A 53,967-nucleotide genomic window follows, 5' to 3' on the forward strand; every position below is an offset into this window, starting at 1 on the left:
GCTGGGCGACGGAGACCAGCAGGTCACGCACGGTCCGCTCGTCCCGTACCGACCCGACGAACTGCGACATCACCCCGAGCCCGCCGCTGACGCCCACCGTGCCGCCGTGCGGCCGCAGCTCCCCCGCGATCAGCCGCAGCAGTGTGGTCTTGCCCGCGCCGTTGGCCCCCACGAGCGCCACGACGGCGCCCTCCGCGACGCGGAACGACGCGTCGGCGAGCAGCACCCGCCCGTCGGGAAGGTAGTACTCCAGGTGCGCGGCCTCTAGATGTCCCATGTCCGGCATTGTCGGTGCAGACGGCCCGGGGACCCAATCGGTTTCCGGTCCGCGGCCCTGTTCCCGGGGCAGACCGCACGGATGCGCGGGCTTAAACTCCGGGCATGAGCTTTGGGCAAGGGGGGGCCTCCTGGGGTGACCCCGGTTCACCGGGACACGACCCGCACGGATCACAGGACCCGTACGCATCGCGGGACCCGTACGCGTCACAGGGCCCGTACGCAGCACAGCCACCGTACGGAACACCGCCGTCGCAGGGACCGTACGCACAAGAACCCGTCACGCAGGACTCGTTCACGCAGGACCCGTTCGCCCAGAACGCGTTCGGGCCCTCGAACCGGTTCGGTTCGGCGGAGCGCGACCCGGAGGACCCGTACGGGACACAGACCCCTGACTGGGGCGCGCTCGCCGACGCCTCCGCCGCCCGCGCCCGCCGCAAGCGCTGGCTGCTGATAGGCGGCGGCGTCCTCGCCACCGGCGCGATAGCCGCGATCGTGGCGACCACCGTGGTCAGCGCGAACAAGGGCGACGCCAGCGCCTCGGACCGCACATCGGGCCAGCTGCCCCCGGCCGCCGAGCTGCCGGCCGGCACCACCGAGCCGGAACCGGCCTTCTCCTCGGTCGCGCCGCCCCCGCCGCCCGACCCGAAGGACTACGTCTCCAGCGCGGAGAAGGACACCGCGCCGCTGACCGCCGAGACGCTCTTCCCCGACGACAAACTGACGGCCGCCGACCGCGTCTACCGCAAGGGCGCCACGACGACCACCACCAACTGCGCGGCCGCCGCGCAGGGCGCCCTCGGCTCGATCCTCGCCTCGAACAGCTGCGACCAGGTCATCCGCGCCACCTTCAGCAAGGACGGGGTCGCCGTGACCGTCGGCGTCGCGGTCTTCGGCCAGGAGGCGCAGGCGCTGAAGGCCAAGGAGCAGACGCAGGGCGGGATCGCCTCGCTCTCGGGGGCGGGCGTCCCGACCTTCTGCCGGGCCCCCTCGATCTGCCGCAAGACCGCCAACGCCTACGGTCGGTACGTGTACTTCACGGTCGGCGGCTTCACCAGCGGCCGGAACGTCACCAAGGCGGACCAGGACGTCTTCACCACCGGTGACGACGTGGCGGAGTTCACGTTCCAGCAGATCCTGGCCCGCGGCCGGACCCAGGCGTCGGCCGCCGCCACCCGCCCCGTCGACGACTGACAGCCGCGTACGGTCCGGGGCGGTCCGGGGCCGGTCCGCCGCCGGACCGCCCCGGACCGCCCGGAGCGGGGACGGCACTCAGCAGCAGCCGTCCGCCCCGCCCAGCGTCCGCTTGTTGCGCGCCTGCCGATTGCGCTCACCGAGCAACTCGTCGGCGGGATAACCGACTTCCTCCAGCGTCAACCCGTGCGGCCGTACGACATGGACCGCCGAGTCCCGTACCCCGGCCGCCAGCACCTTCGCCGGCCACTCCACGGGCCGGTGCCCGTCGCCCACGAACAGCAGCGCGCCGACCAGGGAGCGCACCATGTTGTGGCAGAAGGCATCGGCCCGCACGGTCGCCGTGACGATCCCGTCCGCGCCCCGCTCCCACTCCAGCCGCTGGAGGGTACGGATCGTCGTCGCGCCCTCGCGCCGCTTGCAGTACGCCGCGAAATCGTGCTCCCCGACCAGCCCGGCCGACGCCGCGTTCATCGCGTCGACGTCCAACTCCCAGTCGTGCCACAGCACATGGCCGCGCAGCAGCGGGTCCACACCGCCCGGATGGTCCGTCACCCGGTACGCGTAGCGCCGCCAGATCGCCGAGAAGCGCGCGTTGAACCCCGCCGGCGCCTCCGCGGCCCGCCACACCCGTACGTCGTGCGGCAGCCGCCCCGCGAGCCGCCGCAGCAGCCGCTCCGCGTGCTCGTCCCACACCTCCAGCGGCAGATCGACGTGCGCCACCTGGCCGCGCGCGTGCACCCCCGCGTCGGTGCGCCCGGCCACGGTCAGCTCGTACGTACGGGAGGACCGCGTCACCGTACGCAGCGCGTCCTCGATCTCCCCCTGCACGGTGCGCCGGGTGCGCTGCTTCGCCCAGCCGGAGAAGTCCTTGCCGTCGTAGCTGAGGTCCAGCCGTACCCGTACGTGTCCGGGCGCCGCGCCCTCGGTTTCCTCGTTCACCCGACGATCCTCTCAAAACAAAGCGGACGGGCCCGCCCCCGTGAGGGAGCGGGCCCGTCCGTGCGGGCAGCGGGACTCAGGCGTCCTTGGACTCCGCCTCGTCCTTGACCTCGGCGTCGGCCGGCTTGGCGTCCTCGACGGTCTCGGCCGGAGCCTCGTCCTTCTTGAGGGCGTCTTCCTTGACGGCGCGCTTGGTCGCGGCCTCGGCCTCACCGGTGGCCTCCTGCGCCACGGTCAGCGCCTCGACCAGCTCGATGACCGCCATCGGGGCGTTGTCGCCACGACGGTTGCCGATCTTGGTGATGCGGGTGTAGCCACCGGGGCGGTTCTCGTAGCGCGGGGCGATCTCGGTGAAGAGCGTGTGGACGACGCTCTTGTCCGTGATCGACTCCAGCACCAGGCGACGGTTGTGGATGTCGCCCTTCTTCGCCTTGGTGATGAAACGCTCGGCGATCGGACGCACCCGACGGGCCTTGGCCTCGGTCGTGGTGATCCGGCCGTGCTCGAAGAGCGACTTCGCGAGGTTCGCGAGAAGCAGCTTCTCGTGCGCGGCGCTGCCGCCCAGACGGGCACCCTTGGCGGGCTTCGGCATGGTGTTACTCCTTCATATCTGCACCGGCCGTGTCAGGTACCGGTGTCAGTTCCCGTGCGGGCGATTGCCCGCCGGAACCCGGAACTCTCGCTCCGGAAGCCTTCGGCCGGCGGACTCGAACCGGGCAGCAGCCCGTTTCACGCCCGTCCGGCGAGTGAGGACAGAGCCTCGGCCACGGCCCGGGGCACCCGGCGTTTCACCGGGCGCCCCGGTCAGAGGCGTTTCCCTACTGCTCGGGTCAGTACTGCTCGGTCTCCACGAAACCGGCGTCCGCGTCGTCGTCGGCGCCGAAGGCGTCGGCGGCGGCGGTCGGGTCGAATCCGGGCGGGCTGTCCTTGAGCGCCAGGCCCATGCCGGCCAGCTTCGCCTTGACCTCGTCGATCGACTTGGCACCGAAGTTGCGGATGTCGAGCAGGTCGGCCTCGGACCGCGCCACCAGCTCACCCACGGAGTGGATGCCCTCGCGCTTGAGGCAGTTGTACGACCGGACGGTGAGCTCCAGCTCCTCGATCGGCAGCGCGAGATCGGCGGCGAGCGCGGCGTCCGTCGGCGACGGGCCCATGTCGATGCCCTCGGCGTCGATGTTCAGCTCGCGGGCCAGACCGAACAGCTCGACCAGCGTCTTACCGGCGGACGCCATGGCGTCGCGCGGCCGCATGGCCTGCTTGGTCTCGACGTCGACGATCAGCTTGTCGAAGTCGGTGCGCTGCTCGACACGGGTCGCCTCGACCTTGTAGGTGACCTTGAGCACCGGCGAGTAGATGGAGTCGACCGGGATACGGCCGATCTCCTGGCCCACCTGCTTGTTCTGGACGGCGGAGACATAGCCGCGACCGCGCTCGACGGTCAGCTCCATCTCCAGCTTGCCCTTGCCGTTCAGCGTCGCCAGGACGAGGTCCGGGTTGTGGACCTCGACACCGGCCGGCGGGGCGATGTCGGCGGCGGTGACCAGGCCGGGGCCCTGCTTGCGCAGGTACATCACGACGGGCTCGTCGTGCTCCGAGGAGACGACCAGCTGCTTGATGTTGAGGATGAGGTCGGTGACGTCCTCCTTGACGCCCGGCACGGTGGTGAACTCGTGCAGGACTCCGTCGATCCGGATCGACGTGACCGCCGCGCCGGGGATCGAGGAGAGGAGGGTGCGGCGGAGGGAGTTGCCGAGCGTGTAGCCGAAGCCCGGCTCCAGCGGCTCGATGACGAACCGCGAGCGGTATTCGTCAACAACCTCTTCGGTCAGCGAAGGGCGCTGAGCGATAAGCATGGCGAGATCCTTCAGTCATGGGCACCCACTATTTGATGCCCTATGTGCAAGAGTACGGGCGGCACGGCCCGAATGAGCCGTACCGCCCGCACCCCGAAAACAACGCGTCAGACGCGACGGCGCTTGGGCGGCCGGCAGCCGTTGTGCGGGGTGGGGGTGACGTCCTGGATCGAGCCCACCTCCAGGCCGGTGGCCTGGAGCGAACGGATCGCGGTCTCACGGCCGGAGCCGGGACCCTTGACGAAGACGTCGACCTTGCGCATGCCGTGCTCCTGCGCGCGGCGGGCGGCCGACTCGGCGGCCATCTGCGCGGCGAAGGGGGTGGACTTGCGCGAGCCCTTGAAGCCGACGTGGCCGGCGGAGGCCCAGGAGATCACGTTGCCCGAGGGGTCCGTGATCGAGACGATCGTGTTGTTGAACGTGCTCTTGATGTGGGCGTGCCCATGAGCGACGTTCTTCTTTTCCTTGCGGCGCACCTTCTTGGCAGCGCCCTGACGACCCTTGGGGGGCATCTGTTTCTCCTACAGGGAGGTGGTCGGTCCTACAGCGAAGACCGCTGGTGAGCGTCCGGCTGAGGACTACTTCTTGCCCGGCTTCTTCTTGCCGGCGATGGCGCGACGCGGGCCCTTGCGGGTACGAGCGTTCGTGCTGGTGCGCTGACCGTGCACCGGCAGGCCGCGACGGTGACGCAGACCCTGGTAGCAGCCGATCTCGACCTTGCGGCGGATGTCGGCGGCGATCTCGCGACGGAGGTCACCCTCGGTCTTGAGGTTGGCGTCCACGTACTCGCGGATCTTGACGAGGTCTTCCTCGGCGAGGTCGCGGACGCGGATGTTCGGGTCGACGCCGACGGCGGCGAGCGTCTCCTTGGACCGGGTGCGCCCGATACCGAAGACGTAGGTGAGGGCGACCTCGACGCGCTTTTCGCGCGGGAGGTCAACGCCTGCGAGGCGTGCCATTCATGGCTCCTGTTGATTCGGAGGTCTTCCGCAGCGTCTGTCCCGGCCGCCGTACGGATACGGTCCGGGTCCCCGGCCTCCGCCGGAGGTGTCGGTCCCGTCGCCGGGAGCCGGACACTGCTTGATTACGAGTTGCTCGCGTCGCGCGAAGTACTGCGAGAGGCAGGCGGTCGTGCGTCAGCCCTGGCGCTGCTTGTGGCGCAGGTTGTCGCAGATGACCATGACCCGGCCGTGACGGCGGATCACCTTGCACTTGTCGCAGATCTTCTTGACGCTCGGCTTGACCTTCATGGGATTGAGGTTCTCCGGGTCAGTGCGGACACCCGTCTGAGGGGCGCCAGCAAGATCTACTTGTATCGGTAGACGATCCGGCCACGCGTCAGGTCGTACGGAGACAGCTCCACCACAACCCGGTCATCGGGGAGGATACGGATGTAGTGCATCCGCATCTTTCCGCTGATGTGCGCGAGGACCTTGTGACCGTTCTGCAGCTCCACCTTGAACATGGCGTTCGGGAGGGACTCGATCACGGTGCCCTCGATTTCGATGGCACCTTGCTTCTTGGCCACGCTTCGCCCTTCGAATCGGCTACCTTGATCGATTCTGGCGGTCGCATGAGGACACACGGATACACCAGAGCCGACGCGTTAGTCTACGGGAGCCCTCTCGAAAAGACGAATCCGTTCAGTTTGCCCACAGCCGGAGATTTTTAAGCAACGGGATCACTCCGGCCGCCCGGCCCCCGGCCGACACGCCGCCGCTCTACGCCAGCGGGTCCGGAGCCGCCACCACGCCCAGCTCCGCCAGCTTCGCCCGGCCGCCGTCCGGAGCGGTGAGGACCAGCGGACCTTCCTCCGTCAGAGCCACCGAGTGCTCCCAGTGCGAGGACCAGGTGCCGTCCGTCGTCACCACCGTCCACTCGTCCGCCAGCACCTCCGTGCGGGGGGTGCCGAGCGACACCATCGGCTCGATGGCCAGGCAGAGGCCCGGGATCAGCTTCGGGCCCTTGCCGCGCTTGCGGGCGACGTAGTTCAGCAGGTGCGGGTCCATGTGCATCTCCGAGCCGATGCCGTGGCCGCCGTACTCCTCGATGATCCCGTACTTCCCGCCGCCGGGACGCGGCTGGCGGCGGATGTACGTCTCGATGGCGCGGCTCACGTCCACCAGCCGGTTGCCGCCGCGCATGGCCGCGATACCGGCCCACATCGACTCCTCGGTCACCCGGGACAGCTCGACCAGCTCCGGGGCGTGACCGGTGCCGACGAAGACGGTGATGGCCGCGTCGCCGTGCCAGCCGTCGATGATCGCGCCGGCGTCGATGGAGATGATGTCGCCGTCCTTGAGGACGGTCTTCCCGTCGGGGATGCCATGGACCACGACCTCGTTGACCGAGGTGCAGATCGTCGCGGGGAACCCGCCGTACCCGAGGAAGTTCGGCTTGGCGCCGTGCTCGGACAGCACCTTGCGGGCGACCTGGTCGAGATCGTCCGTGGTGGCGCCGGGGACCGCCGCGGCGGCGGTCGCCGCGTGCACGGCGGCGACGACCAGTCCCGCCTCGCGCATCTTCGCGATCTGCTCGGGAGTCTTGATCTCCACCATGGCTATGCCTTCCAGCTGACTCGTGGCTCTGCGGAATTATCGATCAATACTGAACATCGTGTTCAACAGTAAGGCCGTGGCGCCCCGAGGGGCACCACGGCCTTACCAACGCTTCTACTGCTGTGCCACGGCCCCTACGCCCGGCCCAGCGCCTCCATCGCGCGCTCGGTCACCTCGGTGACCTTGCCGAGCGCGGAGATCGTCACCACGAGGCCCTGGGCCCGGTAGTGGTCGATGATCGGCTCGGTCTGGGTGTGGTAGACCTCCAGGCGCGTGCGCACCGTCTCCTCGGAGTCGTCGTCCCGCTGGTACAGCTCGCCGCCGCAGACGTCACAGACGCCTTCCTTCTTCGGCGGGCTGTACGTCACGTGGAAGACGTGCGAGCTGTCGTTGCGGCAGATCCGGCGCCCGGCGATCCGCTTCACGACCTCGTCCTCGGGGACCTCCAGGTCGAGCACGGCGTCCAGCTTCAGGCCGCTCGTCTTCAGCAGCTCGTCGAGCACGGCGGCCTGCGAGACATTGCGCGGGAAGCCGTCCAGCAGGAAGCCGTTCTCGGCGTCCGGCTGCTCCATGCGGTCCTGTGCCATCGCGTTGGTGACCTCGTCGGGCACCAGGTTCCCGGCGTCCATGTACGCCTTCGCCTGTTTGCCGAGATCCGTGCCGTTGCTGATGTTGGCGCGGAAGAGGTCGCCCGTCGAGATGTGCGGAATCGACAGGTTCTTGGCAAGGTACGCGGCCTGCGTTCCCTTGCCGGCACCGGGCGGTCCGACGAGGACGATTCGCATCAGCGGAGGAACCCTTCGTAATTGCGCTGCTGAAGCTGGCTCTCGATCTGCTTCACGGTCTCCAGACCCACACCCACGATGATCAGGATGCTTGTCCCGCCGAACGGGAAGTTCTGGTTAGCACCGCCGAAGCCCGCCAACGCCATCGTCGGAACAAGAGCAATCAGACCCAGGTACAGCGAGCCCGGCCAAGTGATCCTGTTGAGCACGTAGCTCAGGTACTCGGCCGTGGGGCGACCAGCCCGGATACCCGGGATGAAGCCACCATACTTCTTCATGTTGTCGGCGACTTCTTCGGGGTTGAAGGAAATGGCCACGTAGAAGAAGGCGAAGAAGACGATCAGCAGGAAGTACGTCGCGATGTAGTACGGGTGGTCACCCTTGACGAAGTGCGCCTCGATCCAGGTCTTCCAGGCGGAGTCACCACTGGAGAACTGCGCGACCAGCGCCGGGATGTAGAGCAGCGACGACGCGAAGATGACGGGGATCACACCCGCCTGGTTCACCTTGAGGGGGATGTACGTGGACGTACCCCCGTAGGACCTGCGGCCGATCATGCGCTTCGCGTACTGCACGGGAATCCTGCGCTGGGCCTGCTCGACGAAGACCACCAGGGCCACCATCACGAAGCCGATCAGGATGACGGTGCCGAACTCGATCCAGCCCTTGGCGAGCGTGCCGCTCTCCTTGATGGCCCACAGCGCGCCGGGGAAGCCGGCGGCGATCGAGATGAACATCAGGATCGACATGCCGTTGCCGATACCGCGGTCGGTGACGAGTTCACCGAGCCACATGACGGCCGCGGTGCCCGCGGTCATGGTGATCACCATGGTGGCGGTGACGAAGATCGACTTGTCGGGCACGATCTCCGAGGCGACCGGGCAGCCGCTGAAGAGCGCGCCGCTGCGGGCGGTGGCGACCAGACCGGTGCCCTGGAGCACGGCGAGGGCGACCGTCAGATAACGGGTGTACTGCGTGATCTTCGCCGTGCCGGACTGACCCTCCTTCTTGAGGGCCTCCAGCCGGGGGATGACCACGGTCAGCAGCTGCAGGATGATGCTCGCGGTGATGTACGGCATGATGCCGAGCGCGAAGATCGTGATCTGTAGCAGCGCCCCGCCGCTGAACATGTTCACCAAGCCGAACAGGCTGTTATTGCCCTTCTGGGCCGCGTCGACACACTCCTGGACATTCGCGTAGCTGACGCCGGGTACGGGGATGTGGGCCCCGAGCCGGTACAGCACGATGATGCCGAGCGTGAAGAGCAGCTTCTTGCGCAGGTCGGGCGTCTTGAACGCCCGGGCGAACGCGGTGAGCACGGTGCCTCCTGCGACCCCCGCGCTACTGCGTCAGAGGTGACGGTATTGAGGATCGACGGATAAGGAACGAGCGTTACCACGCGGCGGGTCCCTGCGGACACTCCGCGCGGCGGGGGTCCGGGGGCGGTCCCCCGGCTTCAATACAGCAACAACGCACGCCACCTTACCGGCGACAGTGCCCCCCTTGGAACGACCAACCGGGGATGCCCCTTTTGGGAGGCATCCCCGGTCGGATGTTCAGGCCATCGAGTTGTCTCAGACGAGCTCGGTGACGGTGCCGCCGGCGGCGGCAATCTTCTCCTTGGCGGACCCGGAGACGGCGTCAACCGAAACCTGGAGCGCTACGGAGATCTCGCCCTGGCCCAGGACCTTGACGAGGCTGTTCTTGCGTACCGCACCCTTGGTGACCAGGTCGGCCACCGTGACCTCGCCGCCCTCGGGGTAGAGAGCGGAGAGCTTGTCCAGGTTCACGACCTGGTACTCGGTGCGGAAGGGGTTCTTGAAGCCCTTCAGCTTCGGGAGGCGCATGTGGAGGGGCATCTGCCCACCCTCGAAGCGCTCCGGAACCTGGTAGCGGGCCTTCGTACCCTTGGTACCACGACCTGCGGTCTTACCCTTGGACGCCTCACCACGACCCACACGGGTCTTGGCGGTCTTGGCGCCGGGGGCAGGACGGAGGTCATGTGCCTTCAGCGGGCTGTTCTCCGCCATGTCAGTCAACCTCCTCGACCGTGACGAGGTGCCGCACGGTGTTGGCCATGCCGCGGAACTCGGGACGGTCCTCCTTGACAACCACGTCGTGCAGGCGCTTCAGCCCGAGCGAACGAAGGGTGTCGCGGTGGTTCTGCTTGCTGCCGATGTACGACTTCGTCTGCGTGATCTTGAGACGGGCCATTACGCACCCGCTCCCGCACGCGCACGGAGCAGGGCCGCGGGGGCCACGTCCTCGAGGGGCAGACCGCGGCGGGCCGCGATCTCCTCGGGACGCTGGAGGCCCTGGAGGGCCGCCACGGTCGCGTGGACGATGTTGATCGCGTTGTCGGAGCCGAGCGACTTCGACAGGATGTCGTGCACGCCCGCGCACTCGAGCACGGCGCGCACCGGGCCACCGGCGATCACACCGGTACCGGGGGAAGCAGGCTTGAGCAGGACGACGCCCGCGGCCTTCTCGCCCTGGATCGGGTGAGGAATGGTGCCCTGGATACGGGGGACCTTGAAGAAGTTCTTCTTGGCCTCCTCAACACCCTTGGCGATGGCGGCCGGAACCTCCTTCGCCTTCCCGTAACCGACGCCGACGGTGCCGTCACCATCGCCTACCACGACGAGCGCGGTGAAGCTGAAGCGACGACCACCCTTCACAACCTTGGCGACACGGTTGATCGCGACAACGCGCTCAACGTAAGCGGTCTTCTCGGCGGCAGCGCCACCGTCGCGACCCTTCCGGTCCCGCCGCTCGCCGCCACCGGCACCGCTTCCGCGGCGCTGGGGTCCAGCCATTGGATTTACCTCTCTCTGTTACGTCCGCTTTGCGTAGGAACCGGGGCTTAGAACTTCAGCCCGGCTTCGCGGGCGGCGTCAGCCAGAGCGGCAATGCGCCCTGCGTACTGGTTACCACCGCGGTCGAACACGACGGCCTCGACGCCGGCGGCCTTGGCGCGCTCGGCGACCAGGGCTCCGACCAGCTTCGCCTGGGCGCTCTTGTCGCCCTCGCCGCCGCGGATCGACGTGTCCAGGGTCGACGCCGACGCGAGCGTGTGGCCCGCGATGTCGTCGATGACCTGCGCGACGATGTTGCGGTTGGAGCGCGTCACGACCAGACGAGGACGCTCCGGCGTGCCGGAGACGTGCTTACGGACGCGGATGTGGCGACGCTTGATGGCGGCGCGCTTGTACGCGTCACCCTTGGCAATCTTTACACCGTATGCCATGGCTTACTTACCCGCCTTTCCGACCTTGCGGCGGATGACCTCGCCCGCGTACTTGACGCCCTTGGCCTTGTACGGGTCGGGCTTCCGCAGCTTGCGGATCTTAGCGGCGACCTCGCCGACCTTCTGCTTGTCGATGCCCTCGACGGTGAACTTCGTGGGCGTCTCGACCTTGAAGGTGATGCCTTCGGGGGCCTCGATAAGAATCGGGTGGCTGTAGCCCAGGGCGAACTCCAGGTTGGAGCCCTTCGCCTGGACGCGGTAGCCGACACCGCTGATTTCGAGCGCCTTGATGTATCCCGTGGTCACGCCGGTGATCATGTTCGCCACCAGCGTGCGGGACAGGCCGTGGAGGGCCTTGTTCTGACGCTCGTCGTTGGGGCGCAGCACCGAGAGGGTGCCGTCCTCGCCCTTGGTGACCTCGATCGGCGCGGCGACGGTGTGCGAGAGGGAACCCTTCGGGCCCTTCACCGCGACCGTGCGGCCATCGATGGTGACGTCCACACCGGCGGGAACCTGGATGGGGAGCTTGCCGATTCGCGACATGAGCTTTTCCTCCGTTCCCGACTACCAGACGTAGGCGAGGACTTCCCCACCTACGCCCTTCTTGCTGGCCTGCTGGCCGGTCAGGAGACCGTGGGACGTGGAGATGATCGCCACGCCCAGGCCGCCGAGGACCTTCGGCAGGTTGGTGGACTTCGCGTACACGCGCAGACCCGGCTTGGAGATGCGCTTGATGCCGGCGATCGAACGCTCGCGGTTCGGGCCGAACTTCAGCTCCAGGACGAGGTTCTTGCCGACCTCGGCGTCCTCGACCTTCCAGCCGGTGATGAAGCCCTCCTGCTGGAGGATCTCCGCGATGTGCGACTTGATCTTGCTGTGCGGCATCACGACGTCGTCGTGGTATGCCGAGTTCGCGTTGCGCAGACGCGTGAGCATGTCTGCGATGGGATCAGTCATGGTCATGAATTGGCCTTCGGCCTCTCTCGCCGGGGTTTCCTGTATGCGCCATCCCTCTCCCCGATCAGAGTCGGGACGGGTGCGGTGCGGGGACCTACGGCGTAGTAAGTCGTTATGGACGGCGGGCGCCCAACCCCACAAGCCTACGGCATGTGAAGGAGGGCTCCCGCCAACCAATTGCTTACCGAGAGTTCGAGCAGTCCGAGTGGAAAGGACTACCAGGAACTCTTGGTCACGCCCGGCAGCTCGCCGCGGTGGGCCATCTCACGAAGGCACACACGGCACAGGCCGAACTTGCGGTAGACGGAGTGGGGCCGGCCGCAGCGCTGGCAGCGGGTGTAACCGCGCACGCCGAACTTCGGCTTACGGGCGGCCTTAGCGATCAGAGCCTTCTTCGCCACGGTCAGTTCTCCTTGAACGGGAAGCCGAGGTGACGAAGGAGGGCACGACCCTCGTCGTCGTTGGTCGCCGTGGTGACCACGGTGATGTCCATGCCCCGGACCCGGTCGATCTTGTCCTGGTCGATCTCGTGGAACATGACCTGCTCCGTGAGACCGAAGGTGTAGTTGCCACGGCCGTCGAACTGCTTCGGCGACAGACCGCGGAAGTCACGGATACGCGGCAGCGCGAGCGACAGCGTACGGTCCAGGAACTCCCACATGCGGTCACCGCGGAGGGTGACGTGGCAGCCGATCGGCTGACCCTCGCGCAGCTTGAACTGCGCGATGGACTTCCGGGCCTTGGTGACGGACGGCTTCTGGCCGGTGATCGTGGTGAGGTCGCGGATGGCGCCCTCGATCAGCTTGGAGTCGCGGGCGGCGTCGCCCACACCCATGTTGACCACGATCTTGACGAGACCGGGGATCTGCATGACGTTCTCGTAGGAGAACTCCTCACGCAGCTTGCCCGCGATCTCCTCGCGGTAGCGCAGCTTCAGACGCGGCGCGGTAGTGGTCGCAGTCATCAGATGTCCTCACCGGTCCGCTTGGCAACGCGGATCTTGTTGCCCTCGTCGTCAAAGCGGTAGCCGACGCGAGTGACGACCTTCTTGCCGTCCTTCTCCACGACCAGCTGAACGTTGCTGACATGGACGGGGGCCTCGGTGGTCACAATGCCGCCGGTCTGCGAACCGCGAGCCGTCTGACCGGCCTTGGTGTGCTTCTTGACCCGGTTGACACCCTCGACGAGGACGCGGTCCTGAGCGGGGTAGGCCACGATGACCTTGCCCTGCTTGCCCTTGTCCTTACCGGTGATGACCTGGACCAGGTCGCCCTTCTTGATCTTCATGCTTACAGCACCTCCGGCGCGAGCGAGATGATCTTCATGAACTTCTTCTCGCGCAGCTCACGGCCGACCGGGCCGAAGATACGGGTGCCGCGAGGGTCGCCGTCGTTCTTCAGAATGACGGCGGCGTTCTCGTCGAAGCGGATGTACGAGCCGTCCGGACGGCGGCGCTCCTTGACGGTGCGAACGATGACGGCCTTGACGACGTCACCCTTCTTCACGTTGCCACCGGGGATCGCGTCCTTGACGGTGGCGACGATGACGTCGCCGATGCCCGCGTAGCGGCGACCCGAGCCACCGAGAACACGGATGGTGAGAATTTCCTTCGCACCCGTGTTGTCGGCGACGCGCAGTCGCGACTCCTGCTGGATCACGTCTATCTCCTGATCGTCTGCCGGTTCCCCGGGGGCCATTCGGTGAATGGCCCCCGGAGCCTGGCGGAACTGTTCCGAGAGGAAACCCCCTCGGAGGGTTCTACTTGGCCTTCTCGAGGATCTCGACGATGCGCCACCGCTTCGTGGCGGACAGCGGCCGGGTCTCCATCAGGAGGACGCGGTCGCCGATGCCGGCGGCGTTCTGCTCGTCGTGCGCCTTGAGCTTGTTCGTACGGCGGATCACCTTGCCGTACAGCGCGTGCTTGACGCGGTCCTCGACAGCGACGACGACGGTCTTGTCCATCTTGTCGCTGACGACCAGACCCTCACGGGTCTTGCGGTCTCCGCGGGAAGCCTTGGTCTCGGTCACGTTGTTCTCAGTCATCAGGCGCTCTCCACCGTCTCGATGCCCAGCTCGCGCTCACGCATCAGGGTGTAGATCCGCGCGATGTCCTTACGGACGAGCTTCAGCCGCCCGTGGTTTTCGAGCTGACCGGTCGCCGCCTGGAAGCGGAGGTTGAACAGCTCTTCCTTGGCCTCGCGGAGCTTGGCGACAAGCTCCTCGTTGCCCAGCTCGCGCAGTTCGGACGCCTTGGTCACGGCCGCCATCACGACTCACCTGCCTCGCGCCGAACGATCCGGCACTTCATCGGAAGCTTGTGAGCAGCGCGGGTAAGCGCCTCACGCGCAATCTTCTCGTTCGGGTAGGACAGCTCGAACATCACCCGACCGGGCTTGACGTTCGCGATCCACCACTCGGGGGAACCCTTACCGGAACCCATGCGGGTCTCGGCAGGCTTCTTGGTGAGCGGACGGTCCGGGTAGATGTTGATCCAGACCTTGCCGCCACGCTTGATGTGACGGGTCATCGCGATACGAGCGGCCTCGATCTGACGGTTCGTCACGTACGCCGGGCTGAGCGCCTGGATGCCGTACTCACCGAACGCAACCTGCGTGCCACCCTTGGACATTCCGCTGCGCTTCGGGTGGTGCTGCTTGCGGTGCTTGACCCTACGGGGGATCAGCATTTCGGTCAGACCTCCGTTCCGCCGGTAGAAGGCGCCGCCGCGTCAGCCGCGGGAGCGGCGGTGGCCTCGGCCTTGGGGGCCTCGGCTCCGGCGCTCTGCTGCGGCTTACGGCCACGGCCGCCACGCTCGCCACCACGGCCACCGCGGCCGGCGGGGCGGTCGTTGCCGCCACCACGGGCCGGGCGGTTGCCGGCGCGGGCCGCGGCGTTCTCGGCGCGCACCTCGGCGATGTTCTTGACGTCGCCCTTGTAGATCCAGACCTTCACACCGATACGGCCGAAGGTCGTCTTGGCCTCGAAGAAGCCGTAGTCCACGTTCGCGCGGAGCGTGTGCAGGGGCACGCGGCCCTCGCGGTAGAACTCCGAGCGGGACATCTCGGCGCCGCCGAGACGGCCACCGCACTGGATCTTGATGCCCTTGGCGCCGGCCTTCATCGTCGACTGCATGCTCTTGCGCATGGCGCGACGGAAGGAGACGCGCGAGGACAGCTGCTCGGCGACGGCCTGGGCCACCAGCTGAGCGTCGACCTCGGGGTTCTTGACCTCAAGGATGTTGAGCTGAACCTGCTTGCCGGTCAGCTTCTCCAGCTCGCCGCGGATACGGTCGGCCTCGGCGCCGCGGCGGCCGATGACGATGCCCGGACGCGCGGTGTGGATGTCCACGCGGACTCGGTCGCGGGTGCGCTCGATCTCGACCTTCGAGATGCCGGCCCGCTCCATGCCCTTCGTCATCATGCGACGAATGGCAACGTCTTCCTTGACGTAGTCCTTGTACAGCTTGTCGGCATACCAGCGGGACTTGAAGTCCGTGGTGATACCGAGCCGGAACCCATGCGGGTTAACCTTCTGGCCCATTACCGGGTTCCTTCCTTGCTGCTGACGACCACGGTGATGTGGCTGGTCCGCTTACGGATCCGGTAGGCCCGGCCCTGGGCGCGCGGCCGGAACCGCTTCAGGGTCGGACCCTCGTCCACGTACGCCTCGCTGATGACCAGCGAAGAGGCGTCGGTGTGGTCGTAGTTGTGAGCGGCGTTGGCGATGGCGCTGTCGAGCACCTTGCCTACCGTCACGCTCGCGGCCTGCGGGGCGAAGCGCAGGACCGCCTGAGCCTCCGTGGCATCCATGCCACGGATGAGGTCCACCACGCGGCGGGCCTTCATGGGCGTGACGCGGATGTACCGCGCCTGGGCCCTGGCTTCCATGGTTGTCCCTTCGGTGTAAGTCATAGTCAGTCACCCCGCGTTAGCGGCGCTTCGACTTCCGGTCGTCCTTGACGTGGCCGCGGAAGGTGCGAGTCGGCGAGAACTCGCCGAGCTTGTGGCCGACCATCGACTCGGTGACGAACACCGGGACGTGGATCTTGCCGTTGTGCACCGCGATCGTGTGGCCGAGCATGGCCGGGACGATCATCGAGCGACGGGACCAGGTCTTGATGACGTTCTTGGTGCCTGCTTCGTTCTGGACGTCCACCTTCTTGATGAGGTGTCCGTCGACGAAGGGCCCCTTCTTGAGACTGCGCGGCATCTAAACCCGCTCCTAGCGCTTCTTGTTCGTCTTGCGGCGGCGGACGATGTACTTGCTGCTTGCCTTCTTCGGCGAGCGAGTACGACCCTCCTTCTGACCCCACGGGCTGACCGGGTGGCGACCACCGGAGGTCTTGCCCTCACCACCACCGTGCGGGTGGTCGACCGGGTTCATCGCGACACCGCGGACGGTCGGGCGAACGCCCTTCCAGCGCATACGGCCGGCCTTGCCCCAGTTGATGTTCGACTGCTCGGCGTTGCCGACCTCGCCGATCGTGGCGCGGCAGCGGACGTCGACCATCCGGACCTCGCCGGACGGCATACGAAGGGTGGCCATGGAGCCTTCCTTCGCGAGCAGCTGGACCGAAGCACCCGCGGAGCGGGAGATCTTCGCTCCGCCACCGGGACGCATCTCGATGGCGTGGATCGTCGTACCCACCGGGATGTTGCGCAGCGGGAGGTTGTTGCCCGGCTTGATGTCGGCGCCGGGGCCGTTCTCAACCCGGTCGCCCTGGCTCAGCTTGGCCGGGGCGATGATGTAGCGCTTCTCGCCGTCTGCGTAGTGCAGCAGCGCGATGCGGGCGGTGCGGTTGGGGTCGTACTCGATGTGCGCGACCTTGGCCGGCACGCCGTCCTTGTCGTGACGACGGAAGTCGATCACGCGGTAGGCGCGCTTGTGTCCACCACCCTGGTGGCGAACGGTCACACGACCGGCGTTGTTACGGCCGCCCTTGCTGTGCAGCGGGCGGACCAGCGACTTCTCCGGCGTGGACCGCGTGATCTCGACAAAGTCGGCGACGCTGGAGCCACGACGGCCCGGGGTCGTCGGCTTGTACTTGCGGATACCCATTGTCTCTCAGTCCTCGGAAGAATTCCGGATCCTGGACGTCTCGACCTCCGTCAGGAGGTCGGGCCGCCGAAGATGTCGATACGGTCGCCCTCGGCAAGGGTCACGATGGCGCGCTTGGTGTTGGCGCGCTTGCCGAAACCGGTGCGGGTGCGCTTGCGCTTGCCCTGGCGGTTGATCGTGTTGACCCCGGAGACCTTGACCGAGAAGACCGCTTCCACGGCCTGCTTGATCTGGGTCTTGTTGGCGTGGGGCGCCACGATGAACGTGTACTTGTTCTCGTCGAGCAGCGCGTAGCTCTTCTCGGAGACCACGGGCTTGACAAGAATGTCGCGCGGGTCCGTGAAGGTCTTGCTGGTGATCTCGGCGGCCATCAGGCTTCGCTCCCCTCGTTGTCATCGGCCTTGGAAGGGCCAGACACGAAGGACTCGAAAGCGGCCTTGGTGAAGACCACGTCGTCGGAGACGATCACGTCGTACGTGTTCAGCTGGCCCGGCGCCAGGATGTGCACCTGGGGCAGGTTGCGGGCGGACAGCCACGCGGCCTCGTCGGCCCGCTCGACGACCAGGAGCACGTTCTTGCGCTCGCTGATCTTGCCCAGCAGGGTCTTGGCGGCCTTCGTGGACACCGCGTCCTCGACCAGGCCGGAGACGACGTGGATACGAGAGTGACGGGCCCGGTCGGTGAGGGCTCCGCGCAGGGCGGCGGCCTTCATCTTCTTGGGGGTCCGCTGCGAGTAGTCACGCGGCACGGGGCCGTGGACGACGCCACCGCCGGCGAACTGCGGGGCGCGGGTCGAGCCCTGACGGGCGCGGCCGGTGCCCTTCTGGCGGTACGGCTTCTTGCCACCGCCACGGACTTCGCCGCGGGTCTTGGTCTTGTGCGTGCCCTGTCGGGCAGCGGCCAGCTGGGCGACTACGACCTGGTGGATCAGCGGAATGCTGACCTTGGCGTCGAAGATCTCCGAGGGGAGTTCGACGGTCCCGGCCTTGTCGCCTGCCGGCGAAAGGATGTCAACGGTGCTCATCAGTTACCTCAGGCCCCCTTGGCCGCGGTACGGACCAGGACGAGGCCGCCGTTCGGACCAGGAACCGCACCCTTGATCAGGAGCAGGCCCTTCTCCGCGTCAACGGCGTGAACGGTCAGGTTCTGGGTGGTGACCCGCTCGTTGCCCATACGGCCCGCCATGCGGAGGCCCTTGAACACACGGCCCGGGGTGGCGCAGCCACCGATGGAACCGGGAGAGCGGTGCTTGCGCTGGGTGCCGTGACCGGCGCCGAGGCCCTTGAAGTTGTGACGCTTCATGACACCGGCGAAGCCCTTGCCCTTGCTCTTGCCCGTGACGTCTACCTTGACGCCGGACTCGAACGCGGCAGCGGTGATCTCCTGGCCGAGCGTGTACTCGCTCGCGTCGGAGGTACGCAGCTCCACCAGGTGACGGCGGGGGGTCACGTCGGCCTTGGCGAAGTGGCCCTTGAGGGGCTTGTTCACCTTGCGAGGGTCGATCTCGCCGAAGGCGATCTGGACCGACTCGTAGCCATCGCTGTCATTCGTACGGACCTGGGTAACGACACAGGGCCCGGCCTTCACCACGGTCACCGGGACGACACGGTTGTTCTCGTCCCAGACCTGGGTCATGCCGAGCTTCTCGCCCAGGACACCCTTGATCGGCTTAGTCATCTCTTCCGCGCCTCTCAGAGCTTGATCTCGATGTCAACGCCGGCCGGAAGGTCCAGGCGCATCAGCGAGTCAACGGTCTTGGGCGTCGGGTCGAGGATGTCGATCAGGCGCTTGTGCGTGCGCATCTCGAAGTGCTCGCGCGAGTCCTTGTACTTGTGCGGCGACTTGATGACGCAGTACACGTTCTTCTCAGTGGGCAGCGGCACCGGGCCCGCGACCGACGCACCAGTACGCGTCACCGTCTCGACGATCTTCTTCGCCGAGGAGTCGATGACCTCGTGGTCGTAGGCCTTGAGCCGGATGCGGATCTTCTGTCCCGCCATGGCTGCTTCGTAGTCCTGTCTCTCGTAACGCTCTGGGACCCGGTAGTTCCGGGCTCTTCTCCGACCCACGCGGTCGGGCGTGTCGCATCCCTGCCGCGAAAATTTCCCAAAGGATTTTCCCTGCGAGGGGTGCGGCCCAAGTCCGCGAGCCGGGGTCGAGCCACGTCAGTAACGAACGCGTTCAGCCACCGGGAGCCTGGTCGGTACCCCGCTGACACTTCCCGGAAGATTCCCGTACGTCCGCCTCAGCGCTGCCCGTAAGGCAGTTGGGGCGACGAGTACTGTGGGACTCGCTTCCGGTCCTCCCGGCGGGAGGCGCGCAGCATTGGCACTCAACCGAGCAACCTGAACAGTGTGCCACAGGCGCCTCGGCCCTGGCCAATCAGGGTCCAGAAGCGTACCCCACCTCCGGATCGGCCAATCCACGCCCACCCGTGCCTGCCCACGGACACCCGTCCGGGAGTGGCGGAAAAGGCCCTCTGGGAAAGCGGCGGCCTCCTGCCCATCATGATTCCGGACCGGCACCGGCCGAGCCCCCCACCGTTCTCGCCGTTGCCGCCGCTCCGCCGTTTCCGTCGAACGACTGGCGCCACTCCCGAACACATCCACCTGTTCGAAGGGGTCGATCACATGTCCCGCACGCCGCGCGCTTCCGCCGCTTCCCGCATCCCCACGGCCCTGATCGCCGGAGCCTCGGCCGCCCTCGCCCTGGGCACCCTCGGCGCCACCGCGACCTCCGCCACCGCCACGCCGGACACGGCGCAGCTCGCGGGGCAGGCGACCTGGTACAACACCGGCCTCGGCGCCTGTGGCCGGTACAACAACGACAGCGAGCTGGTCGTGGCGGTCTCGGCCACCGTGTACGGCACCTACCCCAACCCCAACAACTCCCCTGTCTGCGGGCGGCAGTTGAACGTCACCGGCCCGCTCGGCGCGGTGACGGTGACGGTCGTGGACCGCTGCGGCGCCTGCGGCACGAACGACGTGGACCTCAGCCCCGCCGCGTTCTCCCGCATCGGCGATCTCAACGTGGGACGGATCGACGTGAGCTGGGACTGGGTCTGACCCCGGGCCTCTGTCCCGGGCGCCGACAGCTACGACATCTACGACATCTACGTAGACGGCGGTGAGAACCGGCTCTGAACCGCCGGCACGTCCGCAGACATCAGGACCGACCGGCCAGGTCAGCCCAGGCCAGGCCAGCTCAGCTCAGCTGATCGTCGGGGTGACTCCGGCCGCGTGCAGCGCCTTGAGGTTCTCCTGGAAAAGCGCGTCGAACGCCTCGATCTCGGACACGCAGGTCTCACCGGTGATCGTGAGCGGGCCACCGTTCAGGACCTCGGCGGGGTCGATCTCGGTGCGGTGCACCACGGTGGCGTTGCCTTCGAGGACCGGCTGCCACTGGCCGTCGTGCTCCTGGAGCCAGGACCGGGCCGGTCCGCCGGGGTTCCGGACCAGCAGCGCCACATCGGGAGCGACCAGGCCGAGCCGGGAGACCACAGCGCGGGAGGCCGACACCCCGGAGCCGCAGGAGGGCGTCAGACCCGCGCCGCGCTCGAAGGTGTGCACAAAGACCTCGTCGTCGGCGAGGGGCAGCACGTAGGAGACATTGGCCCCGATCGGGAACGCCTCCGGGGAGTCGGCGACCCTGGTGCCGGTCTCGATCAGCTCCGCCTCGCGGTACTCGTCGACGACCGTGATCAAGTGCGAATTCGGCACGGCGACCGCCGTCACCGTCCGCTCGGGGTGGAAGGGCGGGAAGGTCTGGCCGACGAAAGGCCACTGCACGCCGGAGACCAGCGGTTCGGCCGGGGAGAACTCGACGGACGGCAGCTCCACCGCGACCTGCCGCACCCCGTGCGCGGTGGAGGGGACACTACGGACAGTGAAGCTGTACGGCCCGGTGTGTACGACGGCGCTCTCGGCGCCGTACTTGTCCAGAAGCAGCCTGCCGACGCAGCGCATGCCGTTGCCGCAGAGGAGCGCGGGCGACCCGTCCGGGTTGAAGAACCACGCCTTGGCCGACCCGTCCCCGTTGTCGGAGACGAAGTACACCCCGTCGCTCCCGAGGCCCAGCCGCCTGTCGCACAGCCGCTCCACCGCACGGGTCAGGTCACCGGAGGCGAAGTGATCGTCCGGGGCTCCCTCAACGACGAGGATGTCATTGCGCGACCCGTGGGTCTTGGCGATCGAAAGACGTGACATGGCAGACGAGAACCGCTTTCCGACTCACACCGGCCCCGCACGACCGGCTGGTGGCTCCCAGTCTACTGAGCCGAGCACGAAAGGGGCGCCGGCGTCCACGCCCGCTCAGCGCTCGGACGCGTACGGGAGGAAGTCGGCCCAGACACCGGCGGCGAAGCCCAGGTGCGGGCGGCGGGTGTCCTTGGAGTCACGGACATGGACCGTGGCCTGCGTGGCGGCGACCTCGACGCAGTCGTTGTCGCTGCTTCCGCTGTAGCTGCTCTTGAACCAGTTCAGCCGGGACTCCAAGGACATGCCACTCACCTCTCCGACGCGTACGAGACGAAATCGACCCAGGCACTCGGGCCAAAGCCGAGGTGCGAGAGCTGAACGTCCTTGGAATCGCGGACGTGGACCGTGGCCTGCGCGGCGGCGACCTCGACACAGTCGTTGTCGTTACTGCCGCTGTAGCTGCTCTTGAACCAGTTCAGCCGGGACTCCGAGGACATACCGTTCACCCCTCCGACGCGTACGAGACGAAATCGGCCCAGGCACCGGCGGCGAAGCCCAGGTGCGGGCCGTGGGTGCCCTTGGAGTCACGGACATGGACCGCGCCCAGCGCGGCAGCGACCTCGACACAGTCATTGTCACTAGGGCCGCTGTAGCTGCTCTTGAACCACATCAGCTCGGACTCCAAGGACATGCCACTCACCTCTCCGACGCGTACGAGACGAAATCGCCCCAGGCACTCGGGCCAAAGCCGAGGTGCGAGAGCTGGACGTCCTTGGAATCGCGGACGTGGACCGTGACCTGCGTGGCGGCGACCTCGACACAGTCATTGTCACTGAGGCCGCTGTAGCTGCTCTTGAACCACATCAGCTCGGACTGCAAGGACATACTGTTCACCTCTCCGACGCGTACGAGACGAAATCGGCCCAGGCACTCGGGCCAAAGCCGAGGTGCGAGAGCTGGACGTCCTTGGAATCGCGGACGTGGACCGTGGCCTGCGTGGCGGCGACCTCGACACAGTCGTTGTCGCTGCTACCGCTGTAGCTGCTCTTGAACCAGTTCAGCTCGGACTCGCGGTTCATGTCTCTCCCAGCACTTTTTCGATGAAGGCCAGCGACTCTCGTGGACTGAGAGCCTGCGATCGGATGATCCCATACCGCATTTCCAGGACCTGAACGTCTTTCGGCTCGGAGAGCACTCGGCTGGTGAGCTGCCCCCACGCGAACCCCGCCGCCGAGCCGTCCTTCAGCTTCAGCACTTGGAGTTCGCCCCCCATTCCGGCGTGGTCCTCACGGTCCGTCGGCATCACTTGGATCTCGACGTGCCGCAACTGCCCTCGTTCCAGCAGATGTTCGAGTTGCCGTCGCAACACCATTCTGCCTCCGATCGGCCGCCGCAGGGTGACCTCTTCTTGGACAAAAGTGAGCGTGGGCGGCGGCATACGGTCGAAGATCGCCTGTCGGGCCATCCTGGCGGCGACATACCGTTCACGGTCGTTGGGAGTGAAGGCAGGACGCCGGACATCGAACAGCGCCCGCGCGTACTCCTCCGTCTGCAACAGACCAGGCACGTTGTGGTTTCCGTAGGCGCCCAACTCGATGGCTTCCGCTTCCAGCTTCGCCAGATCCCGGACCTTCTTGGGGTAGCGCGCCTCCTGGATGTCCTGTTTCATCTCGGCGATCTTGCCGCCAGCCCCCACCACCTCGTCCGCCTTGTCCAGGAACTCCGGCCGGGGGATGCGCTTGCCCGATTCCAGCTTGTAGACCTGGTTCTCGCCGTACCCGACCAGGACGCCGAACTCCGCCCGGCTCAGCCCCGCCGACATGCGCCAGAGCTTCAGCTGACGGCCCACCGCCACGAGGACCGGGCCCGTCTCGTCGTCCGGGTCGGCCTCCCAGTCCGGCTCGTCCGCGCCGTCCGTCGTGAAGTCCCCGCTCTTGCCGTCTGCACCCAACTTCGTACACCTCCGAAATCGTGCCGTCATGGCTCAATCCCCTTGCCCCCACGAAAGGTCACGGCCTGCGACTCGGACAGACCCTGGACAGATACGCAAGAGAGCTGGACACATCACCGTCCGTAAGGGGTATGTGACTGTTCAGGCTATGCAAATCCGGCCACGCTATGTGATGTGAACCACGAACCCACCGACGACGTCGGCCCATCCTTCGACGCCGGCCATGTGCCGCTGACTCAATCCGCGCTGTTCTCCGAGGAGTTCCGCGTGCAGTTGTCCTCAACCCGTAGAGGCGCGCGGCTGGCCAGGTTGCTCGCCGTGGAGCAGCTGCGCGCCTGGGAGCTGCCCTTCGAAACGGCGGCGCAGGTCATCTCCGAGCTGGCGTCGAACGCGGCGCTGCACGGCCGTACACCCGGCCGGGACTTCCGGCTCGTGCTGCGCCGGCCGATGCCGGAAACGCTCCGTATCGAGGTGATCGACACCCAGGGCTCGCGGATGCCTCCCGTCGAACGAGCCGCGCACGCGTACGACGAGTCGGGACGCGGGCTGTTCCTGGTGAACGCGCTCGCCGACCGGTGGGGCGTCGCACCGGGTCCGCCGCCCTGCAAGACGGTCTGGGCCGAGTTGACCCTCCCCTTCGGCCCCGCCGACCCCGCCGAGAAGGAGGCCGACGCGTGGACCCGATAACCGCTCGTGCTCTCTGGGGAGTCACGTCGATCTCCCTCAGCCTCGTCGTCCTGGCCATGGGGGTGGTGTACGCGCGAACGGGGAGCCCGCAGCGCGCTCTGCCGCCGACGCCGCTGGAGGTCGAGGAGGTCTACTCGTACACCTGTTACTGCTATCGAGATCCAGTGCAGGTGACCGTGCCGACGAAACAGATCCGCCGTATGCACGGACGGGGTGTCCGGAGCCCGGCAACGCGGGCTCCGGCGGGCCGGGACCTGGGGCTGCGGGACGTAAAAGATCAAAGAACCAGGTAAACAACCAACCGACCCCAACCCACCCCCCACCCTCCCGGCCCGGTCACCCACACGGGTGATCTCGCCCTGGATGGCTGGCTTTTGGCAAGTTTGGGAAGGCAGGCTCTGCCCCAACACAACACCAGACAATGAGACGGCCCCCGGCCGGGACTGGCATCCCGATCGAGGGCCTGACCGTCAAGGAAGAAAACAGCTTCCCGATGGATAAGCAGCAGTTTAGTGCGCCGCCGCGCGCCCTTCAGGTAGTTCGCGTATCCGGCTCGGGCGTGGCGAGAGTCCACGAGTTCCAGGATCCCGGCTACACGATCGTCGGCAACCACCTTGCCCAGCATGGCGAGTTGTCGTTCACCGCGATCGGCCTGGGGACTCATATCCAGTCGCTGCCGGTGGGTTCGCCGGTGGACATCCGGACGCTGGCGGCGCGGTTCCCGGAGGGACGGGAGCGGATCGCCTCCGCGTTAAGGGAGTTGGAGGCACACGGGTACATCGAGCGACGCCGGGAGCGGACCGCCGGGGGCCGGATCGTCAGCCTGACGATCTCCTACAACAACCCCGAGGCCACCCGAGCCCGGCTGGCGCGGCTCGCCCGCGAGGAGCCGGACGCCGAGGCGGAGTCGGGGGTCCGGGCGCTCCGATTCGTACCCGTTCCGCGGGTACCCGCAGCTCCGGCCGCACCGCCCGCTGCCGTACCACCGGCTCTCGTACCTCTGTCTCCCGTCACCCCGGCTCCCGCACCCCCGACACCCGTCACCCCGGCTCCCGTACGGGACGCCCCTCCCCCGCTCCCCCGGCCGCAGGCTCCCGCGCCCGGTTCCGAGCGCACGCGCGCCGCCGCCGATCTCCTCGCCGGGCTGCGCCGCGACGACCCGCGCCTTCTGCTCTCGGAGCGGGACGTACGGAGGCTGGCGCCGGGGGTCGAAGCCTGGCTGGAGCGCGGTGCCGCGCCCGACGCCGTACGCCGTACCCTGACCGCCGACCTGCCGCCCGACCTCCGGCATCCGGCCGCCCTGCTGGCCCACCGCCTCACCGCGCTCCTGCCACCCCCGCTCCCGGTCACGCCCGTCGCCGCGACCACGCCCCGCCCGGTCCCGCTCCAGAACTGCGACCGGTGCGACCGCGCCTACCGAGCGCCGGAACCGGGCACCTGCCGAGGCTGTACGCCAGCGACAACGGCAATGGCAACGGCAACGGCAGCCGCCCCGGACCGGCGCGCAGCCGCCTGATCGTGCTGTGCTCCGCGCGGCGGCGGAGCCCCCCGCCCCCCCCTGGAGGACCGGGGAGCGACCGGCGCCGAAAGCACTAGGGCTGCGCGTCGGAGCCGGCCCGCTCGCCCGGCTGCGGAGGCTGGACGGCCCCCGCCAGGGCGCCCGCGTTCCGGGCCGTGGCGGCGATGTCCTGGAGCGCCGCGATGTGGCGGGCCAGAGCGTCCTGCCCGGCGGGGGTGAGCGACAGCCAGGTGCGGGGGCGCTTGCCGACGTATCCCTTGCGGATGCTGAGGTATCCGATCGCCTCCAGGGCCGAGGCGATCTTGCTGAGCATCGAGTCGGACACCTGGCAGTTGCTGCGCACGGCGGCGAACTCCGCCTCGTCGCACGCGGAAAGAAAAGCGACGACCGTCAGCCGGGTGGGATGGTTGATCGCCGGGTCGATCGAGGCCGGTCCCGGCGCGGGGGCGGTCATCCCACTTTCCGGAGCTGCTGCTCGATCGCCCTGTTCCGGATCACGAACAGCGCCCAGCCGCCGAGCCCCAGGACGGCGAGCGGGGCCACCTTGGTGACCTCGCGCCCGGCGTCGAACAGCTGGCACAGCCCGTACGTCCCGCCCCACGCGGCGAGAAGCGCCAGGAACGGAACCGCCGCCCGGCGCAGCCGCGCGGACCACGGCTGCGCCGTCATCACTCCCGCGCTCCGGCGGGCGGCGCTGACGAGCACGAGCACCAGGGCCAGGCCCGCGAGCGAGATCCACAGCGAGAGGAGCACCCCCCAGCCGCCCCGGCCCTCGGCCCAGGCTTCCCCGACGGCCGGAACGATCAGAGCCGCCGCTGTCGCGGGCCCGTACCACGCGGGCGTCCGCCGCGCCCCGAGCCGGGCCCTCTCCCTGGCCGCGTCGATGCCCCGCAGTGCCTCGATCGCGGAATCGGCGGACACATCTGTTCCCCCCGGAAGGCCGTGGGCCGTCTCCTGCGATGACATCGTGATCCCGGCCCTCTCGTCACTGTTCGACACCCACGCCGCCGCGAACACGCGCCGCCGCGCAAGCGACCTGCTCCCTCCATGGTGCCATGCACTTTCCACAAAGGAAAGTACTTTCCGTTCGGCCGAAGCAGAGTGGTGTCCGTCAGGCGGCGGTGAAGGTACGGCGACGGCGTACGGCCACGGCCACGGCCGCGACACCCGCCACGACCAGCAGAGCCGCCGTGCCGGCCAGCGGAAGGACCGGGCTCCCGGTGGAGGCGAGGCCGCCCCCGGTGGCGCCCCCGGTGCCGCCGGTGGTGTCCGTACCGCCGATGCCGCCGGTGGTGTCGGCGCCTCCCGTGGTGGAGCCGCCGGCGGTCGAGCCGCCGGACCCCGAACCGCCGGACGTGGTGGCCGCGCCTCCGGACGTACCGGCGGCCGTGCCGCCACTGACCGTGCTGCCGCCGTCCGTACCCCCGCCGCTGTCCGTGCTCCCGCCGCTGTCCGTGCCGCCGCTGGAGCCGCCACCCTCGGAGCCACCAGCATCGGAGCCGCCGTCCGTCGCGCCCCCGTCCGACACGCCTCCGTCCGTCGCGCCCCCGTCCGTGCCCCCGTCGTCAGCGGGCTTCACGGTCAGCCGCGCCGCAGCCGTACGCGCGCTGCCCACCGTGTTGCTGAAGACGGCGCGATAGCGGTAACCGTCCTGCGCGGCAAGGGACTTGAAGGAGAGCGTGGCGTCGGCGGAGTCCGCCACCGTGTTCCACGACTCCCCGTCGTCCGGGCTGACCTCCCACAGGGCGGCCGGGGCCGGAGCGCCCTCCGCCTCCGCCGTGAACGTGACCTCGTCGCCGACCGTCACCGTGGTGTCCTCGGGCGACATGACGACCGTCGGGGAGACCTGGCGCCCGATCTCGTGCACCTCGCCGCCCGCGACCGCGTAGACGCTGTGCCGCGCGGGGTCCAGCGCCAGGGCGGTCGGGCTGCCGCCGATCTCCACGGTGTCGACGACGGGGGACTCGGCGGCCGGGGACTCGGCGGCCGGGTCCACCACGGCGACCGTGGTGCCGTTGAGGCGGGCGACGTACAGCAGCCCGGTGGCGTCGTCGTACACCATGGCCTTCGGGTTGCCGCCGACCGCGAGGGTGCCGGTCACCTCGTTCGCCGCCAGGTCGACGACCGAGACCGTACCGGCCGAGAGGTTGGCGACGTACCCGGTGCGGGACTTCCCGTCGACGGCCACACCCTGACTGCCCAGGGCCGTGCTGCCCAGGCTGAGCGTCGAGGCCAGTGCGCCGGTGGCGCCGTCGATCGCGTTGAGGACGTTGCGGTAGACGACGCCGCCGTTCTCCACCACGCCGCCCACATAGGTGGCGTAGCCGACGTGGTTCTCGGTGTCGACCGCGAGGCCGAAGGCCGCGAACGGCAGCACGACCGGGGCGCCGACGAGCCGGCCGGTCCCGGTGTCGTACACGTTGACCGACTTGGTGGTCTGGTTGGCGACGTAGAGCCGCCCGGCCGCCGGGTCGACCGCGAGGTGGCCGACGCTGCCGGTGAACGTGATCGGCTCGCCGGCCTCCGCTCCCGTACGGGAGTCGTGCACCGTCACCGAGCCCGAGTGACCGACGTAGAGGCGCTTCCCCGCGGAGTCCAGCGCCATGGTGCCGGTCGTCGGGGTGATGGCGACGGCCTCCCCGACCCGCTCGCCCGAGGCGCCCTCGTAGGTGTTGAGGAAGTGTTCGCTCCCCGGGGTGGTAATGGTGTGCACGCGGCTGTCGGCCGGATCGGCCACCACCGCGCGGGCCGCGATGTCGAACGTACGGACCACGGTGTGCCGGACGGTGCCCTCGGGGATTTCGGGGACCTCGGGCGCCGTGGGCGCGGCGGGTCCGGTGGCCGGGCCGGGAACGGCCGCCGCCGCGACGGGCGCCGCACCGGTGAGACCGGTGATCAGCAGGCCCGCCGCGGCGGCGGCCGCGAGGAGGCGGCCTCTTTTCGGGAGGTGTCCCGGGTGGAGTGGTCTCACTGGAAGGTCACCGGCACGTAGGTGTCGTAGTTGCGGTTGCCGGTGTTGTAGTGGTCGGCGCGGGTGACGATCGCGCACTTCACACCGTTCTGGTCACAGGTCACACCGCCGGCGACGGTGGGCTTGACGTGGATCGGCACGGAGAAGCTGCCGCCGTCGTCGTACGGCGAGGAGTTGCTCGGCGACAGCCAGTACCAGTCGCTGTTGATCCAGTGCGAGGCGCCCGTGGTGCCCGCCTCGTCCTGGCCGCCCAGGCAGGGGGTCGGCTTGTCGGTGAAGGTGGCCGGGTCGGCCGGGTCGACCCCGGCGGGTATGACGCAGAGTCCGACGTAGATGCCCTGGCCGTCGTTGAAGCCGCTGCCGGTGACCGTGACGTTCTCACCGGCGACCGCGACGGTGGAAGGCGCCGTGACCGAGAGCTGGTACGTCACACCGCTCTCGGTGACGGTGCGTCCGACGGTCGCGGCGGAGGCGGAGGCCGCCAGCCCGACGGTGAGGGCGGCGGTGCTGAGACCGACGAGGGCGGTGCGGGCGAGCAGAGCGGTTGGGCGCATGGAGACAGACACCTTTCAACGCACAGCGCGGAGTCCACCGGTCGGACGACCAAGCGAACTTAGGTAAGGCAAACCTAAGTACATGGCTGGCGAAGCGTCAACACCCCGACCCCGGTCGGCTCTTGCGCACACGGGTCCGCCCCTCAGCGGCCGACGATGAAGGTCGCGTCGGCCGGCTCCGTCGCGGTGAGGACCGGGTCGATCCGCAAGCAGGTTGCCGACGTGCCGGATGTATCGCGTCGGGACGTTGTACGAGCGGAAGGACGACCAGGAGGGGCCGGCCAGCCCGGCGGTCCGGTGGAATGTGGCGTCGGCGGCGAACGCCGAGGCGCCGTCACTCTCGTCCAGCCGCAGGCTGTGGCTGTAGTGCCGCAGGGCGAGGACATCACGATCGGTGAGTGGACGATCTCCACGGAGCACCTGCCGCGCTACGCCTAGCCGGCCCTCCCCCGGGCCGCGACGGCAACTCCCCGGACAACAACGACAGGGGCCCCGCCCACCGTCCGTGAGGACGGCGAGCGGGGCCCCTGCCGAGTGCTCCGGGGAGCTGCCGGGTCGGATCAGACAGACCCGATCATCCGAGGATGATCAGACGTTGATCTTGGTGACCTGGCCGGCGCCGACGGTCCGGCCACCCTCACGGATGGCGAACTTGAGGCCCTCCTCCATGGCGACCGGCTGAATCAGGTTGACCGTCATGACGGTGTTGTCGCCCGGCATGACCATCTCGGTGCCCTCGGGAAGGGTCACCACGCCCGTTACGTCCGTGGTACGGAAGTAGAACTGCGGGCGGTAGTTGTTGAAGAACGGGGTGTGACGGCCACCCTCGTCCTTCGACAGGATGTAGGCCTGGGCCTCGAACTCGGTGTGCGGCGTGACCGAACCGGGCTTGATGATGACCTGGCCGCGCTCGACGTCCTCGCGCTTGATGCCACGGAGGAGCAGACCGACGTTCTCACCGGCCTGGCCCTCGTCGAGCAGCTTGCGGAACATCTCGATGCCGGTGACCGTGGTGGTGGTCTTCTCCTGCTTGATGCCCACGATGTCAACGGTCTCGTTGACCTTGAGGACACCACGCTCGATACGACCGGTGACGACGGTTCCACGACCGGTGATCGTGAAGACGTCCTCGATCGGCATCAGGAACGGCTTGTCGACGTCGCGCTCGGGCTGCGGGATGGACTCGTCGACGGCCTTCATCAGGTCGAGGACGGTCTGGCCCCACTCCTTGTCACCCTCAAGAGCCTTGAGCGCCGAGACCTTGACGACCGGAAGGTCGTCGCCCGGGAACTCGTACTCGGAGAGCAGCTCGCGCACCTCGAGCTCGACGAGCTCAAGGATCTCCTCGTCGTCCACCATGTCGGCCTTGTTCAGGGCGACAACGATGTACGGGACGCCGACCTGGCGGGCCAGGAGCACGTGCTCCTTGGTCTGCGGCATCGGGCCGTCGGTGGCCGCGACCACGAGGATGGCGCCGTCCATCTGCGCCGCACCCGTGATCATGTTCTTGATGTAGTCGGCGTGACCCGGGCAGTCGACGTGCGCGTAGTGACGCGACTCCGTCTGGTACTCGACGTGCGCGATCGAGATCGTGATACCGCGCTGGCGCTCCTCGGGAGCCTTGTCGATCTGGTCGAAGGCCGAGGCCTCGTTCAGGTCCGGGTACGCGTCGTGCAGCACCTTGGTAATGGCGGCCGTGAGGGTCGTCTTACCGTGGTCGATGTGACCGATGGTGCCGATGTTGACGTGCGGCTTAGTCCGCTCGAACTTCGCCTTCGCCACTGGTTCCTCCTGGAGTGGTTCTGTACGCCTTACTCATCGGCGCCAGGTGATCTTTGCTGGGATGCCGGCGCCCGAGGCGTCCCCGCCGTGTGGCGGCGGGGACGCACCAGGGCTTACCGGTGACAAGCCTAAAGCGTGGACTCGGAAGAGTTACTCGCCCTTGGCCTTCGCGATGATCTCCTCGGCGACGTTCCGGGGAACCTCGGCGTAGGAGTCGAACTGCATCGAGTAGCTTGCGCGACCCGAGGTCTTGCTGCGGAGGTCTCCGACGTAGCCGAACATCTCCGACAGCGGCACCAGGCCCTTGACGACCTTGGCGTTGGACCGGTCCTCCATGGCCTGGATCTGGCCACGACGGGAGTTGATGTCACCGATGACATCGCCCATGTAGTCCTCGGGCGTCGTCACCTCGACGGACATCATCGGCTCGAGGAGCACGGGAGACGCCCTGCGGGCACCTTCCTTGAACGCCTGCGAACCGGCGATCTTGAAGGCCAGCTCCGAGGAGTCGACCTCGTGGTAGCCACCGTCGAGCAGCGTGATGCGCACGCCGGTCATCTCGTAGCCCGCGAGGATGCCGAACTGCATGGCCTCCTGCGCACCGGCGTCCACCGAAGGGATGTACTCCTTCGGGATACGGCCACCGGTGACCTTGTTCACGAACTCGTACGAGGTGTCGCCACCCTCGATGGGCTCGATCATGATCTGCACCTTGGCGAACTGCCCGGTGCCACCGGTCTGCTTCTTGTGCGTGAAGTCCACACGCTCGACGGTCTTGCGGATCGTCTCACGGTAGGCGACCTGCGGCTTACCGACGTTGGCCTCGACCTTGAACTCGCGGCGCATCCGGTCGACCAGCACCTCAAGGTGGAGCTCGCCCATACCGCCGATGACGGTCTGGCCGGTCTCCTCGTTGCTGTGCACCTGGAAGGAGGGGTCCTCCTCCGCGAGAGACTGGATGGCTACACCCAGCTTCTCCTGGTCACCCTTGGACTTGGGCTCGATCGCGACCTCGATGACCGGCGCCGGGAAGTCCATGGACTCCAGGATCACCGGGTTCTTGTCGTCGCACAGCGTCTCACCGGTGGTGGTCTGCTTCAGGCCCATGACGGCGACGATGTCGCCGGCGCCCACCGACTCGATCTCCTCACGCTTGTTCGCGTGCATACGGTAGATCTTGCCGATGCGCTCCTTGCGGCCCTTCACCGAGTTCAGCACCGCGGTGCCGGACTCCAGCTTGCCGGAGTACACGCGGACGAAGGTCAGCTTGCCCAGGTGCGGGTCACGCATGATCTTGAACGCCAGCGCGGACAGCGGCTCGTCCTCGGAGGGCTTGCGCTTGACGACCAGCTCGGGGTCCTTCACGTCGTGGCCCTCGATGGCCTCGACGTCGAGCGGGGTCGGCAGGTAGCGCACGACCGCGTCGAGCAGGGGCTGAACGCCCTTGTTCTTGAACGCGGTACCGCAGAACACCGGGGTGACCGTGGTGCCCGAGGACTTGCCGGAGGCGATGGTGATACGGCGGATCGCCGCGTACAGCTGCTCCACGGTGGGCTCGGTGCCCTCCAGGTACAGCTCCATCAGCTCGTCGTCGTTCTCGGAGACGGTCTCCAGCAGCGTGCCGCGCCACTCCTCGGCCGCCTCGATGTGGGTGTCCGGGATGTCGACGACGTCGTACATCTCGCCCTTGGCGGCCTCGGCGGACCAGACAAAGGCCTTCATCGTCACGAGGTCGACGACGCCCTTGAAGTCGGCCTCGGCACCGATCGGAAGCTGCATGACGATCGGAACCGCGCCGAGGCGGTCCTTGATCATGTCGACGCAGCGGTGGAACTCCGCGCCGGTCCGGTCGAGCTTGTTGACGAAGCAGATACGGGGCACGCCGTAACGGTCGGCCTGGCGCCAGACCGTCTCGGACTGCGGCTCCACACCGGCGACACCGTCGAACACGGTGACAGCGCCGTCGAGGACGCGGAGCGAACGCTCCACCTCGACCGTGAAGTCCACGTGACCCGGGGTGTCGATGATGTTGATGGTGTGGTCGACGTCGTCGAGCGGCCAGTGACAGGTCGTCGCGGCAGACGTGATCGTGATGCCGCGCTCCTGCTCCTGCTCCATCCAGTCCATCGTGGCAGCGCCGTCGTGGACCTCACCGATCTTGTAGCTCACACCGGTGTAAAAGAGGATGCGCTCGGTGGTCGTCGTCTTGCCCGCGTCGATGTGGGCCATGATCCCGATGTTGCGGACCTTGGCCAGGTCAAGCGAAGTGGTGGCCATAAGGCTCAATCTTCTCTCGGTCTCGATGTGGGTAGCGACTACCAGCGGTAGTGCGCGAAGGCCTTGTTGGACTCGGCCATCTTGTGCGTGTCCTCACGCTTCTTGACCGAGGCGCCGAGACCGTTGGAGGCGTCGAGCAGCTCGTTCATGAGGCGTTCGGTCATGGTCTTCTCACGACGGGCGCGGGAGTAACCCACGACCCAGCGCAGAGCCAGGGTGGCGGCGCGACCGGGCTTGACCTCGATCGGCACCTGGTAGGTGGCGCCACCGACACGGCGGGACTTGACCTCAAGGGTCGGCTTCACGTTCTCAAGCGCGCGCTTGAGGGTGATGACCGGGTCGTTACCGGTCTTCTCGCGCAGGCCCTCCATGGCGCCGTACACGATCCGCTCGGCGGTGGAACGCTTGCCGTTGAGCAGAAGCTTGTTGATGAGCGACGTGACAAGAGGAGAACCGTAGACCGGGTCGATGATGACCGGGCGCTTCGGGGCGGGGCCCTTACGAGGCATTCTTACTTCTCCTTCTTGGCGCCGTAGCGGCTGCGGGCCTGCTTGCGGTTCTTGACACCCTGGGTGTCGAGGGAACCGCGGATGATCTTGTAGCGAACACCCGGCAGGTCCTTCACACGGCCACCGCGCACGAGCACGATCGAGTGCTCCTGCAGGTTGTGTCCCTCACCCGGAATGTAGGCCGTGACCTCGATGCCGGAGGTCAGACGCACACGCGCGACCTTACGGAGGGCCGAGTTCGGCTTCTTCGGGGTGGTCGTGAAGACACGCGTGCAGACGCCGCGACGCTGGGGCGAGCCCTCAAGTGCGGGCGTCTTGTTCTTCTCGACCTTGTCCTGCCGGCCCTTCCGGACCAGCTGCTGGATCGTAGGCACTACTTCTCCGGTTTCTGTGTGCCGTCAGTGAAACTAACCTGGAACACCACCGACCCACGCGGTCGGGTGTGTCGAATACTGCAAAGCCCTCGCCGAAAGCGAGGAAGGCGCAGATTGCGGTGGCCGGTACTCGGACCCCTGATGCGGCTGAAGACACGCACAGGAGCCCAGGCACACCCCAGGCACAAGGTCTGAGCGTACCTACCTCATCCACTCCGGTCAAAACAAATGCCGCTCGCCTCGGCCGGCCGACGCCCGGCGGAGGCGCTCCGCGCCCGTACCGGCCCGCTGACCACCGGGAACGCCGAGAACGCCGGAGACCGCCCGGGAACGCCGAAGGGCGGCCCTCCCCCGGCAGGGGACGGCCGCCCTTCGTGTCACCGCTTACTGGTTGTACGGACCGTAGTCGTAGTCCTCCAGCGGAACGGCCTGGCCGGAGCCCGTGCCGAACGGCGAGTAATCGATGTCGTCGTAGCCGACGGCCGAGTACATCGCGGCCTTGGCCTCCTCGGTCGGCTCGACCCGGATGTTGCGGTAGCGGGACAGGCCCGTACCGGCCGGGATGAGCTTACCGATGATGACGTTCTCCTTGAGGCCGATCAGGGAGTCCGACTTGGCGTTGATCGCCGCGTCGGTGAGGACCCTGGTCGTCTCCTGGAAGGACGCCGCCGACAGCCACGACTCGGTGGCCAGCGACGCCTTGGTGATACCCATCAGCTGCGGACGGCCGGAGGCCGGGTGGCCGCCTTCCGTGACCACACGACGGTTCTCGGTCTCGAACTTCGAGCGCTCCACCAGCTCGCCCGGCAGCAGCTCGGCGTCGCCGGACTCGATGATCGTCACACGGCGCAGCATCTGCCGGATGATGATCTCGATGTGCTTGTCGTGGATCGACACACCCTGCGAGTTGTAGACCTTCTGGACCTCGCCGACCAGGTGGACCTGGACCGCGCGCTGACCGAGGATCCGCAGCACGTCGTGCGGGTTGGTGGCACCGACGGTGAGCTTCTGGCCCACCTGGACCGGGTCGCCCTCGCCCACCAGCAGACGGGCGCGCTTGGAGATCGGGAACGCCGTCTCCTCGCTGCCGTCGTCCGGGGTGACGACGAGCTTCTTGGTCTTCTCGGTCTCCTCGATACGGACGCGGCCGGCCGCCTCCGAGATCGGGGCGACACCCTTGGGCGTACGGGCCTCGAACAGCTCGACGACTCGGGGCAGACCCTGGGTGATGTCGTCACCGGCCACACCACCGGTGTGGAAGGTACGCATCGTCAGCTGGGTACCAGGCTCACCGATGGACTGGGCGGCGATGATGCCGACCGCCTCACCGATGTCGACCAGCTTGCCGGTGGCCAGCGAGCGGCCGTAGCAGAAGGCACAGGTGCCGACCGCGGACTCACAGGTCAGGACCGAGCGGGTCTTGACCTCCTCGACCCCGGCGGCCACGACGGCGTCGATCAGGACATCGCCCAGGTCGACGTTTGCCGGCGCGATGACCTTGCCGTCGACGACGACGTCCTCGGCGAGCATCCGCGCGTACACGGACGTCTCGACGTCCTCCGCCTTGCGGAGCACCCCGTCGGCGCCGCGCTCGGCGATCCGCAGCTTCAGACCGCGGTCGGTGCCGCAGTCCTCCTCGCGGATGATGACGTCCTGCGAGACGTCCACCAGACGACGGGTCAGGTAACCCGAGTCGGCGGTACGCAGGGCGGTGTCGGCCAGACCCTTACGGGCACCGTGCGTGGAGATGAAGTACTCCAGTACGGACAGACCCTCACGGAAGGACGCCTTGATGGGACGAGGAATCGTCTCGTTCTTGGCGTTGGACACCAGACCACGCATACCGGCGATCTGACGCATCTGCATCATGTTTCCACGAGCACCCGAGTTGACCATCATGAAGATGGGGTTGGTCTTCGGGAAGTTCGCGTTCATCGCCTCGGCGACCTCGTTGGTCGCCTTGGTCCAGATCGCGATGAGCTCCTGGGTGCGCTCGTCCTTGGTGATCAGACCGCGCTCGTACTGCTTCTGGACCTTCTCGTCCTGCGCCTCGTAACCCTGGACGATCGCCTTCTTCGCCTCGGGCACGACGACGTCGGAGATGGCGACGGTGACACCGGAACGGGTCGCCCAGAAGAAGCCGGCCGCCTTCAGGTTGTCGAGCGTCGCCGCCACGATGACCTTGGGGTAGCGCTCGGCGAGGTCGTTGACGATCTCGGAGAGCTGCTTCTTGCCGACCGAGTCGTCGACGAACGGGTAGTCCTCGGGCAGCAGCTCGTTGAAGAGCGCGCGGCCCAGGGTGGTACGGAACCGGAACGGGTCGCCCGGCTGCCACGCGACGGCGGTGCCGTCGGTGTCGGCCTCGGCGTCGGCCGGCGGGGTCCAGCCGCGCGGCGGGATGGTGCCCACCGGGAAGCGGATGTCGACCTTCGCCTGGAGCGACAGCTCCCGGTTGTCGAAGGCCATGGTGGCCTCGGCGGTGGAGCCGAAGGACCGGCCCTCGCCCTTGACGACGCGCTCTTCCTCGTCCGTGGTGAGGAAGAAGAGGCCGAGCACCATGTCCTGGGTGGGCATGGTGACCGGACGGCCGTCGGCCGGCTTGAGGATGTTGTTCGAGGAGAGCATCAGGATGCGCGCCTCGGCCTGCGCCTCCGCGGAGAGCGGCAGGTGCACGGCCATCTGGTCACCGTCGAAGTCCGCGTTGAACGCGGTGCAGACGAGCGGGTGGATCTGGATGGCCTTGCCCTCGACCAGCTGCGGCTCGAACGCCTGGATACCCAGACGGTGCAGGGTGGGCGCACGGTTCAGCAGCACCGGGTGCTCGGCGATGACCTCTTCGAGCACGTCGTACACGACGGTACGGCCGCGCTCGACCATGCGCTTCGCCGACTTGATGTTCTGCGCGTGGTTCAGGTCCACCAGGCGCTTCATCACGAACGGCTTGAACAGCTCCAGCGCCATCGCCTTCGGCAGACCGCACTGGTGCAGCTTGAGCTGCGGACCGACGACGATCACGGAACGGGCCGAGTAGTCGACTCGCTTGCCGAGGAGGTTCTGACGGAACCGGCCCTGCTTGCCCTTGAGCATGTCGCTCAGGGACTTCAGCGGGCGGTTGCCGGGGCCGGTCACCGGGCGACCGCGGCGGCCGTTGTCGAACAGCGCGTCGACGGCCTCCTGGAGCATCCGCTTCTCGTTGTTCACGATGATCTCGGGGGCACCGAGGTCGAGGAGACGCTTGAGGCGGTTGTTCCGGTTGATCACACGGCGGTACAGGTCGTTCAGGTCGGAGGTCGCGAAGCGGCCACCGTCCAGCTGCACCATCGGACGCAGGTCCGGCGGGATGACCGGCACGCAGTCCAGCACCATGCCCTTGGGGCTGTTGCTGGTCTGGAGGAACGCGGAGACGACCTTGAGGCGCTTGAGCGCACGGGTCTTCTTCTGGCCCTTGCCGGTACGGATGATCTCGCGGAGGCGCTCGGCCTCCTCGTCGAGGTCGAAGGACTCCAGGCGCTTCTGGAGCGCCGCGGCGCCCATCGAGCCGTCGAAGTACGTGCCGAAGCGGTCGCGCAGCTCGCGGTAGAGCAGCTCGTCGCCCTCCAGGTCCTGGACCTTGAGGTTCTTGAAGCGGCTCCACACCTCGTCGAGGCGGTCGATCTCGCGCTGCGCGCGGTCGCGCAGCTGCTTCATCTCACGCTCGGCGCCTTCGCGCACCTTGCGGCGCACATCGGCCTTGGCGCCCTCGGCCTCCAGCTCGGCCAGGTCGGTCTCGAGCTTCTTGGCGCGGGCTTCGAGGTCGGAGTCGCGACGGTTCTCGACCTGCTGACGCTCGACGGAGACGTGCGCCTCCAGCGAGGGCAGGTCGCGGGTGCGGCGCTCCTCGTCCACGAACGTGATCATGTACGCGGCGAAGTAGATGACCTTCTCAAGGTCCTTCGGCGCGAGGTCGAGCAGGTACCCGAGACGCGAGGGCACGCCCTTGAAGTACCAGATGTGGGTGACGGGAGCGGCCAGCTCAATGTGGCCCATCCGCTCACGGCGCACCTTGGCGCGGGTGACTTCGACGCCACAGCGCTCACAGATGATGCCCTTGAAGCGGACACGCTTGTACTTGCCGCAGTAGCACTCCCAGTCCCGGGTCGGACCGAAGATCTTCTCGCAGAAGAGTCCGTCCTTTTCGGGCTTGAGCGTGCGGTAGTTGATGGTCTCCGGCTTCTTCACTTCGCCGTGCGACCAGGTCCGGATGTCGTCCGCGGTGGCAAGGCCGATCCGCAGCTCGTCGAAGAAGTTGACGTCGAGCACTTGTCGTCAATCCCTCTTTCGGGGGTTCGAGCCCCTCGCGTCAGCGAGTAGATGGGGCACTTCAGCAATGGTCTGAACGGGTCCGGGGAGAGCCGGCCGGATACGCGATCCGGCCGGCGAACCCGTCAGACCTCTTCGACGCTGCTCGGCTCGCGCCGGGACAGGTCGATACCGAGCTCCTCCGCCGCGCGGAAGACGTCCTCGTCCGTGTCACGCATCTCGATGGACATGCCGTCCGAGGACAGCACCTCCACGTTGAGGCAGAGCGACTGCATTTCCTTGATGAGCACCTTGAAGGACTCGGGAATGCCGGGCTCGGGGATGTTCTCGCCCTTGACGATGGCCTCGTAGACCTTCACGCGGCCGGTCACGTCGTCGGACTTGATCGTCAGCAGCTCCTGGAGGGCGTAAGCGGCGCCATATGCCTCCAGCGCCCACACCTCCATCTCACCGAAGCGCTGGCCACCGAACTGGGCCTTACCACCCAGCGGCTGCTGGGTGATCATCGAGTACGGGCCGGTCGAGCGCGCGTGCAGCTTGTCGTCGACCAGGTGGTGGAGCTTGAGGATGTACATGTACCCGATCGAGATCGGGTCCGGGAACGGCTCACCGGAGCGGCCGTCGAACATCCGGGCCTTACCGGAGCCCTTGACCATCCGCTCGCCGTCGCGGTTCGGGATCGTGGACTCGAAGAGTCCGGAGATCTCGTCCTCGCGGGCGCCGTCGAAGACCGGTGTGGCGACGTTCGTGCCGGGCGCGACCTCGTCGGCGCCGATGGCCTTCAGCCGCTCCATCCACTCCTCGTTGCCCTCGACCTTCCAGCCCTGGCTGGCGAGCCAGCCGAGGTGGATTTCGAGGACCTGTCCCGGGTTCATTCGGGACGGCACGCCGAGCGGGTTGAGGATGATGTCGACCGGGGTGCCGTCCTCCAGGAACGGCATGTCCTCGATCGGCAGGATCTTCGAGATGACGCCCTTGTTGCCGTGCCGGCCGGCGAGCTTGTCACCGTCGGTGATCTTGCGCTTCTGCGCGACGTACACGCGGACCAGCTGGTTGACGCCGGGCGGCAGCTCGTCGCCCTCCTCGCGGTCGAAGACGCGGACGCCGATGACCTTGCCGATCTCGCCGTGCGGCACCTTCAGCGAGGTGTCACGGACCTCGCGCGCCTTCTCACCGAAGATCGCGCGGAGCAGCCGCTCCTCCGGGGTCAGCTCGGTCTCGCCCTTGGGCGTGACCTTGCCGACCAGGATGTCCCCGGCGACGACCTCGGCACCGATGCGGATGATGCCGCGCTCGTCGAGGTCCGCGAGGACCTCCTCGGAGACGTTCGGGATGTCGCGGGTGATCTCCTCGGGGCCGAGCTTGGTGTCCCGGGCGTCGACCTCGTGCTCCTCGATGTGGATCGAGGAGAGGACGTCGTCCTGGACCAGCCGCTGGCTGAGGATGATCGCGTCTTCGTAGTTGTGGCCCTCCCACGGCATGAACGCCACGAGCAGGTTCTTGCCGAGCGCCATCTCACCCTGCTGGGTGGCCGGCCCGTCGGCGAGGACCTGGGACTCCACGACCCGGTCGCCCTCGTTGACGACAACCTTCTGGTTGACCGAGGTGCCCTGGTTGGAGCGGGAGAACTTGGCGATGCGGTACGTGTTGTACGTGCCGTCGTCGTTGGCGACGGTGATGTAGTCCGCGGATACCTCCTGGACCACACCTGCCTTCTCCGCCTTGATGACGTCACCGGCGTCGACCGCGCAGCGGTACTCCATGCCGGTGCCGACGAGCGGCGCCTCGGACGTGATCAGCGGCACGGCCTGACGCATCATGTTCGCGCCCATGAGGGCACGGTTGGCGTCGTCGTGCTCCAGGAAGGGGATCATCGCGGTCGCGACCGACACCATCTGGCGCGGCGAGACGTCCATGTAGTCGACGTCGTCACCGGGGATGTAGTCGACCTCGCCGCCACGGCGGCGGACCAGCACGCGGGGCTCCGTGAAGCGCATGTCCTCGGAGAGCGTCGCGTTGGCCTGGGCGATGACGAAGCGGTCTTCCTCGTCGGCCGTCAGATAGTCGACATCGTCGGTGACGACACCGTCGACGACCTTGCGGTACGGCGTCTCCACGAAGCCGAACGCGTTGACCCGGCCGTAGGAGGCGAGCGAGCCGATCAGGCCGATGTTCGGGCCTTCGGGGGTCTCGATCGGGCACATGCGGCCGTAGTGCGAGGGGTGCACGTCGCGGACCTCGAAGCCGGCCCGCTCACGGGACAGACCACCCGGGCCGAGCGCCGAGAGACGGCGCTTGTGGGTGAGACCCGACAGCGGGTTGTTCTGGTCCATGAACTGCGACAGCTGGCTGGTGCCGAAGAACTCCTTGATGGAGGCGACGACCGGCCGGATGTTGATCAGGGTCTGCGGCGTGATCGCCTCGACGTCCTGGGTCGTCATGCGCTCGCGCACGACGCGCTCCATCCTCGCCAGACCCGTACGGACCTGGTTCTGGATGAGTTCGCCGACGTTGCGCAGACGGCGGTTGCCGAAGTGGTCGATGTCGTCGGTCTCGACGACGATCTGGGTGCCGCTCTCGCCGACCGTCTCGGTCTCACCGGCGTGCAGCTTGACCAGGTACTTGATGGTCGCGATGACATCGTCGGTGGTGAGCACGCCGGCGTCCAGCGGCTCGTCCGCGCCGAGCTTCTTGTTCACCTTGTAGCGGCCGACCTTCGCGAGGTCGTAGCGCTTCGGGTTGAAGTAGAGGTTCTCCAGCAGCGTCTGAGCGGCCTCGCGCGTCGGCGGCTCGCCCGGGCGCAGCTTGCGGTAGATGTCGAGGAGCGCGTCGTCCTGGCCCTGGGTGTGGTCCTTCTCCAGGGTGGCGCGCATGGACTCGTACTCGCCGAACTCTTCGAGGATCTGCTCGGTCGTCCAACCGAGAGCCTTGAGGAGGACGGTGACGGACTGCTTGCGCTTGCGGTCGATGCGGACACCGACCATGTCGCGCTTGTCGATCTCCATCTCCAGCCAGGCACCCCGGGACGGGATGATCTTGGCGGAGAAGATGTCCTTGTCGGACGTCTTGTCGATGGAGGAGTCGAAGTAGACACCCGGCGAGCGCACCAGCTGGGACACCACGACACGCTCGGTGCCGTTGATGACGAAGGTGCCCTTGTTGGTCATGAGCGGGAAGTCGCCCATGAAGACCGTCTGGGACTTGATCTCGCCGGTCTCGTTGTTGGTGAACTCGGCGGTGACGAAGAGGGGCGCCGCGAACGTGAAGTCGCGGTCCTTGCACTCGTCGATGGAGTTCTTGGAGGGCTCGAAGCGGTGGTCGCGGAAGGTCAGCGACATCGACCCGGAGAAGTCCTCGATCGGGGAGATCTCCTCGAAGATCTCCTCCAGACCCGACTTCCTGGGGACGTCCTGTCCACTCTCGACAGCCGCCTCGACACGAGCCTTCCAGGCGGGGTTGCCGAGCAGCCAGTCGAAGCTCTCGGTCTGGAGCGCCAGAAGGTTCGGAACCTCAAGCGGCTCCTTGATCTTTGCAAAGGAGATGCGCAGCGGGGCAGTGCTTGCGCCGTTGTTCGTATTCGTGGTCGAGGCGTTGCGCGAGGCGGCCAAGAGGGGGTCCTTCCGAGGGCTCGGACTCACTACGCGCGTACCGGTCCCAAGCGGGGCACGGAGAGGGAAAGCCCAGTTCAGGGCCGTTCACTCAACGATGCTCTTGCGAGGGGGTGCCCCTGGTGACGGGCAGGGAGCAGCTAACAGGCAGCGCAAAGGGTCAGTGTAGCCACTTGGCACACTGATGTCCAGAGCGGGTTTTCCGACACCCTCGTTTTTCTCAACACCCTTGTCTCAACTGCATGTCTCCACTACGGCCGACATCGCGCTGTAGGCACGCACATCGTTACTGCCCTCTCCGCCATCGATCCATGCCTCGGATCCGGATCGATTGTGACGACGCGTCCTGAGAATTGCGCGCTGCGTGCGGTTCGTCAAGGCCCCCCGCCCCACCTGTGAGGTCGCTGGGCGTACGGAAGCACGGCGATGATCACGATACTCGCCGCGAGCGGAAGAGCAAGGCACCCCCTGCCGGAACGACGAAGGGCGATCACCCGACTGGGTGATCGCCCTACACGTCAACGCTGCGCCTCGCGGCGCCGGGACCGCCACCGCGGACGCCGGAGAGCCCTCAGAGGACTCTCAGCGGCCGGTGGCGGGCCCGCGTGAGGTTACTTGACCTCGACGGAGGCGCCGGCGCCCTTGAGGGCCTCGGCGGCCTTGTCGGCGGCAGCCTTGTCGACCTTCTCGACGACGGGCTTCGGGGCGCCGTCCACGAGGTCCTTGGCCTCCTTGAGGCCCAGGGAGGTGAGCTCGCGCACGACCTTGATGACCTGGATCTTCTTCTCGCCGGCACCCGTGAGGATGACGTCGAACTCGTCCTGGACCTCTTCGGCCTCGACGGCGGCGGCAGCGCCACCGACGGCGGCAGCGGCGACCGGGGCGGCGGCCGTGACGTCGAACTTCTCCTCGAAGGCCTTCACGAAGCCGGAGAGCTCGATGAGGGTCATGTCCTCGAACTGCGCGAGCAGCTCGTCCTGGGTGAGCTTCGCCATGATGGCGGTCCTTCCACTAATTCGGCTGGTGCCGTATGTACAGTTCCGCGGGCGTACCGGCCCGCTGTGACCGACCGGGTGGGATCACCCGGGACCGAGCGTGATTACTCGGAGTCGGCCTCGACGGGGGCCGGCGTACCGGCACCGTCCTGCTCTTCCTTCTGGGCACGAAGAGCTTCCGCGGTGCGGACGAACTTCGACGGAAGCGCCTGGAAGAGAGCGGCAGCCTGCGACTGCTTCCCCTTCATGGCACCGGCCAGCTTGGAAAGCAGAACCTCACGGGACTCGAGGTCCGCGAGCTTCTTGATCTCATCGGCGGTCAGCGCCTTACCGTCAAGGACACCGCCCTTGATGATGAGATTCGGGTTCTCCTTGGCGAAGTCACGAAGACCCTTCGCCGACTCCACCGGGTCACCGGTGACGAAGGCAACCGCCGTCGGACCCACGAACAGGTCGTCCAGCGTGTTGATCCCGGCCTCGTTGGCCGCGATCTTGGTCAGCGTGTTCTTCACCACGGCGTACTGGGCGTTCTCACCGAGAGAACGGCGCAGCTCCTTGAGCTGCGCCACGGTGAGACCCCGGTACTCGGTCAGCACAGCGGCATTCGAGCTGCGGAACTGGTCCGTCAGCTCGGCTACCGCGGCAGCCTTGTCGGGCCTTGCCATGAGCGTCGGCCTCCTTCCGGGTGATGAGGACCGCTCAGAAGGGGCTGGGCAAAACGAAACGCCCCGGCGCAGGCGCACGGGGCGTAGCTCAACCGAATGGAATCCGGGAGCTTTCCACAGTCACCTGCGCAGGTCGTCCGCAGCTAGCGGATCCTTCGGCCACCGCACCCTCTTGCGAGCACACGGCAACGACCAGCGGTCTTTGGCTTCTGGGGAAGAGTACGTGAGGTCCCGCTCGCAGAGCAAATCCCGCGGTCAGCTCGCTTCGGCGCCGCTCATCATCTCGGCGAGGTCGGCCACCTCGGAGGCCGGCGGGGCCTTGATCTCGACCGGCTTGTTGTAGTCCTTGAACGTGATCTTCATGTCGAGCGGGCCGCTCTCCGTGGTCGCCCGGGTGCGGAACTGCTTGGTGAGGTCGTCCCCGTCGATCCACATGTCCATCGTGAGCTTGTCGATGCCCATGTCCTCGTACGCCTTGAGGCTCTTCTCGCGCTGCTTCTTCGTCTCCGCGTCGAGGCCCTTCAGCTCCGCCTTCATGGCGCTCAGCGGCAGCGAGCCCGTGTAGTGCGTGGTCTTCACGCCGTCGACGGTCTCCTCGCCGACCTCCTTCAGGTCATCGGCGAGAGCGAGCGACCCGGACTCGGCCGCCGGGTTGCGGTCCACCTGGCCGGACAGCCCGCCGAGCGGGTTCTCGCCACCCGAGGCGGCCATCTCGTCGAGCGAGCCCATGGGGAACTTGAGCCAGCGCTTGCCGTCCATCTCCGGCTCGGCCTCGGCGGCGGCGCCCCCGATGTACATGCCGTCGGAGCTGAGCAGGATCTCGATCTCCTGCTCCTCGCCCTCCAGCATGCCCGTCATCTTCATCCGCATGGCCAGGGGCTTCATGCTCATCGCCGCGTCGCCCTTGACGGTCCCCTCCCCGGGGACCTTGCCGTCCATCGTGTACGAGAGCGAGGTGATCTTCTCGTTCTTGCCGGCGGCCCGCTTGATGGCGGCCACCGGGCTCATCTCGACCGAGGACGAGGAGGCGGACGGCGACGAGGAAGCCGCGGCGGAGTCGGCGGAGTCCGAGGACGAACAGGCCACGGTGGAGCAGAGCAGCACACCGCCGAGCGCGGTCACCGCGACGGTCCGGTACATCGAGTTCATGATTCCCCCCACAGGAATGACACAGGTGTTTCAGATGTCCCGTGACTGTACCCCGTGCCTCGGACACCGCTCGCGCGGAGAGAAACCCCGCGCGAGCGGGAAAAGCCGGTCCCCGCACCTCCGGAGAGATACGGGGACCGGCCGTGTGCCTGCGGTGCGACCCGCGACTGCCGTCAGTGTCAGACGGCGGCCGGGTCCTCCTCGACGAGGAGGTTACGGGTGCGGTTGGCGTCCAGCGGGATGCCGGGGCCCATCGTGGTGGCCAGCGTGGCCTTCTTGATGTAGCGGCCCTTGGCGGCGGACGGCTTCAGACGGAGGATCTCCTCCAGCGCCGCGGCGTAGTTCTCGACCAGCTTCGTCTCGTCGAAGGAAACCTTGCCGATGATGAAGTGCAGGTTCGAGTGCTTGTCGACGCGGAACTCGATCTTGCCGCCCTTGATGTCGTTGACAGCCTTGGTGACATCGGGGGTGACGGTGCCGGTCTTCGGGTTCGGCATCAGACCACGCGGGCCGAGGACGCGGCCGAGACGGCCGACCTTGCCCATGAGGTCCGGGGTGGCGACGACGGCGTCGAAGTCCAGACGGCCCTTCGAAACCTCGTCGATCAGTTCGTCGGCGCCGACGATGTCGGCGCCCGCGGCACGCGCGGCCTCGGCGCGGTCACCCGTCGCGAAGACCAGGACCCGGGCGGTCTTGCCGGTGCCGTGCGGGAGGTTCACGGTGCCACGGACCATCTGGTCGGCCTTGCGCGGGTCGACGCCCAGACGCATGGCGACCTCGACGGTGCCGTCGAACTTGGTGGTGGTGGTGTCCTTGGCGATACGGACGGCCTCGAGCGGGGCGTAGTTGCGCTCCCGGTCGATCTTGGCCTCCGCGCCACGGAGTGCCTTGCTGCGCTTCACTTCGTCTCCTGGTGGTTCATCGAATGTGGAGTTCGTGGTCCGGACCGCGCATGGTCCTGCCACTGGGTGGTGCTGCCCGGCTGGGTCAGCCCTCGACCGTGACGCCCATGGAACGGGCGGTGCCGGCGATGATCTTCTCGGCGGCGTCCAGGTCGTTGGCGTTCAGGTCGGGCATCTTCGTCGTGGCGATCTCGCGCACCTGGTCGCGGGTGAGCTTCGCGACCTTCTTGACGTGCGGCTCGCCGGAGCCCTTGTCCACACCCGCGGCCTTGAGGATCAGCTTCGCGGCCGGCGGCGTCTTGGTGATGAAGGTGAAGGAACGGTCCTCGTAGACCGTGATCTCCACCGGCACGACCATGCCACGCTGCGACTCGGTCGCGGCGTTGTAGGCCTTGCAGAACTCCATGATGTTGACGCCGTGCTGGCCCAGCGCGGGGCCGACCGGCGGAGCCGGGTTGGCCGCGCCGGCACTGATCTGGAGCTTGATGAGCCCCGTGATCTTCTTCTTCTTGGGAGGCATTGCTCTCTCCGGGTCCAGTTGAGAGTTTTCGGCCGACCGCCCGGTCATCCGGACGGAGGCATACCGCACAACGATAACGGGTATAGCTGCACGGCTAAAAACCGACAGGTCAGACAGCTGTCGGAGCCTGTCTGACCTGTCGGAAGCTGCGGGGTGGGACTCAGTTCTTCTGGATCTGGTCGAAGCTCAGCTCGACCGGGGTCTCGCGACCGAAGATCTCCACCAGACCCTTGACCTTCTTCGAGTCCGCGTTGATCTCGTTGATGGTCGCCTGGAGGGTGGCGAACGGACCGTCGGTGACGGTGACCGAGTCGCCGACCTCGAAGTCCAGCACCTGGACCTCGACCTTGCGGGACGGAGCCGGCTTGCCCTCGGCCTCGGCGGCCTCGCGCGCGGCCTTCTCCTCGGCCTCGGGGGCGAGCATCTTGACGATCTCGTCCAGGGTCAGCGGGTACGGGTCGTAGGCGTTGCCCACGAAGCCGGTGACACCGGGGGTGTTGCGGACGACGCCCCAGGACTCGTTCGTCAGATCCATGCGCACCAGGACATAGCCCGGGAGCTTGTTCTGGCGGACGTTCTTGCGCTCGCCGTTCTTGATCTGGACGATCTCTTCCTCGGGGACCTCGGCCTGGTAGACGAACTCCTCGACGTTCAGCGAGACGGCGCGCTGCTCCAGGTTGGCCTTCACGCGCTTCTCGTAGCCCGCGTAGGTGTGGATCACGTACCACTCGCCGGGCAGACCGCGCAGCTCCTCGCGGAGAGCGGCCACCGGGTCGACAGCGGGGGCCGCTGTCTCGTCCTCGGTGGACTCGTCCGTGTCGTCGGCGGCGGACTCGGCGGCGGCGTCGGTCTCCGCTTCCTCGGCGTCCTCGGTGTCCCGCTCATCGGCCTCGGCGGCCTCATCGGCCTCGGCGTGGACGGCGGCCTCCTCGGCCGGCTCGCCCGCGGCGATGTCAGCGGCTTCGGCCTGGTCTGGCTCGACAGCGTCCGCCGCCTCGACGATGCCGGTTTCGTCCTCTCGGGACTCCACCGACTCGCTGGCGTCGTTCAGTTTCGGGTCAGACACGGTGGCTGCTTCTTCCTGGCTCAATGGGTGGAACACGCGAAAGGGGCGCCGCACCGGGCGCCCTTCGCGGGATCAGCCGAAGACGTACTTGATTGCTTGCTGGAAGCCATAGTCAATCACGGTCACCAGACCGATCATGACGACCACGAAGACAATCACGACTGTCGTGTACGTCGACAGCTGACTACGAGTCGGCCAGACGACCTTGCGCAGCTCTGCGACGATCTGGCGGTAGAAGAGTGCGAGGCGGCCCAGAGGGCCCTTCTTGCCTCGCTTGCCACCCTTACGGGGCTTCTTCGACTCGGCGGACTCATCGTCGGCATCAGGCTTGTCGATGGAGCCCACGGCGTCCGTCACGCTCTCTCACCTGATTCCGGGTCGTGACCGTGCCGCGCCCGGGGGAGCCGCACGGCGATGCATTGAATGTACGTACATGCGCACACACCCTGGCGAAGGTGTGTGTAGCAGGGCCGGAGGGACTTGAACCCCCAACCGCTGGTTTTGGAGACCAGTGCTCTACCAATTGAGCTACGACCCTTTGTGTTTTCCCCAACCTACCGCATCCAACCGGGTGCACGGAGTGCCCGGTTCGGACCTGGCTGCTGAAGGCCAACGACGAGTGAGTGTACGTGGTCATGGGCCGCGCGTCGAACAGCTTCCGCGGGACGTGCCCAGCAAGGCTTCCCGGTGGCGCCCCCTTCCGCCCGGGCGGAGGGCCCGCGTGAGCCGCTCCCGTACGCCTTCCTTCTGTGTGTCCATCCGGCGAAACCTGTGTGCCGCCGGGGTTTCGGGTCTGGGACCATGGATCTCATGAGCGCTGCAACCTCTCCCACCGAGCGCCGGGTCTCCGCGCGCGTCGGCGCGATCTCCGAGTCCGCGACCCTCGCCGTGGACGCCAAGGCGAAGGCCCTGAAGGCCGCCGGGCGTCCGGTGATCGGCTTCGGCGCCGGCGAGCCCGACTTCCCGACGCCCGGCTACATCGTCGAGGCCGCCGTCGACGCCTGCCGCACCCCCAAGTACCACCGGTACACGCCGGCCGGCGGGCTGCCCGAGCTGAAGGCCGCCATCGTCGCGAAGACGAAGCGGGACTCGGGTTACGAGATCGAGCCGGCCCAGGTCCTGGTGACCAACGGCGGCAAGCAGGCGATCTACGAGGCGTTCGCGGCGATCCTGGACCCGGGCGACGAGGTCATCGTCCCGGCGCCCTACTGGACGACGTACCCGGAGTCGATCCGGCTGGCCGGCGGCGTGCCGGTGGAGGTCGTCGCCGACGAGACCACGGGTTACCGCGTCTCCGTCGAGCAGCTGGAGGCGGCCCGTACGGAGCGTACGAAGGTCGTCCTCTTCGTCTCCCCGTCCAACCCGACGGGCGCCGTCTACAGCCCGGCCGACACCGAGGCGATCGGCCGCTGGGCCGTCGAGCACGGCCTCTGGGTCCTGACGGACGAGATCTACGAGCACCTGGTCTACGGCGACGCCGCCTTCACCTCGCTGCCCGCCGTCCTCCCCGAGCTGCGCGACAAGTGCGTCGTGGTCAACGGCGTGGCCAAGACCTACGCCATGACCGGCTGGCGGGTGGGCTGGGTCGTCGGCCCCAAGGACATCGTCAAGGCCGCGACCAACCTCCAGTCGCACGCCACGTCCAACGTCTCCAACGTCGCGCAGGTCGCCGCGATCGCCGCGCTCACCGGCGACCTCACCGCGGTCGCCGAGATGCGGACCGCCTTCGACCGGCGCCGCCGGACGATCGTGCGCATGCTCAACGAGATCGACGGCGTGGTCTGCCCGGAGCCCGAGGGCGCGTTCTACGTGTACCCGTCGGTGAAGGCCCTGCTCGGCCGGGAGATCCGCGGCAAGCGCCCGCTGACCTCGGTCGAGCTGGCCGCGCTGATCCTGGACGAGGCCGAGGTCGCCGTCGTCCCGGGCGAGGCTTTCGGCACGCCGGGCTATCTGCGGCTGTCGTACGCGCTGGGCGACGAGGACCTGGCGGAGGGCGTCACGCGGATGCAGAAGCTGCTGGGCGAGGCCAAGGACTGAACAACCTCACTCGTTCGAGTGGGCTGAGAGCGGGCTTCCGGTGCCGACCGGAAGCCCGTTCTCGCGTCCGGACCGGACCACGATCGGGGAAAGGGGCTGCCGCTCCGCCGATCCGTACGGCAGGATCTATGGATGGAGAGCACCATCCCCCGCGATATCAGCCTGCTGCCCAAGGCTCATCTGCATCTGCACTTCACCGGCTCGATGCGCCCCGCCACCCTGCTCGAACTGGCCGACAAGTACGGCGTCCACCTACCCGAGGCGCTGACCGGCGGCGAGCCGCCCAAGCTGCGTGCCACCGACGAGCGCGGCTGGTTCCGCTTCCAGCGGCTGTACGACATCGCCCGGTCCTGTCTGCGCTCGCCCGAGGACATCCAGCGGCTGGTGCGCGAGGCCGCCGAGGAGGACGTACGGGACGGCTCGGGCTGGCTGGAGATCCAGGTCGACCCCACCTCGTACGCCCCGCACCTGGGCGGGCTGATCCCCGCCATGGAGGTCATCCTGGACGCCGTGGACGCGGCCTCCAGGGAGACCGGCCTCGGGATGCGCGTCCTGGTCGCGGCGAACCGGATGAAGCATCCACTGGAGGCCAGGACCCTGGCCCGGCTCGCGGTGCGCTACGCGGACCGGGGCATCGTCGGCTTCGGGCTCTCGAACGACGAGCGCCGGGGCATGGCCAGGGATTTCGACCGGGCCTTCGCGATCGCCAGGGACGGCGGGCTGCTGGCCGCGCCGCACGGCGGCGAGCTGACGGGCCCCGCCTCCGTACGGGACTGCCTGGACGATCTGAGCGCCTCCCGGATCGGGCACGGCGTACGGGCCGCCGAGGACCCCCGGCTGCTGCGCAGGCTCGCCGAGCGTGGCGTGACCTGCGAGGTCTGCCCGGCCTCCAATGTGGCGCTGGGTGTCTACGAGAAGCCGGAGGACGTTCCGCTGCGGACGCTGTTCGACGCCGGGGTGCCGATGGCGCTGGGCGCCGACGACCCGCTGCTGTTCGGCTCCCGGCTGGCCGCCCAGTACGAGCTGGCCAGGGAGCACCAGGGCTTCACGGACACCGAACTGGCGGAGCTTGCCCGTCAGTCGGTACGGGGCTCGGCCGCGCCCCCCGAGGTGCGGGACAAGCTGCTCGCGGGCGTCGACGCCTGGCTGGGCGTGTAGCGGGGCGTCCGCGCTACAGGCTGACGCCCACCGTCACCGGCTCGTTGACCAGGGTGATCCCGAAGGCCGCGTGGACGCCCGCGACCACTTCGCGGGCCAGTGCGAGCAGGTCATCGGTGGTCGCCGCGCCCCGGTTGGTCAGGGCGAGGGTGTGCTTGGTGGAGATCCTCGCCGGGCCGGTGCCGTACCCCTTGGTGAAGCCCGCCTTGTCGATCAGCCAGGCGGCGGAGGTCTTCGTGCGCCCCTCCCCCTCGGGGAATCCGGGCGGCGTCACGTCGTCGCCCAGGCGGGCCCGCGCGCGGGCGACGAAGTCCGCGAACTGGCTCTCGGTGAGGATCGGGTTGGTGAAGAAGGAGCCCGCCGACCAGGTGTCGTGGTCCTCGAGGTCCAGCACCATGCCCTTGCCCGCGCGCAGCTTCAGCACGGTGTCGCGGGCGGTGGCGGCGGCCACCCGGTCGCCGGGCGCGACGCCGAGGACGCGGGCGGTCTCCGCGTACTTCAGCGGGGCGGAGAGGCCGCCCGCGTCCTCAAGACCGAAACGGACCCGCAGCACGACCCAGCGGCCCGGGTGCTGCTTGAAGCGGCTGTGGCGGTAGGCGAAGCCGCAGTCGGCGTTGGTGAGGGTGACGCGCTCGCGGGCGACCCGGTCGTAGGCGACGACCTCCGTGATGGTGGTGGACACCTCCTGGCCGTACGCGCCGACGTTCTGGATCGGGGTGGCGCCGGCCGAGCCGGGAATCCCGGCGAGGCATTCGACCCCGGCGAGGCCGGCCTCGACCGTACGGGCCACCGCGTCGCTCCAGGTCTCACCTGCGGCCAGCTCCAGCGCGGTGCCGTCGAGGGCGAAGCCCTTGGTCGCGATGCGCAGGGCGGTGCCGTCGAAGCCCTTGTCCCCGATGATCAGATTGCTGCCGCCGCCGATGATCAGCAGCGGGGTGGCGGAGTCGTCCGCCTCGCGCACGGCGTCGATCACTTCCTCGTCGGTGGTGGCCGTGACCAGACGGGTCGCCGGGCCGCCGAGGCGGAAAGTGGTCAGGGGGGCGAGGGGGGCATCGTGGAGTTCCTGCACGGGGAGAAGGATATGTCGCCCGACCCGAGCCGGCGGTGGTCGGGTAAGGGGCGCCCGCCATGGCGGGCGCCCCTTACGCGATGTGGGCCCGGAGCCCCGCGCGGTGTCTCAGCCGAGCTGGACGACGGCGCGGGACATGCCCAGCACCTTCTGCCCCGCGCTCATGGCCGTCAGGTCCACCCGGACCCGGCTGCCGTCCAGCTTCGCGGCGACCTTGGCACTGACCTCGACCAGCGCGCCCTTGTCGTCGTTGGGCACCACCACGGGCTTGGTGAAGCGGACGCCGTACTCGACGACGGCTCCCGGGTCGCCCGCCCAGTCGGTGACCACCCGGATCGCCTCGGCCATGGTGAACATGCCGTGCGCGATGACGTCGGGGAGACCGACCTCCTTGGCGAACTTCTCGTTCCAGTGGATCGGGTTGAAGTCCCCGGACGCCCCCGCGTACCGGACCAGCGTCGCCCGGGTGATGGGGAAGCTCTGCGCCGGCAGCTCCGTACCGACCTCGACGTCGTCGTAACCGATCTTCGCGGTCATCGTCCTCACGCCCCCTCGGCGGCGCGCGCCACCAGCTTGGTCCACGCGGTCACGACATGGGCGCCTGCCTCGTCGTGCACATCTCCCCGGACCTCGATGACGTCGTTCCCGGCGAGCGACTTGATGGTCTCGATGGTCGAGGTGACCGTCAGCCGGTCCCCCGCCCGTACGGGACGGGTATAGGCGAACCTCTGGTCGCCGTGCACCACCCGGCTGTAGTCGAGGCCGAGCTGCGGATCGGCGATCACCACATCCGCCGCCTTGAACGTGATCGCGAACACGAAGGTCGGCGGGGCGATCAGATCGGTGTGTCCGAGCGCTTTCGCGGCCTCCGGATCGCTGTACGCCGGATGGGGGTCCCCCACCGCCTCGGCGAACTCGCGGATCTTCTCCCGGCCGACCTCGTACGGCGCGGTGGGCGGGTAGCTCCGCCCCACGAAGGACTGATCGAGCGCCACGACTCGCTCCCTCCTGATGTACCTGATGTGATGTCCCCGAGACAGGGGACCACAAGAATGCCTGTACGCACGGCCTCGGCGATCACGGCCCCAGGGATACGGCACCGGGCACGCACAACGACGCGAGGCCGTCCCCCGGAGGGGACGGCCTCGCGTACGAGCCTGATTCAGCGCGTTTCGCGGTGCGCGGTGTGCGAGTTGCAGCGCGGGCAGTGCTTCTTCATCTCAAGACGGTCCGGGTTGTTACGCCGGTTCTTCTTGGTGATGTAGTTCCGCTCCTTGCACTCCACGCAGGCCAGCGTGATCTTCGGGCGGACGTCGGTGGCAGCCACGTGAGTGCTCCTTGGACGGACAACGGATGAACGGATGAACGCATAAAAGAGTAGCCGATCGAAGGACCGACCCCACAATCGGCTACTTTTGTGTAGCGGTGACCGGACTTGAACCGGTGACACAGCGATTATGAGCCGCTTGCTCTACCGACTGAGCTACACCGCTTCGATGTTGGATCTCCTCGCCCGAAGGCGAGGATCACCGAACATCTGAGCCCCAATACGGAATCGAACCGTAGACCTTCTCCTTACCATGGAGACGCTCTACCGACTGAGCTATTGGGGCGAGCGATGAAGACATTACACGGTCGGTTGCCGATCGCCCAAATCCGTTTCGATGCCCGCTTCCCGGTGCCTCGCCCCGGTTGTCCCGGGGCTGCGCCGCCGCCCGGGGACGGGGCCGGGGCGCGGCGGGGACCGCGTCCCGCGCGGGCCACCGGGTGGGCTCGGCAGTACGACTATTGCGCTCCTCCGCGAAGCTCGGCCGGGGCGCCCCTAGGCTCGACCCACGCTGCGTGATCCCGCCTGCCGGGCCGGACACACCCCCTCGACCAGGAGCGCGATGCCCGACAGCCCACCGCAGCCGTCCGACGGCGCCCCGGCCGACACCACGACGGTCGTCCTGTGCGGCGCCCGTCTCGCCGACGGCAGGACCGTCGACGTACGGCTCGGCGCGGGCCGCGTCGAGGCCGTGGGGACGGTCGGCAGCCTCCCCGTCCACGGCACCCGGGTCGACCTCACCGGCTATCTGCTGCTGCCCGCGCCCGCCGAACCGCACGCCCACGCGGACACCGCCCTGACCGCCCTCGCCGTGCGCGCCGCCGGGGAAGGGCCCTCCTTCTCCGCCGAGGACGTGCAGCGCCGGGCCACCGAGGCCACCCTGCTCCAGCTGGGGCACGGCGCGACCGCGCTGCGTTCCCACGTACGGATCGGGGACGCGCGGCAGCTGGGAGGGATGGAGGCGGTGCTCCAGGCGCGCCGCTCGCTGCGCGGGCTCGCCGATCTGACCGCCGTGGCCGTGCCCCGGCTGCTGACGGGTGTCGCGGGCGCGGACGGGCTCGCGATGCTGCGCGACGCGGTGAAGATGGGCGCGGGGGCGGTGGGCGGCTGCCCGGACCTCGATCCGGACCCGGCCGGCTATGTGGAGGCGGTGCTGAATGTCGCGGCCGAGCACGGCTGCCCGGTGGATCTGCACACGGAGGGCGACGATCCGGCCCGGCTGGCGCGGCTGGCCGCGATGGCCGGCGGTATCCGCCAGGGCGTGACGCTCGGGCCGTGCGCGGGGCTGGCCCGGCTGCCCGCCGAGGTGGCGGCCCGCGCGGCGGACCAGCTCGCGGCGGCCGGGGTGACCGTCGTCTGCCTGCCGCAGGGGGCGTGCGGCGGGGTGGAGCGCGGGGGCGACCAGGAGAGCGCCCCGCGGCCGGGCGTGGAGCGCGGCATCGCTCCCGTACGGCTGCTGCTGTCGGCCGGTGTGCGGGTCGC

The 53,967-nt window shown here is 67.9% G+C and carries 67 protein-coding genes, 3 tRNA genes and 1 pseudogene (2 of these 71 running past the window's edge); 7 read left to right on the forward strand and 64 right to left on the reverse strand.

Annotation, left to right across the window (positions count from 1 at the left end; translation table 11 throughout):
* Positions 1-277 carry the beginning of an ABC-F family ATP-binding cassette domain-containing protein gene (locus ACFY6S_RS29285; RefSeq protein ID WP_388828033.1) on the reverse strand. 1,343 nt of this gene lie to the left of the window's left edge, so only the first 277 of its 1,620 coding nucleotides appear in the window; the start codon lies at positions 275-277; the stop codon falls past the left edge of the window.
* A 104-nt stretch (positions 278-381) separates the two neighbouring features.
* Here ACFY6S_RS29285 and ACFY6S_RS29290 point away from each other — a divergent pair, with 104 nt between their 5' ends.
* Positions 382-1,470, forward strand: a complete 1,089-nt coding sequence (locus ACFY6S_RS29290; RefSeq protein ID WP_388828036.1) for a hypothetical protein — start codon at positions 382-384, stop codon at positions 1,468-1,470.
* A gap of 78 nt (positions 1,471-1,548) precedes the next feature.
* Here the strand turns inward: ACFY6S_RS29290 and truA are convergent, their stop codons facing one another.
* The 31 genes from truA to rpsJ all read right to left on the reverse strand — a co-directional run bounded on the left by truA (position 1,549) and on the right by rpsJ (position 18,870).
* Positions 1,549-2,412, reverse strand: a complete 864-nt coding sequence (truA, locus tag ACFY6S_RS29295) for a tRNA pseudouridine(38-40) synthase TruA (protein ID WP_388828039.1) — start codon at positions 2,410-2,412, stop codon at positions 1,549-1,551.
* 76 nt (positions 2,413-2,488) lie between these two features.
* Positions 2,489-3,004 carry a 50S ribosomal protein L17 gene (gene rplQ / locus ACFY6S_RS29300; protein WP_388828043.1) on the reverse strand — a complete coding sequence of 172 codons (516 nt, stop codon included), beginning with the start codon at positions 3,002-3,004 and terminating at the stop codon, positions 2,489-2,491.
* A gap of 238 nt (positions 3,005-3,242) precedes the next feature.
* Positions 3,243-4,265 carry a DNA-directed RNA polymerase subunit alpha gene (locus tag ACFY6S_RS29305; RefSeq protein ID WP_003956430.1) on the reverse strand — a complete coding sequence of 341 codons (1,023 nt, stop codon included), beginning with the start codon at positions 4,263-4,265 and terminating at the stop codon, positions 3,243-3,245.
* Positions 4,266-4,372: 107 nt separating this feature from the next.
* On the reverse strand, positions 4,373-4,777 hold the full coding sequence (gene rpsK / locus ACFY6S_RS29310) for a 30S ribosomal protein S11 (RefSeq protein WP_003956432.1): 405 nt from the start codon (positions 4,775-4,777) through the stop codon (positions 4,373-4,375).
* Between the two features lie 66 nt (positions 4,778-4,843).
* On the reverse strand, positions 4,844-5,224 hold the full coding sequence (rpsM, locus tag ACFY6S_RS29315) for a 30S ribosomal protein S13 (protein ID WP_129770852.1): 381 nt from the start codon (positions 5,222-5,224) through the stop codon (positions 4,844-4,846).
* 177 nt (positions 5,225-5,401) lie between these two features.
* On the reverse strand, positions 5,402-5,515 hold the full coding sequence (gene rpmJ / locus ACFY6S_RS29320; protein ID WP_003956441.1) for a 50S ribosomal protein L36: 114 nt from the start codon (positions 5,513-5,515) through the stop codon (positions 5,402-5,404).
* Between the two features lie 56 nt (positions 5,516-5,571).
* The gene (gene infA / locus ACFY6S_RS29325; RefSeq protein ID WP_003956442.1) at positions 5,572-5,793 is read right to left on the reverse strand and encodes a translation initiation factor IF-1; all 222 of its coding nucleotides are present in this window, start codon (positions 5,791-5,793) and stop codon (positions 5,572-5,574) included.
* Positions 5,794-5,986: 193 nt separating this feature from the next.
* Positions 5,987-6,823, reverse strand: a complete 837-nt coding sequence (map, locus tag ACFY6S_RS29330; RefSeq protein WP_388828046.1) for a type I methionyl aminopeptidase — start codon at positions 6,821-6,823, stop codon at positions 5,987-5,989.
* Between the two features lie 134 nt (positions 6,824-6,957).
* Positions 6,958-7,608, reverse strand: a complete 651-nt coding sequence (locus ACFY6S_RS29335) for an adenylate kinase (protein WP_388828050.1) — start codon at positions 7,606-7,608, stop codon at positions 6,958-6,960.
* Positions 7,608-8,927, reverse strand: coding sequence for a preprotein translocase subunit SecY (gene secY / locus ACFY6S_RS29340; RefSeq protein WP_388828053.1), 1,320 nt, complete (start codon positions 8,925-8,927; stop codon positions 7,608-7,610). The genes ACFY6S_RS29335 and secY overlap by 1 nt, the downstream gene beginning before the upstream one ends.
* A gap of 255 nt (positions 8,928-9,182) precedes the next feature.
* On the reverse strand, positions 9,183-9,638 hold the full coding sequence (gene rplO / locus ACFY6S_RS29345; RefSeq protein ID WP_388828056.1) for a 50S ribosomal protein L15: 456 nt from the start codon (positions 9,636-9,638) through the stop codon (positions 9,183-9,185).
* Position 9,639: 1 nt separating this feature from the next.
* On the reverse strand, positions 9,640-9,822 hold the full coding sequence (rpmD, locus tag ACFY6S_RS29350; protein ID WP_024491595.1) for a 50S ribosomal protein L30: 183 nt from the start codon (positions 9,820-9,822) through the stop codon (positions 9,640-9,642).
* Complete coding sequence (rpsE, locus tag ACFY6S_RS29355; RefSeq protein ID WP_114625512.1) at positions 9,822-10,424, reverse strand: 30S ribosomal protein S5; 603 nt, start codon at positions 10,422-10,424, stop codon at positions 9,822-9,824. The genes rpmD and rpsE overlap by 1 nt, the downstream gene beginning before the upstream one ends.
* Before the next feature lie 47 nt (positions 10,425-10,471).
* Positions 10,472-10,855 (reverse strand): 50S ribosomal protein L18, encoded by a 384-nt coding sequence (gene rplR, locus ACFY6S_RS29360; RefSeq protein WP_388828061.1) that lies wholly within the window; start codon positions 10,853-10,855, stop codon positions 10,472-10,474.
* A 3-nt stretch (positions 10,856-10,858) separates the two neighbouring features.
* Positions 10,859-11,398, reverse strand: a complete 540-nt coding sequence (gene rplF / locus ACFY6S_RS29365) for a 50S ribosomal protein L6 (RefSeq protein WP_388828064.1) — start codon at positions 11,396-11,398, stop codon at positions 10,859-10,861.
* Positions 11,399-11,419: 21 nt separating this feature from the next.
* A complete protein-coding gene (rpsH, locus tag ACFY6S_RS29370) occupies positions 11,420-11,818 on the reverse strand; it encodes a 30S ribosomal protein S8 (protein WP_030351444.1) in 399 nt (132 codons plus the stop codon).
* A 209-nt stretch (positions 11,819-12,027) separates the two neighbouring features.
* Positions 12,028-12,213 carry a type Z 30S ribosomal protein S14 gene (locus ACFY6S_RS29375; RefSeq protein ID WP_003948630.1) on the reverse strand — a complete coding sequence of 62 codons (186 nt, stop codon included), beginning with the start codon at positions 12,211-12,213 and terminating at the stop codon, positions 12,028-12,030.
* 2 nt (positions 12,214-12,215) lie between these two features.
* Positions 12,216-12,776, reverse strand: a complete 561-nt coding sequence (gene rplE / locus ACFY6S_RS29380) for a 50S ribosomal protein L5 (RefSeq protein ID WP_114625509.1) — start codon at positions 12,774-12,776, stop codon at positions 12,216-12,218.
* On the reverse strand, positions 12,776-13,099 hold the full coding sequence (gene rplX, locus ACFY6S_RS29385) for a 50S ribosomal protein L24 (protein WP_111337423.1): 324 nt from the start codon (positions 13,097-13,099) through the stop codon (positions 12,776-12,778). The genes rplE and rplX overlap by 1 nt, the downstream gene beginning before the upstream one ends.
* A gap of 2 nt (positions 13,100-13,101) precedes the next feature.
* Complete coding sequence (rplN, locus tag ACFY6S_RS29390; protein WP_003974257.1) at positions 13,102-13,470, reverse strand: 50S ribosomal protein L14; 369 nt, start codon at positions 13,468-13,470, stop codon at positions 13,102-13,104.
* A 100-nt stretch (positions 13,471-13,570) separates the two neighbouring features.
* Positions 13,571-13,855, reverse strand: a complete 285-nt coding sequence (gene rpsQ / locus ACFY6S_RS29395) for a 30S ribosomal protein S17 (protein ID WP_388828070.1) — start codon at positions 13,853-13,855, stop codon at positions 13,571-13,573.
* Positions 13,855-14,079 (reverse strand): 50S ribosomal protein L29, encoded by a 225-nt coding sequence (gene rpmC / locus ACFY6S_RS29400; RefSeq protein ID WP_030351440.1) that lies wholly within the window; start codon positions 14,077-14,079, stop codon positions 13,855-13,857. The genes rpsQ and rpmC overlap by 1 nt, the downstream gene beginning before the upstream one ends.
* Complete coding sequence (rplP, locus tag ACFY6S_RS29405) at positions 14,079-14,498, reverse strand: 50S ribosomal protein L16 (RefSeq protein ID WP_014154587.1); 420 nt, start codon at positions 14,496-14,498, stop codon at positions 14,079-14,081. The genes rpmC and rplP overlap by 1 nt, the downstream gene beginning before the upstream one ends.
* 5 nt (positions 14,499-14,503) lie before the next feature.
* Positions 14,504-15,352, reverse strand: coding sequence for a 30S ribosomal protein S3 (gene rpsC / locus ACFY6S_RS29410; protein ID WP_388828074.1), 849 nt, complete (start codon positions 15,350-15,352; stop codon positions 14,504-14,506).
* Positions 15,352-15,699, reverse strand: a complete 348-nt coding sequence (gene rplV / locus ACFY6S_RS29415; RefSeq protein WP_114625505.1) for a 50S ribosomal protein L22 — start codon at positions 15,697-15,699, stop codon at positions 15,352-15,354. Before rplV ends, rpsC begins: the two co-directional genes overlap by 1 nt.
* A 40-nt stretch (positions 15,700-15,739) precedes the next feature.
* Positions 15,740-16,021, reverse strand: a complete 282-nt coding sequence (rpsS, locus tag ACFY6S_RS29420; RefSeq protein WP_003966956.1) for a 30S ribosomal protein S19 — start codon at positions 16,019-16,021, stop codon at positions 15,740-15,742.
* A 12-nt stretch (positions 16,022-16,033) separates the two neighbouring features.
* A complete protein-coding gene (gene rplB / locus ACFY6S_RS29425) occupies positions 16,034-16,870 on the reverse strand; it encodes a 50S ribosomal protein L2 (RefSeq protein WP_114659660.1) in 837 nt (278 codons plus the stop codon).
* Positions 16,871-16,920: 50 nt separating this feature from the next.
* Positions 16,921-17,241 (reverse strand): 50S ribosomal protein L23, encoded by a 321-nt coding sequence (rplW, locus tag ACFY6S_RS29430; RefSeq protein WP_388828079.1) that lies wholly within the window; start codon positions 17,239-17,241, stop codon positions 16,921-16,923.
* Entirely contained in the window at positions 17,241-17,894 is a 654-nt protein-coding gene (rplD, locus tag ACFY6S_RS29435) for a 50S ribosomal protein L4 (protein ID WP_388828082.1), read from the reverse strand. Before rplD ends, rplW begins: the two co-directional genes overlap by 1 nt.
* Positions 17,895-17,902: 8 nt before the next feature.
* Positions 17,903-18,547: a 50S ribosomal protein L3 gene (gene rplC, locus ACFY6S_RS29440; protein ID WP_114625501.1), complete on the reverse strand. Its 645-nt coding sequence runs from the start codon at positions 18,545-18,547 to the stop codon at positions 17,903-17,905.
* Positions 18,548-18,561: 14 nt separating this feature from the next.
* On the reverse strand, positions 18,562-18,870 hold the full coding sequence (gene rpsJ, locus ACFY6S_RS29445; RefSeq protein WP_003948644.1) for a 30S ribosomal protein S10: 309 nt from the start codon (positions 18,868-18,870) through the stop codon (positions 18,562-18,564).
* Between the two features lie 630 nt (positions 18,871-19,500).
* Here rpsJ and ACFY6S_RS29450 point away from each other — a divergent pair.
* Positions 19,501-19,935 carry an RlpA-like double-psi beta-barrel domain-containing protein gene (locus tag ACFY6S_RS29450; RefSeq protein ID WP_388828085.1) on the forward strand — a complete coding sequence of 145 codons (435 nt, stop codon included), beginning with the start codon at positions 19,501-19,503 and terminating at the stop codon, positions 19,933-19,935.
* A 144-nt stretch (positions 19,936-20,079) separates the two neighbouring features.
* On the opposite strand, the gene dapF is transcribed toward ACFY6S_RS29450, so the two are convergent.
* The 7 genes from dapF to ACFY6S_RS29485 form a co-directional block, all read right to left on the reverse strand.
* Positions 20,080-21,075 carry a diaminopimelate epimerase gene (gene dapF / locus ACFY6S_RS29455; protein WP_388828088.1) on the reverse strand — a complete coding sequence of 332 codons (996 nt, stop codon included), beginning with the start codon at positions 21,073-21,075 and terminating at the stop codon, positions 20,080-20,082.
* 105 nt (positions 21,076-21,180) lie between these two features.
* On the reverse strand, positions 21,181-21,369 hold the full coding sequence (locus tag ACFY6S_RS29460; protein WP_388828091.1) for a DUF397 domain-containing protein: 189 nt from the start codon (positions 21,367-21,369) through the stop codon (positions 21,181-21,183).
* 5 nt (positions 21,370-21,374) lie between these two features.
* Positions 21,375-21,563, reverse strand: coding sequence for a DUF397 domain-containing protein (locus ACFY6S_RS29465; protein WP_388828094.1), 189 nt, complete (start codon positions 21,561-21,563; stop codon positions 21,375-21,377).
* 5 nt (positions 21,564-21,568) lie between these two features.
* Positions 21,569-21,757 (reverse strand): DUF397 domain-containing protein, encoded by a 189-nt coding sequence (locus tag ACFY6S_RS29470; RefSeq protein WP_388828096.1) that lies wholly within the window; start codon positions 21,755-21,757, stop codon positions 21,569-21,571.
* Between the two features lie 5 nt (positions 21,758-21,762).
* A complete protein-coding gene (locus ACFY6S_RS29475) occupies positions 21,763-21,951 on the reverse strand; it encodes a DUF397 domain-containing protein (RefSeq protein WP_388828099.1) in 189 nt (62 codons plus the stop codon).
* Between the two features lie 5 nt (positions 21,952-21,956).
* Complete coding sequence (locus ACFY6S_RS29480; RefSeq protein ID WP_388828101.1) at positions 21,957-22,145, reverse strand: DUF397 domain-containing protein; 189 nt, start codon at positions 22,143-22,145, stop codon at positions 21,957-21,959.
* On the reverse strand, positions 22,142-23,017 hold the full coding sequence (locus ACFY6S_RS29485; RefSeq protein ID WP_388828104.1) for a helix-turn-helix domain-containing protein: 876 nt from the start codon (positions 23,015-23,017) through the stop codon (positions 22,142-22,144). Before ACFY6S_RS29485 ends, ACFY6S_RS29480 begins: the two co-directional genes overlap by 4 nt.
* A 174-nt stretch (positions 23,018-23,191) precedes the next feature.
* On the opposite strand from ACFY6S_RS29485, the gene ACFY6S_RS29490 reads away from it, so the two are divergent.
* On the forward strand, positions 23,192-23,704 hold the full coding sequence (locus ACFY6S_RS29490; RefSeq protein ID WP_388828107.1) for an ATP-binding protein: 513 nt from the start codon (positions 23,192-23,194) through the stop codon (positions 23,702-23,704).
* A 493-nt stretch (positions 23,705-24,197) separates the two neighbouring features.
* Positions 24,198-25,220, forward strand: a complete 1,023-nt coding sequence (locus ACFY6S_RS29495) for a helix-turn-helix domain-containing protein (RefSeq protein WP_388828576.1) — start codon at positions 24,198-24,200, stop codon at positions 25,218-25,220.
* A gap of 76 nt (positions 25,221-25,296) precedes the next feature.
* Here the strand turns inward: ACFY6S_RS29495 and ACFY6S_RS29500 are convergent, their stop codons facing one another.
* From ACFY6S_RS29500 to ACFY6S_RS29590, 19 genes and pseudogenes are all read right to left on the reverse strand, one after another.
* Entirely contained in the window at positions 25,297-25,677 is a 381-nt protein-coding gene (locus ACFY6S_RS29500) for a winged helix-turn-helix domain-containing protein (protein ID WP_388828110.1), read from the reverse strand.
* Positions 25,674-26,144, reverse strand: a complete 471-nt coding sequence (locus tag ACFY6S_RS29505) for a hypothetical protein (protein ID WP_388828113.1) — start codon at positions 26,142-26,144, stop codon at positions 25,674-25,676. The genes ACFY6S_RS29500 and ACFY6S_RS29505 overlap by 4 nt, the downstream gene beginning before the upstream one ends.
* A 190-nt stretch (positions 26,145-26,334) precedes the next feature.
* The gene (locus tag ACFY6S_RS29510) at positions 26,335-28,194 is read right to left on the reverse strand and encodes a YncE family protein (RefSeq protein WP_388828116.1); all 1,860 of its coding nucleotides are present in this window, start codon (positions 28,192-28,194) and stop codon (positions 26,335-26,337) included.
* Complete coding sequence (locus ACFY6S_RS29515) at positions 28,191-28,748, reverse strand: hypothetical protein (RefSeq protein WP_388828119.1); 558 nt, start codon at positions 28,746-28,748, stop codon at positions 28,191-28,193. The genes ACFY6S_RS29510 and ACFY6S_RS29515 overlap by 4 nt, the downstream gene beginning before the upstream one ends.
* 143 nt (positions 28,749-28,891) lie before the next feature.
* Positions 28,892-29,123 (reverse strand): annotated as a pseudogene (locus ACFY6S_RS29520) (AbfB domain-containing protein); the annotation flags it as partial.
* Positions 29,124-29,336: 213 nt separating this feature from the next.
* Positions 29,337-30,530, reverse strand: a complete 1,194-nt coding sequence (tuf, locus tag ACFY6S_RS29525) for an elongation factor Tu (RefSeq protein ID WP_114622844.1) — start codon at positions 30,528-30,530, stop codon at positions 29,337-29,339.
* A 150-nt stretch (positions 30,531-30,680) separates the two neighbouring features.
* On the reverse strand, positions 30,681-32,807 hold the full coding sequence (fusA, locus tag ACFY6S_RS29530; protein WP_388828123.1) for an elongation factor G: 2,127 nt from the start codon (positions 32,805-32,807) through the stop codon (positions 30,681-30,683).
* Between the two features lie 38 nt (positions 32,808-32,845).
* On the reverse strand, positions 32,846-33,316 hold the full coding sequence (rpsG, locus tag ACFY6S_RS29535) for a 30S ribosomal protein S7 (protein WP_030351427.1): 471 nt from the start codon (positions 33,314-33,316) through the stop codon (positions 32,846-32,848).
* Positions 33,317-33,318: 2 nt separating this feature from the next.
* On the reverse strand, positions 33,319-33,690 hold the full coding sequence (rpsL, locus tag ACFY6S_RS29540; RefSeq protein ID WP_003948652.1) for a 30S ribosomal protein S12: 372 nt from the start codon (positions 33,688-33,690) through the stop codon (positions 33,319-33,321).
* Positions 33,691-34,074: 384 nt separating this feature from the next.
* Positions 34,075-37,989, reverse strand: a complete 3,915-nt coding sequence (locus ACFY6S_RS29545) for a DNA-directed RNA polymerase subunit beta' (RefSeq protein ID WP_388828128.1) — start codon at positions 37,987-37,989, stop codon at positions 34,075-34,077.
* 125 nt (positions 37,990-38,114) lie between these two features.
* Entirely contained in the window at positions 38,115-41,597 is a 3,483-nt protein-coding gene (gene rpoB / locus ACFY6S_RS29550) for a DNA-directed RNA polymerase subunit beta (protein ID WP_388828131.1), read from the reverse strand.
* 611 nt (positions 41,598-42,208) lie between these two features.
* Positions 42,209-42,592: a 50S ribosomal protein L7/L12 gene (rplL, locus tag ACFY6S_RS29555; protein WP_388828134.1), complete on the reverse strand. Its 384-nt coding sequence runs from the start codon at positions 42,590-42,592 to the stop codon at positions 42,209-42,211.
* A gap of 104 nt (positions 42,593-42,696) precedes the next feature.
* The gene (gene rplJ / locus ACFY6S_RS29560) at positions 42,697-43,257 is read right to left on the reverse strand and encodes a 50S ribosomal protein L10 (protein ID WP_388828137.1); all 561 of its coding nucleotides are present in this window, start codon (positions 43,255-43,257) and stop codon (positions 42,697-42,699) included.
* A gap of 255 nt (positions 43,258-43,512) precedes the next feature.
* Positions 43,513-44,406, reverse strand: coding sequence for a DUF1396 domain-containing protein (locus ACFY6S_RS29565; RefSeq protein WP_388828140.1), 894 nt, complete (start codon positions 44,404-44,406; stop codon positions 43,513-43,515).
* Positions 44,407-44,585: 179 nt separating this feature from the next.
* The gene (gene rplA / locus ACFY6S_RS29570; protein ID WP_388828143.1) at positions 44,586-45,308 is read right to left on the reverse strand and encodes a 50S ribosomal protein L1; all 723 of its coding nucleotides are present in this window, start codon (positions 45,306-45,308) and stop codon (positions 44,586-44,588) included.
* A gap of 85 nt (positions 45,309-45,393) precedes the next feature.
* A complete protein-coding gene (gene rplK / locus ACFY6S_RS29575; RefSeq protein ID WP_114622199.1) occupies positions 45,394-45,828 on the reverse strand; it encodes a 50S ribosomal protein L11 in 435 nt (144 codons plus the stop codon).
* A gap of 160 nt (positions 45,829-45,988) precedes the next feature.
* A complete protein-coding gene (gene nusG, locus ACFY6S_RS29580) occupies positions 45,989-46,894 on the reverse strand; it encodes a transcription termination/antitermination protein NusG (RefSeq protein WP_388828147.1) in 906 nt (301 codons plus the stop codon).
* Positions 46,895-46,966: 72 nt separating this feature from the next.
* Complete coding sequence (secE, locus tag ACFY6S_RS29585; RefSeq protein ID WP_388828150.1) at positions 46,967-47,251, reverse strand: preprotein translocase subunit SecE; 285 nt, start codon at positions 47,249-47,251, stop codon at positions 46,967-46,969.
* A gap of 108 nt (positions 47,252-47,359) precedes the next feature.
* A tRNA-Trp gene (locus ACFY6S_RS29590) sits at positions 47,360-47,432 on the reverse strand.
* 272 nt (positions 47,433-47,704) lie between these two features.
* Between ACFY6S_RS29590 and ACFY6S_RS29595 the strand changes: the two genes are divergently transcribed.
* Together ACFY6S_RS29595 and ACFY6S_RS29600 are read left to right on the forward strand one after the other, a co-directional pair.
* Positions 47,705-48,931, forward strand: a complete 1,227-nt coding sequence (locus ACFY6S_RS29595) for a pyridoxal phosphate-dependent aminotransferase (protein ID WP_388828153.1) — start codon at positions 47,705-47,707, stop codon at positions 48,929-48,931.
* Between the two features lie 132 nt (positions 48,932-49,063).
* Positions 49,064-50,089 carry an adenosine deaminase gene (locus ACFY6S_RS29600; protein WP_388828156.1) on the forward strand — a complete coding sequence of 342 codons (1,026 nt, stop codon included), beginning with the start codon at positions 49,064-49,066 and terminating at the stop codon, positions 50,087-50,089.
* Between the two features lie 13 nt (positions 50,090-50,102).
* Here ACFY6S_RS29600 and ACFY6S_RS29605 read toward each other — a convergent pair whose 3' ends face one another.
* The 6 genes from ACFY6S_RS29605 to ACFY6S_RS29630 all read right to left on the reverse strand — a co-directional run bounded on the left by ACFY6S_RS29605 (position 50,103) and on the right by ACFY6S_RS29630 (position 52,771).
* A complete protein-coding gene (locus ACFY6S_RS29605) occupies positions 50,103-51,158 on the reverse strand; it encodes a UDP-N-acetylmuramate dehydrogenase (RefSeq protein ID WP_388828159.1) in 1,056 nt (351 codons plus the stop codon).
* A 108-nt stretch (positions 51,159-51,266) separates the two neighbouring features.
* Positions 51,267-51,695: a MaoC family dehydratase gene (locus ACFY6S_RS29610; protein ID WP_388828162.1), complete on the reverse strand. Its 429-nt coding sequence runs from the start codon at positions 51,693-51,695 to the stop codon at positions 51,267-51,269.
* Positions 51,696-51,700: 5 nt separating this feature from the next.
* Positions 51,701-52,153 carry a MaoC family dehydratase N-terminal domain-containing protein gene (locus ACFY6S_RS29615; protein ID WP_388828165.1) on the reverse strand — a complete coding sequence of 151 codons (453 nt, stop codon included), beginning with the start codon at positions 52,151-52,153 and terminating at the stop codon, positions 51,701-51,703.
* A gap of 167 nt (positions 52,154-52,320) precedes the next feature.
* Positions 52,321-52,485 carry a 50S ribosomal protein L33 gene (gene rpmG, locus ACFY6S_RS29620; RefSeq protein ID WP_003956487.1) on the reverse strand — a complete coding sequence of 55 codons (165 nt, stop codon included), beginning with the start codon at positions 52,483-52,485 and terminating at the stop codon, positions 52,321-52,323.
* A 93-nt stretch (positions 52,486-52,578) separates the two neighbouring features.
* Positions 52,579-52,651: transfer RNA gene (locus ACFY6S_RS29625), tRNA-Met, on the reverse strand.
* Positions 52,652-52,698: 47 nt separating this feature from the next.
* Positions 52,699-52,771 (reverse strand) — tRNA-Thr (locus ACFY6S_RS29630).
* 276 nt (positions 52,772-53,047) lie between these two features.
* On the opposite strand from ACFY6S_RS29630, the gene ACFY6S_RS29635 reads away from it, so the two are divergent.
* Positions 53,048-53,967, forward strand: the 5' portion of a protein-coding gene (locus ACFY6S_RS29635) for an amidohydrolase family protein (protein ID WP_388828168.1). The gene runs 364 nt beyond the window's last position; 920 of the gene's 1,284 nt are visible here — the first part of the coding sequence; the start codon lies at positions 53,048-53,050; its stop codon lies off the right edge, out of view.

It is taken from the genome of Streptomyces sp. NPDC012835, assembly GCF_042900885.1.
Lineage (GTDB): Bacteria > Actinomycetota > Actinomycetes > Streptomycetales > Streptomycetaceae > Streptomyces.

Bases quoted from the DNA above. Each gene is read 5' to 3' on its own strand.
- rplP (WP_014154587.1), bottom strand. From the start codon at position 14,498: ATGCTGATCCCCCGTAGGGTCAAGCACCGCAAGCAGCACCACCCGAAG.
- ACFY6S_RS29480 (WP_388828101.1), bottom strand. From the start codon at position 22,145: ATGAACCGCGAGTCCGAGCTGAACTGGTTCAAGAGCAGCTACAGCGGT.
- ACFY6S_RS29305 (WP_003956430.1), bottom strand. From the start codon at position 4,265: ATGCTTATCGCTCAGCGCCCTTCGCTGACCGAAGAGGTTGTTGACGAA.
- rpmD (WP_024491595.1), bottom strand. From the start codon at position 9,822: ATGGCCCGTCTCAAGATCACGCAGACGAAGTCGTACATCGGCAGCAAG.
- rplQ (WP_388828043.1), bottom strand. From the start codon at position 3,004: ATGCCGAAGCCCGCCAAGGGTGCCCGTCTGGGCGGCAGCGCCGCGCAC.
- rplO (WP_388828056.1), bottom strand. From the start codon at position 9,638: ATGGCGGAGAACAGCCCGCTGAAGGCACATGACCTCCGTCCTGCCCCC.
- ACFY6S_RS29450 (WP_388828085.1), top strand. From the start codon at position 19,501: ATGTCCCGCACGCCGCGCGCTTCCGCCGCTTCCCGCATCCCCACGGCC.
- rplR (WP_388828061.1), bottom strand. From the start codon at position 10,855: ATGGCATACGGTGTAAAGATTGCCAAGGGTGACGCGTACAAGCGCGCC.
- map (WP_388828046.1), bottom strand. From the start codon at position 6,823: ATGGTGGAGATCAAGACTCCCGAGCAGATCGCGAAGATGCGCGAGGCG.
- rpsJ (WP_003948644.1), bottom strand. From the start codon at position 18,870: ATGGCGGGACAGAAGATCCGCATCCGGCTCAAGGCCTACGACCACGAG.
- ACFY6S_RS29460 (WP_388828091.1), bottom strand. From the start codon at position 21,369: ATGTCCTTGGAGTCCCGGCTGAACTGGTTCAAGAGCAGCTACAGCGGA.
- dapF (WP_388828088.1), bottom strand. From the start codon at position 21,075: ATGTCACGTCTTTCGATCGCCAAGACCCACGGGTCGCGCAATGACATC.
- rpsE (WP_114625512.1), bottom strand. From the start codon at position 10,424: ATGGCTGGACCCCAGCGCCGCGGAAGCGGTGCCGGTGGCGGCGAGCGG.
- rpsS (WP_003966956.1), bottom strand. From the start codon at position 16,021: ATGCCGCGCAGTCTCAAGAAGGGGCCCTTCGTCGACGGACACCTCATC.
- rplX (WP_111337423.1), bottom strand. From the start codon at position 13,099: ATGAAGATCAAGAAGGGCGACCTGGTCCAGGTCATCACCGGTAAGGAC.
- rplV (WP_114625505.1), bottom strand. From the start codon at position 15,699: ATGGAAGCCAGGGCCCAGGCGCGGTACATCCGCGTCACGCCCATGAAG.
- ACFY6S_RS29610 (WP_388828162.1), bottom strand. From the start codon at position 51,695: ATGACCGCGAAGATCGGTTACGACGACGTCGAGGTCGGTACGGAGCTG.
- ACFY6S_RS29500 (WP_388828110.1), bottom strand. From the start codon at position 25,677: ATGACCGCCCCCGCGCCGGGACCGGCCTCGATCGACCCGGCGATCAAC.
- rpsH (WP_030351444.1), bottom strand. From the start codon at position 11,818: ATGACCATGACTGATCCCATCGCAGACATGCTCACGCGTCTGCGCAAC.
- rpsK (WP_003956432.1), bottom strand. From the start codon at position 4,777: ATGCCCCCCAAGGGTCGTCAGGGCGCTGCCAAGAAGGTGCGCCGCAAG.
- ACFY6S_RS29465 (WP_388828094.1), bottom strand. From the start codon at position 21,563: ATGTCCTCGGAGTCCCGGCTGAACTGGTTCAAGAGCAGCTACAGCGGC.
- rpmC (WP_030351440.1), bottom strand. From the start codon at position 14,079: ATGGCGGCCGTGACCAAGGCGTCCGAACTGCGCGAGCTGGGCAACGAG.
- rpsC (WP_388828074.1), bottom strand. From the start codon at position 15,352: ATGGGCCAGAAGGTTAACCCGCATGGGTTCCGGCTCGGTATCACCACG.
- ACFY6S_RS29495 (WP_388828576.1), top strand. From the start codon at position 24,198: ATGGATAAGCAGCAGTTTAGTGCGCCGCCGCGCGCCCTTCAGGTAGTT.
- rplW (WP_388828079.1), bottom strand. From the start codon at position 17,241: ATGGCCGCCGAGATCACCAGCAAGACCTTCACGGACCCGCGCGACATT.
- ACFY6S_RS29470 (WP_388828096.1), bottom strand. From the start codon at position 21,757: ATGTCCTTGGAGTCCGAGCTGATGTGGTTCAAGAGCAGCTACAGCGGC.
- rplF (WP_388828064.1), bottom strand. From the start codon at position 11,398: ATGTCGCGAATCGGCAAGCTCCCCATCCAGGTTCCCGCCGGTGTGGAC.
- rplE (WP_114625509.1), bottom strand. From the start codon at position 12,776: ATGACTGCGACCACTACCGCGCCGCGTCTGAAGCTGCGCTACCGCGAG.
- ACFY6S_RS29515 (WP_388828119.1), bottom strand. From the start codon at position 28,748: ATGCGCCCAACCGCTCTGCTCGCCCGCACCGCCCTCGTCGGTCTCAGC.
- ACFY6S_RS29475 (WP_388828099.1), bottom strand. From the start codon at position 21,951: ATGTCCTTGCAGTCCGAGCTGATGTGGTTCAAGAGCAGCTACAGCGGC.
- rpsQ (WP_388828070.1), bottom strand. From the start codon at position 13,855: ATGACTGAGAACAACGTGACCGAGACCAAGGCTTCCCGCGGAGACCGC.
- rplL (WP_388828134.1), bottom strand. From the start codon at position 42,592: ATGGCGAAGCTCACCCAGGACGAGCTGCTCGCGCAGTTCGAGGACATG.
- ACFY6S_RS29600 (WP_388828156.1), top strand. From the start codon at position 49,064: ATGGAGAGCACCATCCCCCGCGATATCAGCCTGCTGCCCAAGGCTCAT.
- rpmJ (WP_003956441.1), bottom strand. From the start codon at position 5,515: ATGAAGGTCAAGCCGAGCGTCAAGAAGATCTGCGACAAGTGCAAGGTG.
- rplB (WP_114659660.1), bottom strand. From the start codon at position 16,870: ATGGGTATCCGCAAGTACAAGCCGACGACCCCGGGCCGTCGTGGCTCC.
- rpsM (WP_129770852.1), bottom strand. From the start codon at position 5,224: ATGGCACGCCTCGCAGGCGTTGACCTCCCGCGCGAAAAGCGCGTCGAG.
- ACFY6S_RS29565 (WP_388828140.1), bottom strand. From the start codon at position 44,406: ATGAACTCGATGTACCGGACCGTCGCGGTGACCGCGCTCGGCGGTGTG.
- fusA (WP_388828123.1), bottom strand. From the start codon at position 32,807: ATGGCCACCACTTCGCTTGACCTGGCCAAGGTCCGCAACATCGGGATC.
- rplJ (WP_388828137.1), bottom strand. From the start codon at position 43,257: ATGGCAAGGCCCGACAAGGCTGCCGCGGTAGCCGAGCTGACGGACCAG.
- rplK (WP_114622199.1), bottom strand. From the start codon at position 45,828: ATGCCTCCCAAGAAGAAGAAGATCACGGGGCTCATCAAGCTCCAGATC.
- rplC (WP_114625501.1), bottom strand. From the start codon at position 18,547: ATGACTAAGCCGATCAAGGGTGTCCTGGGCGAGAAGCTCGGCATGACC.
- ACFY6S_RS29290 (WP_388828036.1), top strand. From the start codon at position 382: ATGAGCTTTGGGCAAGGGGGGGCCTCCTGGGGTGACCCCGGTTCACCG.
- ACFY6S_RS29595 (WP_388828153.1), top strand. From the start codon at position 47,705: ATGAGCGCTGCAACCTCTCCCACCGAGCGCCGGGTCTCCGCGCGCGTC.
- ACFY6S_RS29335 (WP_388828050.1), bottom strand. From the start codon at position 7,608: ATGCGAATCGTCCTCGTCGGACCGCCCGGTGCCGGCAAGGGAACGCAG.
- rplD (WP_388828082.1), bottom strand. From the start codon at position 17,894: ATGAGCACCGTTGACATCCTTTCGCCGGCAGGCGACAAGGCCGGGACC.
- rpsG (WP_030351427.1), bottom strand. From the start codon at position 33,316: ATGCCTCGTAAGGGCCCCGCCCCGAAGCGCCCGGTCATCATCGACCCG.